Here is a 55,792-nt window from a genome sequence, read left to right as displayed (position 1 = left end):
TCTTCTCGGCGGGTTCCCCCTCCGCGACGGCGCCCACCGCCCCGTCCGCGTTCATCTCTACGGCCCCCATGACCATCCCCCTCGTAGATCCCCGGGGGATAGGATGCCCGGCGGTTGCGGAGGCGTCAGGCCGGGGGGCCCTGGAGGAGCGTCAGGAAGGAGCGGAAGGCGCCGGGCATGTCCACCGACTCCGGGTCGAGCAGCCACTGGTACTGCAGCCCGTCCAGCACGGCGACCAGCAGCGGGGCCACCTGTTCGGGGGTGAGGCCCGAGGGGAGGCGCTCGCCGTACTCGCCGCGCAGTACCGCCGTCATCTCGGAGCGCACCTGCGCGTACCGCTCGGTGAAGAACTCCCGCGCGGGGTGGCCGTCGGTGACGCTCTCGCCGAGGAGCGCCGAGAAGGTCTGCACGATTCCCGGGCGCATGGAGTTGTAGTCCACCAGCGAGGCCAGCAGGTCGAGTCGCCATTCGCCGGCCGCGGGGCGGCTGCCGCCGCCGGTGTCCCAGCGGTCGCGCTCCTGCAGTACGGCGACCAGCAGCGCTTCCTTGGTGGGGAAGTAGTGCAGCAGCCCCTGCTGGGTCAGGCCCACGCGTTCGGCGACCGAGCCCAGGGAGGCGCCGCGGTAGCCGCGCTCCGCGATGACCTCGACGGCCGCGCGGACGATCTCCGCCCGCCGTTCCTCACTTCTCGCCCTGGCCATCGCCCCGGCACCCCTTCCGATTCAGCCTGCCAGCAGGACCGTACGGCATGTTGATATCACGAACAGATAACGAACCCTACCGCTCTACAGGTAATCGGTCCACCATGGAGCCAGCACCCGCGCTCAATGAGGAGGCATGGCCGTGACCGACGCCGATCAGGTTCGCAACGACGCCGTAGAGGCGGCACTGGGCAAGCTGGATCTCGACACCAAGGCCCGGCTGCTGGCAGGCCAGGACATGTGGTCCCTGCCCGCCGTCCCCGAGATCGGGCTGAAGTCCCTGGTCATGTCCGACGGCCCCATCGGCGTCCGCGGCGTGCGCTGGACCGCCGACGACCCGTCCATCGCCCTGCCCTCCCCGACCGCGCTCGCCGCCGCCTGGGACCCGGAGCTCGCCCGCCGCGCAGGCCGCCTCCTCGCCCAGGAAGCCCGCCGCAAGGGCGTCCACGTACTGCTCGCACCCACCGTCAACCTGCACCGCTCGCCGCTCGGCGGCCGCCACTTCGAGTGCTACTCCGAGGACCCGTACCTCACCGGCGAGATCGGCAGCGGCTACGTGAACGGGGTCCAGGACGGCGGCGTCGGCACCACCGTCAAGCACTTCGTCGGCAACGACGCCGAGACCGAGCGGTTCACCGTCGACAGCGTCATCGCCCCGCGCCCGCTGCGCGAGCTGTACCTGGCGCCCTTCGAGGCCATCGTCGCCAACGCCCACCCGTGGGGCATCATGACGGCCTACAACCGGGTCAACGGCGTGACCATGACCGAGAACACCCACCTCGTCAACGAGGTGCTGCGCGCCGAATGGGGCTTCGACGGCTACAACGTCTCCGACTGGATGGCCGCCCGCTCCACCACCGGCGACATCCTCGGCGGCCTCGACGTGGCCATGCCCGGACCCGTCACCGTCTACGGAACCCCGCTCGCCGACGCCGTCCGCGCCGGGGAGGTCCCCGAGTCCGCCGTGGACGAGGCCGTCCGCAACGTCCTGCGCCTCGCCGCCCGCGTGGGCATCCTGGAAGGGGCCCCCGCCGTCGTCGGCGAGGTCCCCGCCGCCATCGACGGCCAGGCCCTGGCCCGCGAGATCGCCGCCCGCGGCTTCGTCCTCGTCCGCAACGAGACCGTCTCCGGCGGCGCGCCCGCCCTGCCGCTCGACACCACCGCCGGCCGTACCGTCGCCCTCATCGGCGCCGCCGCCCGCGACGCCCGGGTCCTCGGCGGCGGCTCCGCCACCGTCTTCCCCGAGCGGATCGTCTCCCCGCTGGACGGCCTCACCGCCGCCCTCGCCGACAGCGCGCTCACCTTCACCGTCGGCGCCGACCCGAGCGACGAGCTGACCCCCGCCGACAAGGGCTTCGAGCTCCGCGCGATCTGCCGCGACGCCTCCGGCGCCGTCCTCGGCGAGGGCTCCCTGCCCACCGGCCAGGTCCAGTGGATCGGCGACGACCTGCCCGAGGGCGCCACGTACGCGACGATGGCGAGCATCGAGGTCACCGGACGGTTCGTACCGCGCGAGAGCGGCGAGCACGCCTTCGGCACCCGCGGACTGGGCGCCTTCACCCTCGCCGTCGGCGGGCAGACCCTCTGGGACGGCGTCCAGGCCATGGGCAACGAGGCCGACCCCTTCGAGGCCTTCTTCGGCGCCCCCAACGAGCGGGCCCGGATCACCCTCGCCGAGGGCGAGGCCGTCGAGGTCTCGCTGACCTACCAGGTCCCCGACATGACCGCGCTGCCGCTCAAGGCGATCATGTTCTCCTTCCTCCACCTCGGCCCGCAGCGCTCCGCCGACGAGCTCATCGCCGAAGCCGTGGAAGCCGCGCGCTCCGCCGACACCGCCGTCGTGGTGGTCGCCACCACCGAGCGGGTGGAGTCCGAGGGCTTCGACCGCAAGGACCTCGCGCTCCCGGGCCGCCAGGACGACCTGGTCCGGGCCGTGGCCGCCGCCAACCCGAACACCGTGGTCGTCGTCAACGCCGGCTCCCCGGTGGAACTCCCCTGGCGCGAGGAGGTCGCCGCCGTGCTCCTGACCTGGTTCCCCGGGCAGGAGGGCGGGGCCGCGCTGGCCGACGTACTCCTCGGCGAGGCCGAGCCGGGCGGGCGGCTGCCCACCACCTGGCCCGCGGAGTTCGCCGACGCACCGGTCACCGAGGTCACCCCGACGGCAGGGGCCCTCGAATACCGCGAGGGGCTCTTCATCGGCTACCGGGCCTACGAGAAGCACGGGATCGCCCCGGCCTTCCCCTTCGGCCACGGCCTGGGCTACACGCAGTGGGAGTACGAGTCCCTGGAGGCCACCCCCACGACCGCGCGGGTCCGCCTCACCAACACCGGCACCCGGCCGGGCCGCGAGACCGTCCAGATCTACCTGGCCCCCGTCGCGACTGCGTTCGACGGCGCGCAGAGCGCGACGGTGGAGCGCCCGGCGAGCTGGCTGGCCGGCTTCGCGAGCGTCAGCGCCGGACCCGGCGAGAGCGTCGAGACCGAGATCGCCCTGCCCGCCCGCGCCTTCGAGATCTGGGACGAGGAAGCCCGCGCCTGGCGGTCGATCGGCGGCGCCTACGAGGTCCGCGCGAGCCACTCGCACGCCGACACCCGCCTGACGGCGTCCCTGGACATCTAGCTCCGGGGCCGGATCCGGCACCCAAGAACCGGACCGGGGGCGGGCCCTGACACCCGCCCCCGGTTCCGCACGTCCGGGAAAGTCAACGCGGAGGCTGCGCAGACGTCACCTGTCGGTGCGCCAGTTCCGCGAGCCGCGCCTGCCCGTCCTTGCCCGGGTGGAACCAGTCCCAGCGGCTCAACTGCTCCGCCGCGAAGGGGTACTGGAACACCGCGCCGCCGTCGTAGCGGCACAGCTCGTCCTTCGCGCAGACCTCGCGCAGCGCCTCGTTGTACTCGACCACGCGCGCCCGCACCTGCTCGCGCCGGGCCGTCGCCGCGGCGGCCGTCGAGGTCGGTTCGGCGAGCATCGACTGGCAGATGCCGAGCTTCCAGATCTGGCGCACCATCGGATCGTCCTTGCCCTGCTCCCACAGTCGCTGCAGGTCCGGCACGCTGGACACGTACACCTGCGAGGCGGGCGAGGCGGCCCGCAGACCGGCCAGCGCCTTCTCGAAGCCGGAGCGGAAGGCCGCCACCGGGGTCATCGACGAAGCCGAGGGGCGGCAGGCGTCGTTCGAGCCGACCATGACCGTGACCAGGCCCGGCTGGTGCGCGGCCGCCGAGGCCAGCTGCCCCGGCAGGTCCGCCATCCGGGAGCCGGTCACCGCGTAGTTCCAGCTGCGCGAGGGAGCCTCGGCCTCCCCGAGCAGCCGGGCGGCCAGCGAGTGGACCTCCGGGTCGTCGCCCGTGGCCCAGGAGGCCTCCGGGCAGTCGGCCAGCACCGAACAGGCGTCGAAACCGCGGGTGATGGAGTCGCCCACGGCGGCCACCGAGGCCGGAGCCGTGTTCCACCGCGGCGCGGACTGTGCCCCCCGTTCGCCCTCGGACTTCGCCCCGTCGGCCGAACACCCGGCCAGCGCCCCCGTCACGGCGATCAGCAGGGCAACCGCCGCGCCCGCACCCGGAAGCGTCCGACGCGCGCGGCGGCGTGGGGCGGTGGTGCGCATGCGGGAGGTCCCTCCTCGTCGCCCCGCGTCCGCACGGGGGCGTCCTGCTGAGTGAATGCTCTGGGTTTACGGGCCTTGGAGCGACCGTACGTCACACCATGACCCCCAGCGCACGGTAGCTTTTTCCCGTGGCGTTTCGGCCGCAAGTCCCGCAACGCAATGTCAAATAATTTCCGTTACATTACATCACGTCACATACTGTCCGTTTTCTGGAGTTTATTCCCGACCTCGTCCCACACTGGAGGTCCCGGTGACGACACGTGGAGTCCTGTACGTGCATTCCGCACCGCGTGCGCTCTGTCCGCACGTGGAATGGGCCGTTGCGGGCGTGCTCGGGGTGCGGGTGAACCTCGACTGGATCCGTCAGCCCGCCTCCCCGGGCACCTGGAGAGCCGAGTTCTCCTGGCAGGCCGAAGCGGGCACGGCCTCGAAACTCGCCTCGGCCCTGCGCGGCTGGCACCTGCTCCGTTTCGAAGTGACTGCGGAACCCTGCCCGACCGCCGAGGGAGAGCGCTACAGCTCCACCCCGCAGCTGGGCATCTTCCACGCCGTCACCGGCATGCACGGCGACATCCTGATCCCCGAGGACCGGCTGCGCGCCGCCCTCGCCCGGTCCGCCCACGGCGAGACCGACCTGGAGGCGGAGATCGCCAAGCTGCTCGGCAAACCCTGGGACGACGAGCTCGAACCCTTCCGCTACGCGGGCGAGGGCGCCCCGGTGCGCTGGCTCCACCAGGTCGTCTGAGCCCGGCTCAACGCGAAAGGCCCACCCGGATTCACCCGGGTGGGCCTTCGTACGTACTGGCTGGGGATCAGACAGACCTGAACGCCAGGGAGACGTTGTGGCCGCCGAAGCCGAACGAGTTGTTGATCGCGGAGATCGGGCCCTCGGCCGGGAGCTTGCGGGGCTCGTTGCGCACGATGTCCGCGTCGATGTCGTCGTCGATGTCGTCGAGGTTGATCGTCGGCGGGGCGAGGCGGTGGTACAGCGCCAGCACCGTCGCGACGGTCTCGATGCCGCCCGCGCCACCCAGCAGGTGACCGGTCATCGACTTCGTGGCCGAGATCGCGATGTGGTCGAGGTCGTCGCCCAGCACCTTGCGCAGAGCCTTCAGCTCGGCCGTGTCACCCTGCGGGGTGGACGTGGCGTGCGCGTTCACGTGGACCAGCTCGGCCGGGTCCAGGCCCGTGTTGTCGAGCAGGTTCTGCAGGGCGGCCGAGACGCCGCGGCCGGTCGGCTCGGGCTGCGCGATGTGGTGGCTGTCCGCGGACAGACCCTGGCCCAGCACCTCGCAGTAGACCCGGGCGCCGCGCGCGGCGGCGTGCTCGGCGGACTCCAGGACCACGACGCCGGCGCCCTCGCCGAGGACGAAGCCGTCGCGGGCCTTGTCGTACGGGCGGGAGGCCGTGGTCGGGTTCTCGTTGTTCTTGGACATCGCCATCATGTTGGCGAAAGCGGCGATCGGCAGCGGGTGGATCGCGGCCTCGGTGCCGCCCGCGACGACCACGTCGGCGCGGCCGGTGCGGATCATCTCGACGGCGTAGCCGATGGCCTCGGCGCCCGACGCGCAAGCGCTGACCGGAGTGTGCACACCCGCGCGGGCGTTGACCTCCAGGCCGACGTTGGCCGACGGGCCGTTCGGCATGAGCATGGGGACGGTGTGCGGGGAAACCCGGCGCACACCCTTTTCCTTCAGTACGTCGTACTGGTCGAGCAGGGTGGTCACGCCGCCGATGCCGGAGGCGATGACGGTGCCCAGGCGCTCGGGCGCGATCGACGCGTCCTCGCCCGCCGGGGCGGTGTAGCCGGCGTCGGCCCACGCCTCGCGGGCCGCGATGATCGCGAACTGGGCCGAGCGGTCCAGCTTGCGGGCCAGCGGCCGGGGAAGGACGTCATTGGGGTCCACGGCGGCCAGTGCGGCGATACGAACCGGGAGTTCGGCAAAGCGCTCGCCCTCGAGGGGCTTTACGCCGGAACGGCCGGCAAGCAGACCTTCCCAGGTCGAAGCGCTGTCGCCACCCAGCGGAGTGGTTGCGCCGATACCGGTGACGACCACGGTGCGATTGGTCGGGCTCACAGGAATTCTTTCTCCACGTCTCAGGGGGTGCTGAATTGTCACGGCGCCACCGCCAGGTGGCGACAAACGCTCGTCAGTCTTACTTCTGGTGCTTCGCGATGTAGTCCGCGGCGTCGCCGACCGTCTTGAGACCCTTGACGTCCTCGTCCGGGATCTTGACGTCGAAGCGCTCTTCGGCGGCGACGACGACCTCGACCATGGACAGGGAGTCGACGTCCAGGTCGTCGGTGAAGGACTTCTCGATCTGGACGTCCTCGACGGGGATGCCGGCAATCTCGTTGACGATCTCGGCGAGACCCTCGACGATCTCTTCCTGGGTGGCGGCCATGTGGCGCTCCTTCTATAGCTAACTGGGTTGGATCAGGGTCGGGACGTGAATCCCGGGCCCTAGGGGAGGGTAACGACCGTCGCGGCGTAGACGAGTCCCGCCCCGAAGCCGATGACGAGCGCGGTGTCGCCGCTCTTCGCCGCTCCGGTCGCCAGGAGCCGCTCCATTGCGAGCGGGATCGAGGCGGCCGAGGTGTTGCCGGTGGTTTCGATGTCACGGGCGACCGTGACGTGCTCCGGCAGCTTCAGAGTCTTCACCATCGAGTCGATGATCCGCATGTTTGCCTGGTGCGGGATGAAGACGTCCAGGTCGTCCACGGTGATCCCGGCGGCGTCGAGCGCCTGCTGGGCCACCTTGGCCATCTCGAAGACGGCCCAGCGGAAGACCGCCTGACCCTCCTGCGTGATGGCCGGGAACTTCTCGCCACCGTCCTTGCCGAGGTACTCGTCCCACGGCACGGTCTGCTTGATGGTCTCCGACTTGTCGCCCTCCGAACCCCACACGGTGGGGCCGATGGCCGGCTCGTCCGAGGGGCCGACGACCACGGCGCCGGCGCCGTCGCCGAACAGGAAGGCCGTCGCGCGGTCCTCCAGGTCGGTGAGGTCCGAGAGCCGCTCCACGCCGATGACGAGGACGTACTCCGCGGAACCTTCCACCACCAGGCCCTTGGCCAGGGTCAGACCGTAGCCGAACCCGGCGCAGCCGGCGGAGATGTCGAAGGCGGCGGGCTTGCCCGCGCCGATCCGGTGCGCGATCTCGGTCGCGACGGCAGGGGTCTGCTTGAAGTGCGACACCGTCGAGACGATCACGGCGCCGATCTTCTCCGGGGCGATCCCGGCATCGGCCAGCGCCTTGCCGGAGGCCTCCACCGACATCGCGGCGACGGTCTCCTGGGGCGAGGCCCAGTGCCGCGTCGCGATGCCGGAGCGGGAGCGGATCCACTCGTCGGACGAGTCGATGGTCTCGAGGATGACCTCGTTGGGCACCACGCGGACCGGGCGGTAGCCGCCGACCCCCAGGATGCGGGCGTACGGGGAGCCCTTGGCAGGCTTGATCTTCGACATGCTGTGTGGGCTCCTTCTCTCAGGCCGACTGCTCGGCGACAAGCGCCGCGGCCTTCTCGAGATCGTCCGGGGTCTTCAGGGCCACGCTCGGTACGCCCTTGAGCGCGCGCTTGGCCAGACCCGTCAGGGTGCCACCGGGGGACAGTTCGATGATCCCCGTGACGCCCAGTGCGGCGAACGTCTCCATGCACAGGTCCCAGCGGACCGGGTTGGCCACCTGGCCCACCAGCCGGGCGACGACGTCGGCGCCCGTGGTCACGACCTGACCGTCCTTGTTCGAAACATAGGCCGTCGTCGGGTCCGCCGGGGAGAGGGCCGCTGCGGCCTGCTCCAGGGCGACGACCGCCGGGGCCATGTGGTGCGTGTGGAAGGCGCCCGCGACCTTGAGGGCGACGACCTTCATGGAGCCTTCGGGCTTCTCGGCCTCGAGCGCCGCGATCTGCTCCATCGTGCCGGCCGCGACGATCTGGCCCGCGCCGTTGATGTTCGCCGGGGTCAGACCCAGCTTCTCCAGGTGCGCGACCACGACGTCGGGGTCCCCGCCGAGGACCGCGGCCATGCCCGTCGCGGTGATCGCAGCGGCCTCGGCCATGCCGAGCCCGCGGGTGCGTACGAAGGACAGTGCCTCGGTGTCGGAGAGCACACCGGCCTGGACGGCCGCGGTGATCTCGCCGACGCTGTGACCCGCGACGGCGCCGAACGCCGTACCCGCGCCGAGGGCGTCGGCGCAGAGCAGTCCGGCGGCCACCAGCAGGGGCTGTGCCACGGCCGTGTCGCGGATCTCGTCCGCGTCGGCCTTCGTGCCGTAGTGGGCAAGGTCGAGCCCGATGGCGTCCGACCAGGCGGCGACGCGGTCAGCGGCACCGGGCAGGTCGAGCCAGGGAGTCAGGAAGCCGGGCGTCTGTGCGCCTTGGCCGGGAGCGACGAGTACGAGCACCCTCACACTCTCTCTTGTGTTCGGTCCGCGCCGCCCGTGGGGACAGGGACGAAGAACCTTCGGGGTAATTGTTGATGTCCGACAAAAGTCTAGGACTGGGGATCGCCGTCGGCCAGACGCCCAAGGATCAGGGCGATCCGCAGAGTGAACGCAGAACGGACATCGGAGGGCGACCATCCGGTGACGTCCGTCACACGTCGCAGCCGGTAGCGCACGGTGTTGGGGTGCACGAACAGCATCCGAGCTGCGCCTTCGAGGCTGCTCGCCTGCTCCAGGTACACGCTCAGGGTCTCCAGTAGGGCCGAGCCGGCCTCTTCGAGCGGTCTGTAGATCTCCTCCACCAACTGCTCGCGCGCCGAAGGGTCCGAGGCGATCGCGCGCTCAGGCAGCAGATCATCCGCCAGCACCGGCCTGGGAGCGTCCTGCCACGCCGTGCACGCCTTCAGCCCGGCGGCCGCGGCCTGCGCCGACTTCGTGGCGTTCAACAGGTCCGGAACCACCGGACCGGCCACCACCGCACCCGCGGCGAACGGGCCGATCAGCGATTTGGCCACCTGCATCGGATTGTCGCTGCCACCCGCGATGACCACGAGCCGGTCCCCGAGCACACCGGTGAGGACCTGGAGCTTGTGATGGCGGGCCGCGCGCCGGATCGCCTCGACCGTCAGCTCGCTGTCGCCCTCCGGAGCGGTGCCCAGCACCACGCACACGTGCTCCGGCGAATTCCAGCCGAGCGCCGCGGCCCGTGACAGCGCGCCCTCGTCGGCCTCACCGGAGAGCACCGCGTTGACGACCAGCGACTCCAGCCGGGCGTCCCACGCCCCGCGCGCCTCGGCGGCCTGCGCGTACACCTGGGCGGTCGCGAAGGCGATCTCCCGGGCGTACACCAGCAGCGCCTCGCGCAGGATCGACTCGTCGCCGGGCGCGGCGACCTCGTCGATCGCGGTCTCCATGACCTCGATCGTGGTCCGCACCATCTCGACGGTCTGGCGCAGCGTGATCGCCCGGGTCAGCTCGCGCGGAGCCGTCCCGAACACATCCGTGGAGATCGCCTGAGGGGTCTCCGGGTGCCGGAACCACTCGGTGAACGCGGCGATGCCGGCCTGGGCCACCAGTCCGATCCAGGACCGGTTCTCCGGGGGCATGTTCCGGTACCACGACAGGGTTTCGTCCATGCGCGCGATGGCGTTCGCGGCGAGCCGTCCGGAGGACTTCTCCAGCCGTCGCAGCGTCGCGGCGTGCGGATGCGCGGGGGCCGGATGCGCGGGATGGGTCGCTGGTGATTGCTCGCGTTCGGGTTGGGGCACGTGACAAGACTGCCCTATCGGGGCGGGTGCGCGGAGTCGGGTCTCACCCGGGCCCGCCCGGACGTCCCGGGGGCGCGGCGCGCCCGGGGGCTACGGTGGCCTCCATGATTGATGTACGGCGAGGCGCCTACCGGTACGAGGGCGGGGACCGGGCCGCCGGGATCACCACCCGGCACGCCTTCTCCTTCGGGCACCACTACGACCCGGACAACCTGCGCTTCGGCCCGGTCCTCGCGTGCAACGAGGAGACCCTCGCCCCGGGCGCCGGCTTCGAGGAGCACCCCCACAGCAACACCGAGATCGTGACCTGGGTGGTGGAGGGCGAGCTCACCCACCGCGACAGCACCGGCGCCACCACCCTGGTCCGGCCCGGCGACGTACAGCACCTCGGCGCCGGATCCGGAGCCCGGCACGTGGAGCGCAACGACGGCCCCGGGCCGCTCCGCTTCGTCCAGCTGTGGCTCGCCCCCCTGGAGCCGGCCGGGGAGCCCTCGTACGCGCTGGTCAGGGGCATCGCCGACAGCACGCCCTACGCCGTGCCCGCGGCCGGCGCCGTCCTGCACGTACGCCGTCCGGGCGCGGGCGAGCGGGTCGCCGTACCGGCGGCGGCCCACGTGTACCTGCACGTCGTACGGGGGGACCTGCGCCTGGACGGCAAGGATGCCGACGACGGCGTCGAGCTCGGCCCCGGGGACGCGGCACGGATCACCGGCGAGACGGAGCTGGAGCTGGTCGCCGGATCCCCGTCCGAGCTGCTGATCTGGGAACTTCCCTGACGTTCGGTCCTTCAGGGGGCGGTGGCGAGGGCGGCGGCCCGTGCGCGGATCAGCGGGAGCTGACCGTAGAGGGCGGTGCCGGGGCACTCGGTCGTGAAGCCGTCCCGGTGGCCGGAGATCCGCTGGAGGGTGACGTTCTGGCCGGGCTTGAACCTGCCGTTGTCGATCACGGCGGGGAGGGTGACGCTGCCCGCCGGGTCGTAGCCGTACTGGGCGAGCTTCCAGGCGGCGATCCGGGCGACCGCGTCCGTCGCGGCGTCCGGCGCGTCCTGGTCGGTGTAGTCGCCGATCACGGCGATGCCCGTGGTGTCCGTGTTGAAGCCCAGCGTGTGGGCGCCGGTCACGGGCCGGTCGGTGCCGCCCTTGCGGCCTTCGAAGACCGTGCCGCACTTGTCGACGACGAAGTCGTAGCCGATGTCCTTCCAGCCGTTCGTCTTCACGTGCAGCGTGTGCAGACCGCGCATGATGGCCGCGGAGTCGGCGCAGTCGTAGGCATTGCTCTGCGCGGTGTGGTGCACGAAGACGGCCTTGACCTCGTTGCCATAGGCCGGCTCCTCGGGGCTGAGCGATTCGTCGGCGCCCCACTCGGCGCGGCTGACGATCTGCGGGACCGTCAGGGCTGACCGGGCGGATGCCCTGGCCCCGACCGCGAAGGCCGCCGGCCCGGTGCGCACCGCGCGGGCGCTGCCCGGGTCGACCATGTCGAGGCGCAGGCCGGCCGGGAGGGCGGCGCCCTTGCCGGTGACCCGTACCTCGACGCCGTCGGAGGGGCCCGCCCACATGGGCTCGGACGCCCCGCGCAACCCCGGGCGCGAAGCGCCGTCGCTCGCCGCCCCGCCCTCGGAGCCGAGGGCGGTCCACCGGGACCACTCGCCGGTCTGCTCCGCCCTGGTGCGCACCTGTAAGCCGCCCTCGATCACGCGGCCGGGATCGTTCCAGGAGACGGCCAGCATGCTGAAGACGGAGGTGTCCTCGTCCTTGAACGTGGCCCCGGCACCGCCCGCTTCGAGTGCGACGGTGCGCACCTCGGGGCGGGCGGGACCGTTGCCCGTCACCCGCTGTAACGCGAGAACGCCGCACAGGACCGTGGTCGTGGTGGCAGCCGTCAGCCAGATCCTGCGGGTTCGCACCCGGTTCTCCCCGAGGTTTCACGGTGAATGAGAACCGGAATCTATCGATCCCCGACCGGGCGCCGTGTCAGACGGAGCGGCCGAGCTCCGCGAGCACCGCGTCGGTGAACGGAGGCCAGGCCTCCACGGCCCAGGGGCCGAAGGCGCGGTCCGCCAGCGCCACGCACGCGGCGCGCGCGTCCGGGTCCACCCAAAGGAAGGTACCGGCCTGCCCGAAGTGGCCGAAGGTGCGCGGCGAGGAGCCGGCGCCCGTCCAGTGCGGGGACTTCCCGTCGCGGATCTCCACGCCGAGGCCCCAGTCGTTGGGGGACTGGTGTCCGTAGCCGGGCAGGACGCCCTTGAGGCCGGGGTGGACCACGGAGGTGGCCTCGGCGACGGTGCGCACGTCCAGCAGCCGGGGCTGCTGCAGCTCGGCGGCGAAGCGCACCAGGTCGGTGACGGTGGAGACGCCGTCCTTGGCGGGGGAGCCCTCCAGGCTGCTCGACGCCATGCCCAGCGGCTCGAAGACGGCCTGGTGCAGGTACTCGGCGAAGGGGATCCCGGTGGCCTTCGCGATGTGGTCGCCGAGGACCTCGAAGCCCGCGTTCGAGTACAGCCGGCGCTGTCCGGGCGGGGAGACCGCGCGGTGCTCGTCGAAGGCCAGGCCGCTGGTGTGCGCGAGCAGGTGGCGGACGGTGGAGCCCTCGGGGCCGGCGGGCTCGTCCAGCTCGATGGCGCCCTCCTCGTAGGCGACGAGGGCGGCGTAGGCGGCGAGCGGCTTGGTCACGGAGGCCAGCGGGAAGCGGTGGTCCACCGGGCCGTGGGCGCCGAGCACGGTTCCGTCGGCGCGGACGACGGCCGCGGCGGCGGTCGCAACCGGCCAGTTCTCGATGATGCGCAGACTCTGCAAGCTCTCCATGCGGCCGAGGGTACTTGCTTGGAGTGCACTCCAAGGTTTTAGCGTGGTGGTCATGAGCCTGACGGAGACGCGGTACACGATCAGCGAGGTCGAGGCCCGGACCGGTCTGACCCAGCACACACTGCGCTGGTACGAGCGGATCGGCCTCATGCCGCACGTGGACCGCTCCCACTCGGGCCAGCGGCGCTTCAGCGACAAGGACCTCGACTGGCTGGCCTTCGTGGGCAAGCTGCGCACCACCGGAATGTCGGTGGCGGACATGGTCCGCTACGCCGAACTCGTCCGCGAGGGCGCGCACACCATGGACCAGCGGCGCGAACTGCTGGAGCGCACGCGCTGCGAGGTGCGGGCGCGGATCACCGAACTGACGGACGCGCTCGCGGTATTGGACTTCAAGATCGACATGTATTCGATGAATGCAGCTTCGATGAATGCAGCTTCGATGAATGCAGCTTCGATGAATGCAGCTTCGATGAATGCAGCTTCAGAAAAGGCGGACCGGACATGAGCGGGATCGAGAAGATCGAGAAGGTCGAACTGGGCAAGGGAGGCCCCCTGGTGGGCGTCCAGGGTCTCGGCTGCATGGGCATGAGCGAGTTCTACGGGGACACGGACGAGGCGGCCGCCCGGCTGACCCTGGACGCCGCGCTGGACGCCGGGGTCACCCTCTTCGACACCGCCGACGTCTACGGGCGGGGCGCCAACGAGGAGTTCCTCGCCCCGTTCGTGGCCGCGCACCGCGAAGAGATCACCCTCGCCACGAAGTTCGCCATAGAGCGCAGCGACGACCCGATGTACCGGGGGATCCGCAACGACCGCGCCTACGTCCGCCGGTCGGTGGAGGACAGCCTGCGGCGGCTCGGCACCGATGTGATCGACCTCTACTACATGCACCGCCGCGACCCGGCCGTGCCGCTCGCCGAATCGGTGGGCGCCATGGCGGAGTTGGTACAGGAGGGCAAGGTGCGCCACCTCGGGCTCAGCGAGGTGACCGGCGCCGAGCTGCGCGAGGCGCACGCGGTGCACCCGATCGCGGCGCTCCAGTCGGAGTGGTCGCTGTTCAGCCGGGACGTGGAGCGCAGCGCGGTGGGCGCGGCGGCGGAGCTGGGCGTGGCCTTCGTGCCGTACTCCCCGCTCGGGCGCGGCTTCCTGACCGGTGCGTTCGCGGACGCGGCGGCGGACCTGTCGGCCGGTGACTTCCGCAAGTACCAGCCCCGTTTCACGGGGGACAACGCGAAGGCGAACGCGGCGCTGCTGGCGCCGGTACGGGAGATCGCGGCGGCCCGGCAGGCCACGCCGGGGCAGATCGCCCTGGCCTGGGTGCACCAGCAGGCGCGGGTGCACGGGCTGACCGTGGTCCCGATCCCGGGCACCCGCAAGGCGGGCCGCCTCGCGGAGAACACCGGGGCGACCCGGATCACCCTGACGGACGCGGAGCTGGCGCTGCTGGAGCCGATCGCCGCGCAGGTCTCGGGGGACCGCTACCCGGACATGTCCTCGACCTCGGCGGCGCGCGAGGCGTAGGCGGGGGCGAGGCCAGGGCGAGGCCGGGGCGAGGCCGGGGCGAGGCGGGGGCGAGGCCAGGGCGGAGCCGGACCCGCCCCGCCCCGGCCCTGCTCCGCTCAGGCGCCCGCTGTGAAGCGGTCGCGGAGGGCGGCGTACTCCGCGTCCGTCAGGAGGCCCGCGCTGTGCAGTTCGCCCAGGTGCTGGAGCCGGTCGCCGGAGCGGGCCCGGGGGAGCGAGGCGACCGAGGCGACCGGTGAGCGGCCGCGCAGGGCGGCGAGGACCGCCGCCGCGAACGGCAGGGATTCGTGCACGGCCCCGTAGCCCACGCCGAAGACGGCCGAGGACAGGTCGTGGTCGGGCCGGGGGTCGCCCGGAAGGCTGCGGGCGAGCAGGCGCAGGTGGCCCCCCGCCCGCTCCGGGGAGTGCCACTCGACGCCGGTCAGGGCGGTCAGCGGATACCGCTGGTCGCCCGCCTTCCATTTGGTGCTGGTGGCCCCGGTGCGGGACCAGTGGAAGGTGACGGCGGCGCCGTCGAAGGCGAGCCGGGCGTCGTAGGCCTTCAGAGCGGCCGGGGGGTGCTGGACGGGGACCAGGAAGCGGTCGGCCGGTTCGGGCGGTCCCAGCCGCTCGCGCAGCTCCGCGGCGAAGGCCGCCGCCCGGTCGGCGCCGGCGCCGGGCAGCACCAGGCGGTACGGATCGCAGACCTCTCTCAGCTGTCCCGCCGCGGCTTCCATCAGCGGGTCCGCGCCCGCCCGCGCCGAGGCGCGCAGCACGACGGTGTCCCGCCGTCCCACGCTCAGACTCATCCCCGACAACGCTTCGAGGGGGATCCGGCGTTCCCCGAGGGCATGCCAGAGCCTGGGAGTTCGCATCCCCCGTGCGAAGCGGATGAGTATCGAGTCCGTGGTGCGGTCGAACTCCCAGACGGCATGGTTTCCGGCCAGTACGTCACCCATGCGGCACATCGTAAAGGGACCGACCCCCGCGCGTCCCCCCGCTGTGAAGCCCCTTTTCGGGGCGTCTACGCGTGTCAGGAGCCGTTCGTGCCGGAAATTCCGCGTCGACAGGCGTCTCCGCCGGTGGCGCACACCATGGAACCGAACGTGCCGGTTCCGATTTTGGCGAAGTTGTCCAAAGAAGCGGTGCCTGGCTCGAAGTAGCCGGTGTGGCTCTTGGCTCCGGCCGCCGACAGCACCCGCGCGCCGAAGTCAGGGGAGACCGGATCCGCGCCGTGGCCCAGGCCCCCGACCTCCAGGTGCGGTACGTCCGCGATCCAGTCGCCGGAGTCCCGCATCGCCCAGACCCGCGCCGAGGTCCCGAGGTCCTGCACGCTCTCCGCCCGCATCCCGGGGCTGCCGGCCACCGCGATGTCCGTGACCCGGGAGGGCAGTTCGTGCGCGGCGACCCCGCAGACCACCGAGCCGTAGCTGTGGCAGAACAGCGCCACGCTCGCCTTACCGGGCAGTGAGGAGGCCAGCGCGCGCAGCTTCACGGCGCCGTCCGCGGCCATCCGGCCGGTCGCCGCGTCCATGCCGACCCCGGTGGGCGCGGTGTACCCGGCCCAGGCGATGACCGCCGTCCGGCTGTCGGGCGCGGCCGCGCGCTCGGCCTCGTACAGGGACTCGGCCATGCCGGCGGGGGCGGTGAGGCGGCGCTGGGTGCGCTCGAAGGTCAGCGCGTCCGTGTCGACGCCGGGGACGATCACCGAGATCCGGCGGGCCGCGTCGAGATCGCCGAAGACCTCGGCGACGAGGCCGCCCCCGGTGGGGTCGAAGGTGAGGATCTGCCGGTCCGGCTCGGCGAGGGATTCGAAACGGTGGGCGCGCCGGGTGGCGTTGGTGCGGTCGGCGGGGGCCAGCGTGACGTCGTGTCCGTCGGCCTCCTCCTCCCGGGCCGCCTGCTGCAGGGCGATCCGGTTGGCCCCGTAGCGGGTGTCGGACGGCACTCCGTCGAGGTTGCCGACGACGAGCGGGTACGCCTGCGCCAGCCTGGCGCGCTGGGCTCCGTCGAGCCCGGCGAAGAAGTGGGCCACCAGCGGGGCGGGGGCGTCGGCGGCGGGCAGCGCCCGGCCTTCGAAGCGGTCCCGGGCCCAGGAGGCGAGCGCGGCCTGGCGCGGGGAGATCCCCTCTTCGGGCCGGTGCACCGCGGTCCAGCCGGTGGTCGCGAGCATCAGGAAGACCACCGTCAGCGCGAGCAGGGTGCGCAGGACGGCCGGGCGCGCGACGTGGTCGACGGCGTGGGGGTGGGCGGGGCCGGGCAGGTTCACTGCGCCCAGACTAGGAGACCGCTGCGGGCGGTGGCGCGCGGGGTGACCGGAGTCACCGCCGACCGTGCGAAGCCGCCCGAAGCGGGCGATCTCGTACGGAGCCGCGTACGGGGCCACGTGCGCCGGAGCGTGCGCCACGCGCGCCCGCGGCTCCGGGTGCCCGCGACCGGGCAGGTACCGGCAGGTCAGGCCGGGTGGCTCCAGCCGGCGGCCAGCGCCGGGCCGATCTGGTCGAGGTAGGTCTCGGTCATCCGCCGGATCGTGGCGACGCTGATGTCCTCGCCCTGACCCCAGAGCCGGCCGGTGACCCGCATCACGCCCGAGAACGCGGCGACGGCCACCCGCGGCCGCGGATCGGCGTCCACGTCCAGCCCCTCGCGCTCGGCGATCAGCAGGGCGATCCGCTCCTCCAGTTCGGTGGAGCGGCGCAGGTGCACGGCGAGCAGGGCCGGAGTGGACTCGATGAGCCGGTAGCTGCGCATGTACAGGTCGACCGGGACCACCTCGGAGATCGCCTCGTCCACGGTGTCCCAGGCGTCGAGGACGGCCGCGCGCATCGCTTCGAGGGGCCCCTCGGCGGGCGGGCGGGCCTGCAGCGCGGCGACGAAGTGGGATTCGACCAGGTCCTGGACCGCGAAGGCGACCTCCTCCTTGTTGGCGAAGTACCGGAAGAAGGTCCGCTGGGAGACGTCCACGGCGTCGGTGATCTCGTCGACGGTGGTCTCCTCGTACCCCTGGGCCACGAACAGCAGGAGCGAGGCGCGCAGCAGCGCGTCGCGGGTGCGGCGTTTCTTGCGTTCGCGCAGGCCGTCCGCCGGCGCTGACGGCGCGGGCCGCTGATCGGTCATCACGGCGGGCGGGTCCTTTCTGACGCGCAGCGAGTGGGTGCCCAGGGTATCTGTGACGGACCTGACAGCGGCTGTCCGACCAAGCCGCCTGTGAAGTGTCAGTCGCTGTCACTATCCTGTTCGCATGACTAGTCAGATCACCGTCGACGACCAGGACGATCGGGCGCTCGCCAAGGAATCAGGGCCCGCGCAGCCCCGTACCGGACTGCGCGGACACCCCTGGCTGACCCTCTTCGCCGTCGCGATCGGCGTCATGATGGTCACCCTCGACGGCACGATCGTCGCCGTCGCCAACCCCGCGATCCAGAAGGACCTCGGCGCCTCGCTGGCGGACGTCCAGTGGATCACCAACGGCTACCTCCTCGCCCTCGCGGTCTCGCTGATCACCGCGGGCAAGCTCGGCGACCGCTTCGGCCACCGCCAGACCTTCCTCATAGGCATCGCCGGCTTCGCCGTCTCCTCGGCGATCATCGGCTTCTCCAGCGGAGTCGAGCTCGTCATCGGCTTCCGCGTCGCGCAGGGCGTCTTCGGCGCGCTGCTGATGCCCGCCGCGCTCGGCCTGCTGCGCGCGACCTTCCCCGCCGAGAAGCTCAACATGGCCATCGGCATCTGGGGCATGGTCATCGGGGCCTCGACCGCCGCGGGTCCCATCGTCGGCGGCCTGCTCGTGGAGAACGTGAGCTGGCAGTCGGTCTTCTTCATCAACGTGCCCGTCGGCATCGTCGCGCTCGCCTTCGGCCTGTTCATCCTGGTCGACCACCGCGCCGAGAACGCCCCGCGCTCCTTCGACATCCCCGGCATCCTCCTGCTGTCGGTCGCGATGTTCTCCTTGATCTGGGCCCTGATCAAGGCCTCCGAATGGGGCTGGGGCGACCTGAAGACCCTGCTCTTCCTGGGGCTGTCCGTCCTGTGCTTCGTGGCCTTCGCCCTTTGGGAGAACCGGGTCGCCGAGCCGCTGATCCCGCTCGGGATGTTCCGCTCGCTGCCGCTGTCCGCGGGCACCGTGCTGATGGTCCTGATGGCCTTCGCCTTCATGGGCGGGCTGTTCTTCGTGACCTTCTACCTCCAGAACATCCACGGCATGAGCCCCGTCGACAGCGGCCTGCACCTGCTGCCGCTCACCGGCATGATGATCATCGGCTCGCCGCTGGCCGGCATCGCCATCACCAAGGTCGGCCCGCGCATCCCGCTCGTCGCGGGCATGGTCGCCACCGCCACCGCCTGCTTCGGGATGGCGCAGCTGACCCCGCAGACCGGCACCCTGACCATGTCGCTCTGGTTCGCCCTGATGGGCTTCGGGCTGGCGCCCGTCATGGTCGGCGCCACCGAGGTCATCGTCGGCAACGCCCCGCTCGAACTGTCCGGCGTGGCCGGCGGACTCCAGCAGGCCGCGATGCAGGTCGGCGGCAGCCTCGGCACCGCCGTGCTCGGCGCGGTCATGGCCAGCAAGGTCGACAGCGTCTTCGGGGACAACTGGGCCGCCGCGAAGCTGCCGCCGCTCACCCCCGAACAGACGGACCTCGCGGCGAAGGGGGTCCAGGTCGGCATCGCCCCGGTTCCGCCGGGGGCCCCCGACCAGGTCGCGCGGGCCATCACGGGGGTCGCGCACGACACGTTCGTGTCAGGGATGAGCACCGCCTTCACCGTCGCCGCCGTGGTCGCGGTGCTCGCCGCGATCGTGGCCTCCTTCACCAAACGCGGGGCGAACGCCGCCGCGGGGGCCGGGGCGGCGCACATCTAGGGCCGACACCGAGGGCCCACTGCCGGTGGGCCCGCTGCCTGCGGGCCCACCACCCGCAGGCCACCGACCGGCGCCGCCCGGGCTGCCCGCTGCTGCCCGGGCGGCGCCACCGGCGCTTCCGGCGGCCCCTGCGCCGCCGATCGCGGGGGCCGCCGGAGCGTCAACTCCGTACGTACGACAGCCCCGCCGGGCGGTTCCGGCGGGGCCGTCGCCTATCAGGGTGGACCCGCCCGCGGCCCCTTCCGCTCGCCCGTCGCCGCAGGTCAGCGTGGGGTCGACGGAGCTTCCGGAACCGGTCCGGGGCCCGTCCGTCCACCAGGAGTTGACCCGTCATGCGTACGTGGAACACCCATCGTTTCGGGGGCACGGTCGCCGCAGCCGCCGTACTCGCCGCCACCCTGCTGATCCCGGGCACCGCCGGCTCCGCCCATGCGGCGGCCGGGGCCGGAAAGGGGGCCGGTCAGGGGGCCGGCCACGCCTCCGGGCCGCCGCCGCTGGGGGTCTGCGCCACCGGGCAGTTGTGCCTGTGGGCGAAGCCGGAGTTCAAGGGGGCCCGCAAGACCCACGAGCTCAGCACCCTCGACATCAACAGCTGCACCGCGCTGCCCGCCGGGACCACCGCCCAGTCCATCGCCAACCGCACCGGGCGCCCGGTGACCACCTACCAGTCGGCCGAGTGCGCCGAGACGGGAGAGTTCCAGACCTATCCGGGCGACGGGGTGTGGCTGCCCCAATCGCCCTACCAGGTGCGGGCGTTCAAGGTGTGGGAGAACTGACGACCCCGGCCGTACGGGCCTCTCCGGGCGCCGGAGCCGCAGCCGCGGTCCCGGCCGCCCGGGGAGGCCCGCCCTGGGCCGCGACCCCGTGGTCGGGGGAGGCCGCGGGCGCGCCGCCCGGCCCCGTTGCGCTCAGCGCAGCGATCTCCGCACGCAGCGCCCGGACCTCGCCCGCCAGTTCGGCGATGGCCGCCGTCTGGGCCCGTTCCACCAGGTCGTCGCGTTCGAAGCGGGAGATGAACCAGGCCGCGATGTTGGCGGTCACCACACCCAGCAGCGCGATCCCGGACAGCATCAGCCCCACCGCCAGCAGCCGGCCGAGCCCGGTGGTGGGGGAGTGGTCCCCGTACCCGACCGTGGTCATCGTCGTCACCGACCACCACAGGGCGTCCCCCAGGTTCTTGATGTTGCCGCCGGGGGCGTCCCGCTCCACGCTCAGCACGGCCAGCGAGCCGAACATCAGCAGCCCGACCACCGCGCCCGCCACGTACGTGGTCAGCCGGATCTGCGGGGCCATCCGGGCCCGCCGGCCCACCAGCATCAGCGTGGAGACCACCCGCAGCAGCCGGAGCGGCTGGATCATCGGCAGCAGCACCGCCGCCAGGTCCATCCAGTGGGTCCGGACGAAGGCCTTCTTCGCCCCCGACAGGCCCAGCCGCATCAGGTAGTCCACGGCGAAGGCCGCCCACACCACCCACTCGGCGTGCGTACAGGCCCGGTGCACGGCGGGATCCGCGTCGGGCGCCACGATGGGCACGGCGTAGGCGACGGCGAATCCGAGGGCGAGCAACAGGAGCGGCGTCTGCGTCCGGCGCTCCCACCGCGACTGGCGGGAGGGTTCCTTCATGAGGGCATGGTAAAGAACGAGTAAGGGGCGCTGGGACAGATGTCCCAGCGCCCCCACGCAAGAGTGACGGCTACGCGTCGCCGCCCGCCGCGCCCGGGTCGGCCGCCCTGACGTCCAGCAGCTGGTACCGGTCGATGGCCTGCTTGAGCGCCGAGCGGTCGATCTTGCCCGCCTTGGCCAGCTCGGTCAGGACCGAGAGGACCACCGACTGCGCGTCGATGTGGAAGAACCGCCGGGCCGCACCGCGCGTGTCGGCGAAGCCGAAGCCGTCCGCGCCCAGCGAGGTGTACGAACCGGGAACCCAGCGCGAGATCTGGTCCGGGACCGCCCGCATCCAGTCGGAGACCGCCACGAACGGACCCTCCGCGCCGGACAGCTTGCGCGTCACGTACGGGACGCGCTGCTCCTCCTCCGGGTGGAGCAGGTTGTGCTCCTCCACCGCGACGGCCTCGCGCCGCAGCTCGTTCCAGGAGGTCGCCGACCAGACGTCCGCCTTGACGTTCCACTCGGCGGCCAGGATCCGCTGCGCCTCCAGCGCCCACGGCACGGCCACGCCCGAGGCCATGATCTGCGCCCCGACGGCGCCCGTGGTGCCCGCGGAGACCCGGTGGATGCCCTTGAGGATGCCGTCGGCGTCCACGTCCGCCGGCTCGGCCGGGTGCTGGATCGGCTCGTTGTAGACCGTCAGGTAGTAGAAGACGTCCTCGGCGTCGGGCCCGTACATCCGGCGCAGACCGTCCTTGACGATGTGCGCGATCTCGTACCCGTACGCCGGGTCGTACGCCACACAGCCCGGGTTGGTCGACGCCAGCAGCTGGGAGTGACCGTCGGCGTGCTGGAGGCCCTCACCCGTGAGGGTGGTCCGGCCGGCGGTCGCGCCGAGGACGAATCCGCGCGCCAACTGGTCGGCCATCTGCCAGAACTGGTCACCCGTGCGCTGGAAACCGAACATCGAGTAGAAGACGTAGACCGGGATCAGCGGCTCGCCGTGCGTCGCGTACGCCGAACCGGCGGCGATCAGCGAGGCCGTGCAGCCCGCCTCCGAGATGCCGTCGTGCAGCATCTGGCCCGTCGGGGACTCCTTGTACGCGAGCAGCAGGTCGCGGTCGACCGCCTCGTACTGCTGGCCCAGCGGGTTGTAGATCTTGGCGCTCGGGAAGAAGGCGTCCATGCCGAAGGTGCGGTACTCGTCGGGCGCGATCAGCACGAAGCGCCGGCCGATCTCCTTGTCCCGCATGAGGTCCTTCAGGATGCGGACGAAGGCCATGGTGGTGGCGATCGACTGCTGTCCCGAACCCTTCTTGGCGGCCGCGTACGTCTTCTCGTCCGGCAGCTGCAGCGGCTTGGCGCGCACCACGCGGGTGGGCACGTACCCGCCGAGCGCGCTGCGGCGGTCGTGCATGTACTGGATCTCGGGGGAGTTGCGGCCCGGGTGGTAGTACGGCGGCGCGCCGTCCTCCAGCTGGGCGTCCGTGATCGGGATGTGCAGCCGGTCGCGGAAGCGCTTGAGGTCGTCGGCCGTCAGCTTCTTCATCTGGTGGGTCGCGTTGCGGCCCTCGAAGTTCGGACCCAGGGTCCAGCCCTTGACCGTCTGCGCCAGGATCACCGTCGGCTGGCCCTTGTGGGCCTTGGCCGCCGCGTACGCCGCGTAGACCTTCTTGTGGTCGTGACCGCCGCGGCCCAGGTGCTGGATCTGCTGGTCGGACATGTTCTCGACCATCGCCCGCAGCCGGTGGTCGTCGCCGAAGAAGTGCTCACGGATGTACGAACCGGACTCGGTCGCGTACGTCTGGAACTGCCCGTCCGGGGTGGTGTTCATCTTGTTGACCAGGATGCCGTCGCGGTCCTGCGCCAGCAGCGGGTCCCAGGAGCGGTCCCAGATCAGCTTGATGACGTTCCAGCCGGCGCCGCGGAACTGAGACTCCAGCTCCTGCATGATCTTGCCGTTGCCGCGGACCGGGCCGTCGAGGCGCTGCAGGTTGCAGTTGACGACGAAGGTCAGGTTGTCCAGGTTCTCGCGGGCCGCGATGGACAGCTGGCCGAGCGACTCCGGCTCGTCCATCTCGCCGTCGCCGAGATACGCCCATACGTGTGACTTGGAGGTGTCCGCGATGCCGCGGGCCTGCATGTACCGGTTCATCCGGGCCTGGTAGATCGCACCGAGCGGACCGAGGCCCATCGAGACGGTCGGGAACTCCCAGAAGTCCGGCATCAGGCGCGGGTGCGGGTAGCTGGACAGGCCGTACGGGGCCTTCGACTTCTCCTGGCGGAACGCGTCGAGCTGCTGCTCGGAGAGCCGGTCCAGGAGGTAGGCGCGGGCGTAGATACCGGGGGAGGCGTGCCCCTGGAAGAAGATCTGGTCGCCGCCGTCGCCCTCGTCCTTGCCCCGGAAGAAGTGGTTGAAGCCCACGTCGTAGAGGGACGCGGAGGAGGCGAACGTGGCGATGTGGCCGCCGACCCCGATGCCCGGACGCTGGGCGCGCGAGACCATGACGGCCGCGTTCCAACGGGTGGCGTTGAGGACCTTGCGCTCGATCTCCTCGTTGCCGGGGAAGAAGGGCTCGTCCTTGGTGGCGATCGTGTTGACGTAGTCCGTGGAGCGCATCTCGGGCACGGCCACGCGCTTTTCGCGGGCCCGCTCGATCAGCCGCAGCATCAGGTAGCGGGCACGCTCACGGCCCCGCTCGTCGACGGCGGCGTCCAGGGAGTCGAGCCACTCCTGCGTCTCTTCCGGATCGAAGTCCGGGACCTGGCTCGGCAGGCCGCCAATGATGATCGGGTTGCGATCGGATGCGGAAGCCACGCTGTTCCTTCGCTGTCGGGGGAGTCGTGCCTTGGGGTTCGCCGCCTCCCATGGTCTTACGCTCGGCGGAAATCGTCACCTTTACCACTCGGTAATCCCTGGAGTCAGGGGGGATTGCGGGGGTCGGGGTGACGAGACCGGCCAAACCGCAACCTTACGCCCACCTAGATCAACGCCTTCGCAAGGCCGTTCGTCCCTCAAGCAGGTAGGAAAGTCCCGAGGCGATGCCGAATGAGGTGGAATGGTGTGGGATGAATCACCAGAGGTGCATACGGAGGGGCTGAAAGTTGCGGCGAGACGGCCGCAATCGTCACCGTTTCGACGGTCTCGGCGGCCGGGTACTTGCGCGATCCGCCGCGCCCGTGTGGACTACGCCCAATGCTGCGCGTACGCGCGCTGCCGAAGAACATTCACCGAACATGAGCAGGAGGCACCCCGTGAGCGCGACCGCGGACCACGCGGAGAACCTGGCCGCCAGGCTGGGTTTCCAGTCCGAACAGGTGGTCCAGGAGATCGGCTACGACGACGATGTCGATCAGGAATTCCGTGATGCCGTAGAGGATCACGTCAACGAGGTCGTCGATGAGGACTACGACGACGTCGCCGACGCGGTGCTGCTGTGGTTCCGGGAGGACGACGGCGACCTGACGGACGCCCTGGTCGACGCGACCGAGCTGGTCGAGGACGGCGCACTGATCCTGCTGGTGACTCCCAAGACCGGCAAGGACGGTTTCGTCGAGGCCAGCGACATCAGCGAGGCCGCCGAGACCGCCGGCCTCTCTCTGGCCAAGGGACTCCCCGTCGGCAAGGAGTGGACCTCCACCCGCCTGACGACGCCGAAGACGGCCAAGTCCAAGCGCTGAACCGCGCCCCGCAGCCAAGCGGACACATGCACCCCGCCGACCGGACTCGTCCTGGTCGGTGGGGTGTGTGCGTTCGGCGGCGCGGTGGGTCCGCGGCATAGGCTGGCCCCCGGGACATCACCCGAACGGCCCAACGCAGGGATGCAGGAACGAAGGGATGCGACAGATGGCGATCGAGGTCGGCAGCAAGGCCCCGGACTTCGAACTCAAGGACAACCACGGTGCCACCGTGCGGCTCTCCGACTTCAGGGGGGAGAAGGCCGTCGTGCTGCTCTTCTACCCGTTCGCCTTCACCGGCGTCTGCACCGGGGAGCTGTGCGAGCTCCGCGACCAGCTCCCGCGGTTCCAGAACGACGACGTGCAGCTCCTCGCGGTCTCCAACGACTCCGCGCCGACCCTGCGCGTCTTCGGCGAGCAGGAGGGGCTGGAGTACCCGCTGCTGTCGGACTTCTGGCCGCACGGGGAGACCTCCCGCGCCTACGGGGTCTTCGACGAGGACAAGGGCTGCGCGGTCCGCGGCACCTTCGTCATCGACAAGGACGGCGTGGTGCGCTGGAGCGTCGTCAACGGCCTGCCGGACGCCCGCGACCTGAATGAGTACATCAAGGCCCTCGACAGCCTCTGAGGGGCTCTGGGAGCCTGCGGGGAACGTCCGGCAGGCTCGTTGGGCAGGTTCGCCTCGAATAAGCCCGTACAGGCGGGAACCCGTCACTAGGATCGAAACGTTGATCCTGTGAACCGCACGACGGGGCACCGCCCCACACAAAAACCTTATGGAGGACCCGTGGGAGTCAGCCTCAGCAAGGGCGGCAACGTCTCGCTGACCAAGGCCGCGCCGAACCTGACGGCGGTCATCGTCGGTCTGGGCTGGGACGCTCGCACCACCACCGGTGTCGACTTCGACCTCGACGCCAGCGCGATCCTGACCAACGACCAGGGCAAGGTCGCCAGCGACGCGAACTTCGTGTTCTTCAACAACCTGAAGAGCCCGGACGGCTCGGTCGAGCACACCGGTGACAACACCACCGGCGAGGGCGAAGGCGACGACGAGGCCATCAAGGTCAACCTCGCCGGCGTTCCGGCCGACGTGGCCAAGATCGTCTTCCCGGTCTCGATCTACGAGGCCGAGACCCGCCAGCAGAGCTTCGGCCAGGTCCGCAACGCGTACATCCGCGTCGTGAACCAGGCCGACAACACCGAGCTCGCCCGCTACGACCTCTCCGAGGACGCCTCGACCGAGACCGCCATGGTCTTCGGCGAGCTCTACCGCAACGGCGCGGAGTGGAAGTTCCGCGCCATCGGCCAGGGTTACGCCTCGGGCCTGCGCGGCATCGCGCAGGACTTCGGCGTCAACGTCTGAGCCCGATCCGTCAGGGCTGATTCGTCAGACCAGCAGCTCACCCGTCCGGCGCCGTGCACTGTGTGTACGGCGCCGGACCGGCTTTACGCACGGCCGCACCGCCACACGGCCGCGCCGCCACCGCCGTATGCCACACCGCTGTACCGCCACACCGCCGCACTGCCACACCGTTGTCCGGGGAGGACCACAACATGGGCGTCACACTCGCCAAGGGGGGCAATGTCTCCCTCTCCAAGGCCGCACCGAACCTCACCCGGGTTCTGATCGGCCTCGGATGGGACGCGCGCTCGACCACGGGCGCCGACTTCGACCTCGACGCCAGCGCGCTGCTGTGCGGCAACGGCCGGGTGCTCGGGGACGAGTACTTCGTCTTCTACAACAACCTGAAGAGCCCCGAGGGCTCCGTCGAACACACAGGGGACAACCTCACCGGCGAGGGTGAAGGTGACGACGAGTCGATCATCGTCGACCTCACCAAGGTGCCGGCCGCCGTGGACAAGATCGTCTTCCCGGTCTCCATTCACGAGGCCGAGGCCCGCCGGCAGAGCTTCGGCCAGGTCAGCAATGCGTTCATCCGCGTCGTGAACGAGGCGGACGGCCAGGAACTGGCCCGCTACGACCTCACGGAAGACGCCTCCAGCGAGACCGCGATGATCTTCGGCGAGGTGTACAGGTACGGCGGCGAATGGAAGTTCCGTGCGGTGGGGCAGGGGTACGCGTCAGGGCTCCGGGGCATCGCTCTAGACTTCGGGGTCAACGTTTCGTAAAGCCGTACAAGACGATGGGATGCCAGTGGTTCTGAAAACCTTCGGCTGGTCGTTCGCAGTCACTGCGCTCGGACTGGTCGCAGCGGTGCTCTACGGGGGCTGGACAGGGTTCGGGATCGTCGCGATCCTCACCATCCTCGAGATCTCGCTGTCCTTCGACAATGCGGTGGTCAACGCCGGAATTCTGAAGAAGATGAATGCCTTCTGGCAGAAGATCTTCCTCACGGTCGGCGTACTCATCGCGGTCTTCGGCATGCGACTGGTCTTCCCCGTCGCCATCGTCGCGATCAGCGCCAAGATCGGTCCCATCGAAGCCGTCAAGCTGGCGATGACCGAAAAGGAGCACTACCAGCAACTGGTCACGGACGCCCACCCGTCCATCGCCGCCTTCGGCGGAATGTTCCTGCTGATGATCTTCCTCGACTTCATCTTCGAGGACCGCGACATCCAGTGGCTCGCCTGGCTCGAGCGCCCGCTGGCCAAGCTCGGCAAGATCGACATGCTGTCCGCGTGCATCGCGCTGATCGTTCTGGTCGTCACCTCGATGACCTTCGCCACCCAGGCCCACCAGCACGGCGGCGCCCACGTGGACAAGGCCCAGACGGTCCTGATCTCCGGGGTCCTCGGCCTGATCACGTACATGATCGTCGGCGGTCTCTCCGGCTACTTCGAGAACAAGCTCGAAGAAGAGGAAGAGGCCGAGCACGAGGCCGAGGAAGCGGCCAAGAAGAGCGGCAAGTCCCCGGTCTCGGCCGTCGCCATGGCCGGCAAGGCCGCCTTCTTCATGTTCCTCTACCTCGAAGTCCTCGACGCCTCCTTCTCCTTCGACGGGGTCATCGGCGCCTTCGCCATCACCAACGACATCGTGCTGATGGCCCTGGGCCTCGGCATCGGTGCCATGTACGTCCGGTCGCTCACGGTCTACCTGGTCCGCCAGGGCACCCTCGACGACTACGTCTACCTGGAGCACGGCGCGCACTACGCCATCGGCGCGCTCGCCGTCATCCTGCTCGTCACCATCCAGTACCAGATCCACGAGGTCATCACCGGCCTCGTCGGCGTGGTGCTGATCGCATGGTCCTTCTGGTCCTCGGTGCGCCGCAACAAGCGCATGGAGCTGGAGGGTTCCACCGCCGAGGCATGACCTCGGCGGTAATGCGGAACGCTTCTGTGCGGGGCGGTCCGGAGGGTCCACGGACCCACCGGGCCGCCCCGCTTCCGTGTGCAATCAGGCCAACAAGGGCTGCAGGGGGGTTGAGGGATGGGATTCTTCGACGGCATCAGGGGCAGTCGCGGTGAGCACTTCCAGTCGGGCAGTGCCTCGTCCAACGCGATCGAGCTGACCAAACGCCATCCGACGGTGTCGCTCACCAAACAGGGGGCGGTGCACGGCAATCTGCGCGTGAACCTCTCCTGGCGGATGCGCACCTCGGACATCGGCGGCCGCACCGCCGGCCAGAGCGGGCAGCTCTTCCGCCACCCGTTCAAACTGTTCAAACCGGACATGGTGCAGGCGCACACCCAGGGCATGGTCAATGTCGACCTCGACATCGGCTGCCTCTACGAGCTGACCGACGGAACCCGGGGCGTCGTCCAGCCGCTGGGCAACCTCCACGGGGACATCAACAGCCCGCCGTACGTGAAGCTCAGCGGCGACGACCGCTTCGGAGCGCCCTCCGGCGAGACGATCTTCGTCAACCTCGACCACGCCGAGGAGATCAAGCGGCTGCTCGTCTTCGTATACATCTACGACCAGACCCCGGCCTTCGACCGGACGCACGCCCTGGTGACCCTCTTCCCGATCACCGGGCCGCGCATAGAGATCCCGCTGGAGGAGCGCCACCCGCAGGCGCGCTCCTGCGCGGTGGTCTCCCTGGAGAACGTCAAGGGCGAGCTGATCGTGCGCCGCGAGGTCAAATTCGTCTACGGGTTCCAGGCCGAGCTCGACCGGCTGTACGGGTGGGGCCTCCAGTGGGGCCGGGGCTACAAGACCAAGGCCTGAGGCGGGCGGGCGCACACCTCAGGGGCCTCTGCGGTCTCCGTGGCCTCAGCGGCGGATGAACTGGGGGCCCTGCACCGGCAGCCGGAAGGACGGGTCCCCGCCCGGAGCCGGCACGGGCGCAGGGGACACCGGCTGCGGATACCCGTACGCGGGCTCCTCGGCCGGCGGCGCCTGGGTGGGCGGGGTCGGCAGCACCGGGGCCGGCGGCACCGGGGCGGGCTCGGCCGCGGAGGCCGGGGCCTCGGGGGCGCCCTCGTCCACGGAGATCCCGTGGTCGGTGGCCAGCCCGACGAGTCCGTTGGAGTAGCCCTCGCCGAGCGCGCGGAACTTCCACCCGTCGCCCCGGCGGTACAGCTCGCCGCAGATCAGCGCCGTCTCGGCGCCGGTCTCGGGCCGCACGTCGAAGAAGGCCAGCGGTTCGGAGCCGCCGGTGGCGGTGGCGTCGTAGAGCAGGATCCGCAGGTCGTGGACCCGCTGGAAGGGCACGTCCTCGGCGGAGGCGACGACGAGGATCCGGTCCACGGCCGGGGTGACGGCCCGCAGGTCCGCCTGGACGGCGTCGGTGATCCCGTCGCCGAGCTGCTTCTTGCCGAGCCGCCAGACCGCCCCCGAAGGGTGCCGGGGCTGGTTGTAGAACACGAAGTCCTCGTCCGACCGGACCCGTCCGTCCGAGCCCACGAGCAGCGCGGATGCGTCCACGTCGGGAACACCGGGCCCGCCGGTCCAGCGCAGCACCGCCCGGACCGCCACGGCGGCCACCGGGATGTTCGAGCCCTTCTGCATCGCGTGCGTCATGGCGGTCATCCTGCCCTCCCGGGCGGGACGGGGACAATGCGGCCCCCCGTAGACCTTGTCCCCGCGAAAAGTCCTGGGCATGGTGCAAGGGTGGCTACAGGGCGGCCGCGCAGGTGTGTGGTGCACCCGGCCCGGCCGGAACCGTCCGGTACGAAGGTGGTGACCTCAGCGGACCAAAGACCTGCTACGGATCTCTGACCAGCGACGGTTACCTGGATTTCATGTGCATGGGGAACTCTGGAATCTCATTCGTACGTACTATTACCGGCCATGCCAGTCGGGCCGCCGAGGCAGTACGGGGGAAGCACATGCGTCATTTCGGGCACATATCGCCCACCGTCCGCAAGGACCTCTTCCACCAGGAGCCGGCCGAGTTCACCGCCGCCTCCCCCGCCCGCACGCTCGCCGCCGCTCTGGGAGCCACGCTCTACAGTCCCGCCACCCGGACCCAGCTGGCCCGTGACGTCCGCAAGCAGGCCGGCCGGGGAGTCGTCTCCATGGTCCTGTGCCTGGAGGACTCCATCAGCGACGCCGACGTCGCGGACGGCGAGGAGAACCTCGTCCGGCAGTTCGCCGCCCTCGACGCGGCCGCGGACGAGGGCCCGCAGGGGGACCGGGCCGGGGAGCTCCCGCTGCTCTTCGTCCGGGTCCGCACGCCCGAGCAGATCCCCGACCTGGTGCACCGGCTCGGCGGCTCGGCCGCCCGACTGTCCGGATTCGTCCTGCCGAAGTTCAGCGAGAGCCGCGGAATGGCCTTCCTGGACGCCGTGGCCCAGGCGGAAGCGGCGAGCGGACACCCCCGGCTGTACGCCATGCCCGTCCTGGAGACCCCCGAGCTGCTCCACCTGGAGACCCGCGTCGAGGCCCTCGCCGGGATCTCCCGCACGGTCAACAAGTACCGCGAGCGCGTCCTGGCACTGCGCCTGGGCGTCACCGACTTCTGCTCCGCGTACGGACTGCGCCGCACCCCCGACATGACCGCCTACGACGTGCAGATCGTCGCCGGTGTGATCGCCGACGTGGTCAACGTGCTCAGCCGCGCCGACGGCACCGGCTTCACGGTCACCGGGCCCGTCTGGGAGTACTTCCGCAGCCAGCAGCGGCTCTTCAAGCCGCAGCTGCGCCGCAGCCCCTTCCAGGAGGAGGGCGTGGAGGAACTGCGCACCGCCCTGATCGAGCACGACCTGGACGGGCTGCTGCGCGAGATCGAGCTGGACCGGGCCAACGGGCTGATGGGCAAGACCTGCATCCACCCCGCCCACGTCACCCCCGTCCACGCGCTGTCGGTGGTCTCCCACGAGGAGTTCAGCGACGCCCAGGACATCCTGCGCCCCGAGAGCGGCGGCGGCGGAGTGATGCGGTCTGCTTATACGAACAAAATGAACGAGGTGAAGCCCCACCGGGCCTGGGCGGAGCGCACGATGCTGCGCGCCGAGGTCTTCGGTGTGGCGAAGGAGGAGGTCGGCTTCGTCGATCTCCTCACGGCCGGGCTCCAGGTGTGAGCGGGCCGTTGACTGCGAAGAAGGGCAAGAAGATCGAAGCCGTGTGGTCGGGAACGTGGGTCGCGAGCCGGCTGGGCGTCGGCCTGGAGGAAGGCGCCGCCCCCGGGACGCCGACCGGCGGGCCCCGGCTGGCCGAGCTGCTCGGGCTCGCCCTGCGCCGCAACCCCAAGCGGGCGCACCTGCTGGTCTCGCAGGTGCTGGGCAAGCACGTCCCGCAGTCCCCGGCGGTCGTCTACGCCGCCGGGTACGGGCTCGGCGTCCGGGTCCGGGAGCTGCTGGGCGAGCAGGAGGCGGCCTCGGCCGTGGTCCTCGGGTACGCCGAGACCGCGACCGGGCTCGGCCACTGCGTCGCCGACGGCCTCGGCAGCGCCCCGTACCTGCACTCCACCCGGCGCCCCGTGCCCGGCGTGGAGCCCGCGGGCGGCTTCGAGGAGGCCCACTCGCACGCCACCTCGCACCTGCTGCTCCCCGAGGACCCGAAGCTGCTGGCCGGCTCCGGCCCGCTGGTCCTGGTCGACGACGAGTTCTCCACCGGCAACACCGTCCTGAACACCATCCGCGACCTGCACGAACGCCATCCGCGCGGGCACTACGTGGTCGTGGCCCTGGTGGACATGCGCTCCGCGTCCGACCGAGACCGCCTGACGGCCTTCGCCGAGGGCCTGGGCGCCCGCGTGGACCTGATATCCCTCGCCTCCGGCACGGTCTCCCTCCCGGAGGGCGTCCTGGCGAAGGGACAGGCCCTGGTGGAGGAGTACGAGGCGGTGGGTAAATCTCAGCCCCTGCGGCGTTTGAGGAGCGGGGTCCGGGGCAGCGCCCCGGGAGACGACCCGCACCCGATCACCCGCGTCGCCCTCGACTGGCCCACCGGCATACCCGACGGCGGCCGCCACGGCTTCACCCCGACGCACCGCGAAGCCCTGGACGCGGCCCTGCCGGCCATGTCGGACCGGATCAAGGCCGCGCTGGGCACGGCCCCCGCACGAGTCCTCGTACTCGGCAACGAAGAGCTGATGTACGCCCCGCTGCGCCTCGCACAGGCCCTGGAGGCGTCCGGCGCGGCGGCCGAGGTCCGCTTCTCCACGACCACCCGCTCGCCGGTCCTGGCCGTCGACGACCCCGGCTACGCCATCCGCACCCGGCTCGTCTTCCCGGCCCACGACGCCCCCGCGGACGGCCCCGGCGACCGGTACGCCTACAACGTCGCGGGCGCCGGCTTCGACGCCGTGGTCGCCGTCGTCGACTCGGCCGGGGACACCCCCGAGCTCCGCACCGGCCTCCTCGCGGCCCTCGCCCCGCACACCGGCCGCGTCGTGCTGGCCGTCATACCGTCGTACGTCCCCGACCGGCAGGAGCCGATCATGACCGCCGAGCCCCTGCGCGGCCCCGCCTTCTCCTCGTACGCTCCCGAGGACGTCGGCTGGCTGCTCCAGGACTTCTCCGACGTGGAGCTGGAGGCTCCGACCGAGGAGCGCGAGGAGGCCATCCAGGCGGGCGGCGCGCACTACGCGGAGTCCCTGCCGGTCGAGTACCAGCCGTCCCCGGAGTACCAGCAGCTCTACCAGAGCGCGCTGACCGCCTCCGCGGCCCGCATGGCACGCGCCGTCGGAACCGTCACCGAGACGGTGCTCGCCGAGCGGTCCCCGTCGCCGGTGCTCGTCTCCCTGGCCCGCGCGGGCACCCCGGTGGGCGTCCTGATGCGCCGCTGGGCCCGGGCCCGGCACGGCCTGGACCTGCCGCACTACGCCGTCTCCATCGTGCGCGGCCGCGGTATCGACGCCAACGCGCTGCGCTGGCTGGCCGCCCACCACGATCCGGCCGACATCGTCTTCGTCGACGGCTGGACCGGCAAGGGCGCCATCAGCCGCGAGCTGCGCGAGGCCCTGTCCGAGTTCGAGGGGTTCAACCCCGAGATCGTGGTCCTCGCCGACCCCGGTTCGTGCGTGGAGACGTACGGCACCCGCGAGGACTTCCTGATCCCCTCCGCCTGTCTCAATTCCACGGTTTCCGGACTCGTCTCGCGTACGGTGCTCAGGTCCGACCTGGTCGGGCCCGCCGATTTCCACGGCGCGAAGTTCTACCGCGAGCTCGCCGGAGCCGATGTCTCCGTCGCCTTCGTCGACACCGTCGCCGCCCACTTCGAGGAGGTGGCCGAGGCCGTGGACGCCGAGGTCAAGGAGCTCCTCGCCGCCGACCGCACGCCGACCTGGGTGGGCTGGCAGGCAGTGGAGCGGATCAGCGAGGAGTACGGCATCCACGACGTGAACCTGGTCAAGCCGGGCGTCGGCGAGACCACGCGGGTGCTGCTGCGCCGGGTGCCGTGGAAGATCCTCGCGCAGCGCGGCGCGGGGGCCGACCTGGACCACGTACGACTCCTCGCCGAGCAGCGAGGGGTTCCGGTGGAGGAGGTCGACGGGCTGCCTTACACCTGCGTAGGCCTCATTCACCCCCGCTTCACGCGCGGCGCCACCGGCGCCGACGGAAAGGCTGTGTCAGCCAAGTGACCGTCCTCGTAGCCAGTGACCTCGACCGCACGCTCATCTACTCGAACGCAGCGCTCGCCCTGACCATGCCCGACCCACAGGCCCCGCGGCTGCTGTGCGTCGAGGTCCACGAGAGCAAGCCGCTGTCGTACATGACGGAGACGGCGGCGCAGCTGCTGGCGGAGCTGTCGGCCGACCCGGGCGTCGTCTTCGTCCCGACCACCACCCGTACCCGCAAGCAGTACCAGCGCATCCGCTTCCCCGGGCAGCCGGCGAAGTACGCGATCTGCGCCAACGGCGGCCAGCTGCTCGTCGACGGGACCCCGGACCGGGACTGGCGCCGCCAGGTCGCGGCGCGCCTCGCCGAGGAGTGCGCCCCGCTGGAGGAGGTGCACGCGCACCTGCTGTCCACCGCCGACCCGGCGTGGCTGCGCAAGGCCAGGGTCGCCGAGGACCTCTTCGCGTACCTGGTCGTCGAGCGGGCGCTGGTCCCGCCGGAGTGGATCAAGGCGCTGACGGAGTGGGCCGAGGCCCGCGGCTGGACGATCTCGCTCCAGGGCCGGAAGATCTACGCCGTCCCGCGCCCGCTGACCAAGAGCGCGGCGATGCGAGAGGTGGCCCGGCGTACGGGGGCCACCGCCACCCTGGCGGCCGGGGACTCGCTGCTGGACGCGGACCTGCTGCTCGCGGCGGACGCGGGATGGCGGCCGGGCCACGGCGAGTTGGCCGACGCCGACTGGACGGCGCCGCACGTCACTTCGCTGACGCAGGCGGGGGTGCTGGCCGGTGAGGAAATCGTGCGCGCATTCACCCGCGAGGCCGAGCGACTGGGCACACTGGGATCATGACCAAGGGCAACAGCACCAAGATCACAGACGAGCTCTACCGCTACATGCTGGCGCACAACCCGCCGCTGGACGAGGTCCAGCAAGGGCTGGTGGCGTCGACGTACGCGGCGTTCCCGGACTCGGCCGGAATGCAGTCGGCGGAGGAGCAGGGCCCGCTCCTGGCCTTCCTGGTCCGGCTGACCGGCGCCCGGCACATCGTGGAGGTCGGCACCTTCACCGGCTTCTCCTCGCTGTCGATGGCGCAGGCGCTGCCGGCGGACGGCCGGCTCATCGCGTGCGACGTCTCGGAGGAGTGGACGGCGTACGCGCGCGAGGCCTGGGCGAAGGCGGGGGTCGCGGACCGCATCGAACTGCGGATCGCGCCCGCCCTCGAGACGCTGCGCGCGATGCCGGCCGAGCCGCACATCGACATGGCGTACGTGGACGCCGACAAGCAGAGCCAGATCGCCTACTGGGAGGAGCTGGTTCCCAGGCTCCGTCCGGGCGGGCTGATCGTCACCGACAACACGCTGTACCACGGCACGGTGCTGGACGAGTCGGCGACGGGTGCGGCGGCGGGCGTCCAGGCCTACAACGACCACGTCGCGGCGGACCCCCGCATGGAGTCGGTGATGCTGGCGATCTCCGACGGCATCACCCTCTCCCGCAAGCGCTGACCGCAGGCGTCAGCCGCAGCCGCCCCCACCGCAGCAGCCGCCTCCGCCGCCGCCCATCGGCGCGGCGGGGGCGCTGCTGGTCCCGCCGACGGCGACGGCCGAGAGCAGCTTGACGGTGTCGGAGTGCCCGTCCGGGCAGTCGGTGGGCGCGGAGGACTCGGCCATGGGCCGGCTGACCTCGAAGGTGTCTTCGCAGGTCCGGCAGCGGTATTCGTAACGGGGCATGCGGTACAGGCTACGCAGTCGCCCCCCACCCGGGAAGCGCCCCGCCCCGCGGCCCGCAGGCGGGACCGGCGGAGCAGGCATGACCGGCGGGACCGGGCCGCACCCCCGTGTCGACCCGGGCCCGCCGGTGGATCAGCGGGATCAGCGCAGGACCGTGCCGGCCGTTGCCGCGAGGAGGCTGAGCTCCGCCCGGGTGGGGGCGCCCTCCCAGTCGCCCCGGGAGGCCACCGCGAAGGCGCCCGTGGTCACCGCCCGGTCCAGACGGGCGGCGGTGCCCAGGCCGTCCAGGAACGCGGAGAGGTAGCCCGCCACGAAGGCGTCGCCCGCGCCGACGGTGTCCACCGCCCGGACCGGACGGGCGGGGGCGTGGAGCGAGGAGCCGTCCTCGGTGTGGGCCGTCGCTCCGGCCGCGCCGAGTTTGACCACGACCTCGCCGACTCCGAGCGCCAGGAGCTCCTTGGCCTGCACGGCCGGGTCGGCCGGGGCGTCCGGGGGCAGGCACAGGGGGAGTTCGTCGTCCGAGGCGATGAGGACGTCCACGGACGGGGCCCACTCGCGGAGCACCGCCGCCGCCTCCTCGCAGGACCACAACCGGGACCGGAAGTTGACGTCGAGGCAGACCAGCGCCGAATGCTCGGCCGCGAGGCGCAGGGCCATGGTCGCCGCCGAGCGCGCCGAGCGGGAGAGGGCCGGGGTGATGCCGGTGAGGTGCAGGACCCTGGGAGGGGCCGCCGTGAAGGCGCGCTCCAGCGAGCAGGCCTTGAGGCGCGAGCCCGCCGATCCCGCCCGGTGGTAGTGCACCCGGGTCGGCTCCGGCAGGCGCGGCTCCGAGAGCATCAGCCCGGTCGGGGCCCCGCCCTCGTCGCGGGAGGCTCCGCCGACGTCCACGCCCTCGGCACGCAGCGTCCGTAGGACCAGCTCACCGGCCTCGTCCTCGCCGACCGCGCCCGCCCAGCGGACCGAGTGGCCGAGCCGGGCCAGGCCGATCGCGACGTTCGACTCGGCGCCGGCGACGGAGACGTCCATCGTGCCGCCGAGGCGCAGCGGGCCGCTGCCGCGCAGGGAGAGCATCGTCTCCCCGAAGGTGAAGACCTCGATCCCGTCCGTGTCCATACGCGGATTCATGCGCGGATTCATGCGCGGACTCATGCGCAGACCGCCAGGAACTCCGCCGCCCGGCGCCGCAGCGCGCCCAGGTCGCCGCCGTCGGCCGCGTCCCCGACCAGCGGGGAGCCGATGCCGACCGCCACCGCGCCGGAGGACAGGTACTCGGCCGCGGCGGCCGAGTCCACCCTGCCGACCGGTACGAACGGCAGGTCGGGGAAGGGCGCCCGCAGGGCCCGCAGGTACGCCGGTCCGCCGATCGAGCCGGGGAACAGTTTGAGCGCGGCGACCCCCGCCGCGTCGGCCGCGATGACCTCGGTCGGGGTGATGACCCCGGCCAGCACCGGCACGCCCTGGCGGACGGCCTCCTCCACGCCCGCGCCGAGCCCCGGGGTGACCATCAGGTTGGCTCCGGCCCCGGCGGCCCGCTGGGCGTCCTCGGCGGTGAGGACCGTACCGGCCCCCAGCCACGCCTCGTCGCCGAGCTCCTTGCGGGCGCGGCCGATGACCTCCAGCGCGTCTGCCCCGCTGAGGGAGACCTCGACGAGGGACACGCCCTCTTCCACGAGGGTCATGACGGTACGGAAGGACGCCTCGGCGTCCCTGCCGCGGACGATGGCGACGAGCCGCTCCTGTCGCAGCGCTGCGCCGAACTCCATGGGAATGCCTGCCTTCTGATGTGTGGGGGGAAAGGGAATGCCGAGTGGTGGTGGGGGCTCACCACTCGGCGAAGGAGCCGTCGTCGTGGCGCCACACGGGGTTGCGCCAGACGTGCCCCTTCTTGTCGGCGGCGCGGACGGCCGCCTCGTCGACCTCGACCCCGAGGCCCGGCCGCTCGGTGCGGACCCGGCCGTGGAAGTCGAGGCCGAAGTCGCGGTCGTCGCCGAGGACTTCGCGGGCGGTCTCGGCCCGCTGGATGCATTCGCGCACCTCGGAGCGGGTGGCCAGCGGGCTCATGCGGCCGCAGCCGTTCATCTTGACGGCCGTGAAGCCCGCCTCGATCTGGCGCGTCAGCGCGTCCTCGATCTCGTGCGGCTCGTCGCCGCCGACCCAGGCGTAGGCGCGGATCCGGTCGCGGACCGGGCCGCCGAGGAGCTGGTGCACGGGCTTGCCGTACGCCTTGCCCTTGACGTCCCACAGCGCCTGGTCGAGCCCGGCGACCGCCGAGGACAGGACGGGGCCGCCGCGGTAGCCGCCGCCCTTGGTCATGACCTGCCAGTGGTCCACGATCCGCATCGGGTCCTGGCCGAGCAGGTACTCGGACAGCACCTCCACGGCCGCGCGCACCGGTTCGGCGCGCCCTTCGACCACGGGCTCGCCCCAGCCGACGACGACCTCGTCGGTCTCGACGCGCACGAACATCCAGCGCGGTGGGGCCATGAAGGTCTCGATACGGGTGATCTTCACTGCGGACGGTGTCCTCTCCAGGTCGGGTGGCAGGACCGGGATGCGGGGTACTACGGGTACTACGCGTGCTTCGGGTACTGCGGGGGTCGGGCTAGGGGTGGTCGCGCTTGGCCATGTCGAGGAGGTCGAGCACGGCCATGTACGCCCCGTCCGGGTCCCCGGCCCGGACCTGGTCGACCACGGCCCGGTGGATCGCGTGCGGATGCTCGAAGTCCCCCGTCCTGTGCACCGTGCGGTCGCGTTCCACGAGGGCCGGGATGATCACCCGGTACATCTGGGTGAAGAACAGGTTGTGCGAGGCGGTCAGCAGCGCCAGGTGGAACGAGGCGTCCGCCCGTACGTGCAGCACCGGGTCGCTGTCGCTCGCCGCCATCGCGGTCAGCGCCGCGTCCAGCGCGGCCAGGTCCTGCTCGGTCGCCCGTACGGCGGCCAGCGCGGCCGCGGCCGGCTCGATCGAGCGGCGCAGCTCCAAGAGGTCCGAGAAGAAGCAGTCGGGTGCACCGGCCGCGAGCTTCCAGCGCAGCACGTCGGCGTCGAAGAGGTTCCAGTCGGTGCGCGGCCGGACGAAGGTGCCGCGCTTCTGGCGGGCGTCGAGCAGGCCCTTGGCCATGAGCACCTTGATGGCCTCGCGGAGCACGGTCTGGCTGACGTCGAGCTCCTCCATGAGGCGGGGGAGGTCGAGCGTGGATCCCTCGTCGTAGCTGCCGTCGAAGATCCTGCGGGCCAGTTCCTCCACGGCGGCCTTGTGGATCCCCCGGCCGGCGTAGGCGGCTTCGCTGCTGCTCATTCCGGTTCCCCCTCTCCTGTCGGGGCTTTCATCCCTACTTGCTCCCCTGGCAAGGCAAAGAGTTGCACAAGTAATCGTTAATTAGCAATTATTGCGTCGCAGAACCGGAGCATCTGATTCCGGCACTCCTCGCCCCGTCCCCCATGCCCCGGAGACACCGATGTCCCTCAGCAACGACCCGGCCGCCGTGACCGCGCGGCGGGTCCGGCTTCGCCTGGACCTATGCCCTCGCCCAGCTCCCCGGCGGCCGCCCCGTCGACAGGTTCGGCCCCCGCATCGTCTACGCCTGGGCCCTGATCGGCTGGTCCGTGATGACCGCCCTCGGCTCCCTGGCCAAGGGCTTCGGCTTCCTCTTCGCCAGCCGCATGGGCCTCGGCCTCTTCGAGGCTCCCGCCTTCCCGTGCAACGGCCGCGTCGCCGCCTCCTGGTTCCCGCGCGCCGAGCGCGGCCGGGCCGTCGCCGTCTACACCTCCGGGCCGCTTGAAGGAGGAGGGGTATCGGCCTGGGCGTGGCCTTCCCGCTGATCGCGTGGCTGGCCGCCACCCTCGGCCGGCGCCACGTTTTCTGGATCCTCGGCGGCATGGGCATCGCCTGGGCGCTGGTCTGGATGAAGGTCATCCGCAACCGCCCCGAACAGCACCCCAAGGTCGGCGAGAACGAGCTCGTCCACATCACCGAGGACGAGACCTCCGCCGACACCGCCGCCCGGGCCCAGGAGAAGGGCGCCTTCCGCCGCGACATGGCCTTCCTGCTGCGCCGGCGCCGCATCTGGGGCGTCTTCCTCGGCCAGTTCGCGATCGCCTCGACGCTCTACTTCTTTCTGACCTGGTTCCCGACGTACCTCACCGACGAGCGCGGCCTCAGCCTCGACAAGGGCGGCCTGACCGGCGCCCTGCCCTTCGTCGCCGCCCTCGTGGGCGTGCTGTGCGGAGGCAGCTGGTCCGACTGGATGGTCAAGCGGGGCATGTCGGCGTCCTTCGCCCGCAAGACCCCGATCGTCACCGGCCTGGCCCTGGCCGGGGTCATCGTGGCCGCCAACCACGTCACCTCGAACGCCGCGATGATCGCCATCATGTGCGTGGCCTTCTTCGCCAACGGCCTCGCGTCGTTCTCCTGGGTCCTGGTCACCGAGATCGCCCCGCAGCGCATGCTGGGCGTGGCCGGCGGCGTCTTCAACGTCTTCGGCAACCTCGCCGGCATGCCGGGGTCGCCGCTACCTCCACCTCCACCGCCGCTACCGTCGGCCGGCCGTCGCCCGCTGCTCCCGAGCCGCCTGCTCGGGGTGGCGGGCCCGCCAGTACGGGTTGTCGTGCGGCAGGGCGCTGCCCACCCGCCCGTACATCCCGAACCACATCAGCATGACGCCGACCACGAAGCTGAACAGCACGTTCTGGATGTGGAAGGCCAGGAAGTTCATCCCCGTGTCGAGTAGCGCCAGGTTCACGAACCCGCTCGCGATGAAGAGCAGACCCAGCACGATGTTGAGCGTCGAGGCGAAGCTCCCGCCGATCACCATTCCGGCGATGAGCAGGGCCCCGATGCAGATCGACAGGACGCTCAGCGCGCCGTTGGTGTTCAGGGCCAGCACCGTGTCGCCGCCGGTGTTGAAGAACCCGATCCGGTGGACGAGCCCCAGGATCCCGAAGACGACCAGCAGCAGGCCCGTCAGGCCGGCGCCGACCCGGTAGACCTTGTTGAGCTTGTGGTCGGCGGGCAGGTGTTCGTCGAGGCGGGCGTTGACGGGGTGCATGACGCGCTCGAGGCGGTGGGCCAGCGCGTGGGGCTCCGGCGGCACCCGGGAGGGATCGGGCTCGTGGGCGACGTAGGGCGCGTAGTGCTCATGGGGTTCCGTGCAGCCGTAGGCGGCGTGGGCCACGTACGGCTCACGGGACGGCTCATGAGGTGTGGGGGGCGCATGGGGCGCACGGGGCTTGTGGAAAGTGTGGGCAGCCATAACGCCCTCCTCTGGTCCGTTCCCGGCACCTCCCAGCATCCATCGATGCCCACCAGGCGACAACCCAGGACCGGAGTACGAGGTCAGGCCTGGCCGGGGTACGAGGTCAGGCCTGGCCGCGCTCCGTCCGGATCCCGCTCACCACCCGGTTCACCGCATCGCGCACCTGACCCATCTCCAGCAGGAACGCCCAGTAGTCCGGATGCCGGCCCTCCAGCCCCGCGACCGCCCGGTCCACCCGCGCCACCGACTCGTCCAGCGGCCGCGCATGCCGCGGATCGGGCACGCTGCGGCCCGCCATCGCCATCCGCTGCGCATCGCGGATCGCGAACCGGGTCCGGTCCACCTCCGCCTGCGGATCCCGCGCCACCGCCTCCAGCCGCGTCAGCCGGTCCTGCGCCGCCGACACCGCCTCGTCGGTCGAGTCCAGCGCCCCCCGCACGGCCTCGACCAGTGCCGTCACATCGGCCCAGCGCTGCTCGTCCCGGGCGCGGGCGGCCTCCCGCAGCCGGTCCTCCGCCTGCGCGACATCCCGTACCGCCTGGTCGGGCACGTGCTGGAGGTCCTGCCAGCAAGCCGCGCTGAACCGCCGGCGCAGCTCGCTGAGTACGGGATCCACCCGGTCCGCCCGATTGCGCAGCGCCTGCGCACGGGTCCGCAGGCTCACCAGCCGCCGGTCGATCTCCGCCGCCCGCTCCGGGAGCCGCGCCGCCTCGGCCCGTATCCCCTCGGCGTCGCGCAGGATCCGGTCGGCGCGCTGGACCGTCTCCTGCACCCCGTGCTGTGCGGCGCCCTGGTTCAGCTTCGTCAGCTCCGGACCCAGCGCGGCGAGCCGGGCCGCCAGGTCGTCGGCACGGATGCCCTTGCCGCGCACGTCGTCCAGCGCGGTGCTCGCCGCCAGCAGCGCGGCCCTGGCCCGCTCCCGGGCGGGCGCCACCCGCGCCAACTGCGTCTCCGCCTTGTCCAGCAGCGGCTGCAGCCCCTGCGCGAAACGGTCGAGCTCGCCCTTCACCCGTACGAGCTCCTCGCGCGCCCGCGTCAGCTCCTGGGTCGCCCGCGTCGCGGCGGCCGCCTCCAGCTCGGCGCGATCCAGGTCATGTGCGTCGACGGCCTCGATGTACACCTGGCTGACCTGGTCGATCCGCTGCCCGAGCGCGACGAACCCCTCGCCCGCGCGCCGCGCTTCGGGCGATCCGTCGGCCGCCGCGATCGTCTCGATGGAGATCCGCAGATCCCGCTGCGCGGTGTCCAACTCGTAGAACGCGGCCGCGGCGGCGTCCTTCGCCGCCTGGGCATCAGCCCGCCGACTCTCGTCCCGCCCGCCGCCGAACCACCGCCGGGGTGCCGTCGTCACAGTCGCTTCTCCCGTACCCCGTCCGCAATGCCCCTGCCCCGGTCCATTCTCCCTCACGGGAACGGGTTTGCGTGGGGGGTACGCCCTCCATGTAGGCTGTCCACTCATCCACGGGTGCGTAGCTCAGGGGTAGAGCGCCGCTCTTACAAAGCGGATGTCGGCGGTTCGAAACCGTCCGCGCCCACCAGTGGAAAGACCCCCTGCCGATCATGGCGGGGGGTCTTTTGCGTTGTTGGTCGACGGGGGATCCGAGTGGCCGCGCGGGGCGGGATAGTGGAGGCATGTGCCGATCTATCAAGACGTTGCGTCCGCCCGCGATTGCGGAGAAGGCGACCGAGGAGGAGATCCGGGCCGCCGCGCTTCAGTACGTGCGCAAGGTGTCCGGCTTCAGGGCGCCCGCCGCGCACAACCAGGAGGTGTTCGCCGCCGCCGTCGACGCGATCGCGGAGGCCACGCGGGACCTGCTGGACGGGATCCAGGTCCGGGGGGCGACGGCGACGAGCTAGGCCGTCTAGGCGGCTGCCGGGACGGCGGTTTCCTCCAGGGGGACCACCGCTACCGGGCAGGTGGTGTGGAGCAGGACCGCGTTGGTGACCGAGCCCAGGTGAGGGGAGAGCGGGCGCTTGCGGTGGCGGCCGATGACCAGCAGGTCCGCGGCCTGCGAAGCGGCGACCAGGTGGCCGGCCGCGTCGCCCGGTGCTGTGACCTGCTCGACCCGGACCTCCGGGAAGCGCTCCGCGTGCGGGCGCAGGTGGGCCGCGGCCAGGGCGCCGATCTCGTGCGCGCCGGCCGTCTGGGTGTGGGAGGCCTTGCCGATGGTGCCCGCGGTGGTGAAGGTCCGGCCCGGCCAGGCGTGCGCGATGACGACCTGGAGGCGGGCACCGCGCCGGGCCGCCTCGCGGAAGGCGAAGTGGGTGGTGCTGTCGTCGGGGGCTGTGGTGTTCAGGCCGAGCACGATCTGTCCGTACGGGTCGCGCACGGGCGGCTCGGCCCGCGGTACGACCACCACGGGGCAGGCGGCACGGCTCGCGCAGGCGAGGCCGTTCGAGCCGAGCAGGAGGCTGGCGAAGCCGCCGCGGCCTCGGGAGCCGAGGACCATCAGTTGGGCGTCCGCGCCCAGGCCGGGCAGTACGCGGTCGGGGGCGCCGGGGTGGGAGACGTACTCGATCGGGGGAAGCCCGGCGCGGCCGTCCAGGGCTTCGCGGACCCGGATGAGCACCGGGTCGTCGTCGGGTCCCGGCTCCTCGAACCCGCCGGACAGGGCCGAGCCGATCGAGTTCATGTAGAGACGGGCGTGCACGATGCGCAGCGGTGCCCGGACCGTCAGGGCTTGGGAGATGGCCCATTCCAGGGCCCGGTTGCCGTTCGCGGAACCGTCGACGGCGGCGATCACGGGGCGCGGGCTCTGGTCCATGGCGGGCTCCTTGTGGGGCAGCGGTGCGTGGACTCAGCCTTGCCGCGACGGCCTCCGGGCGGGAGTGGGGAAAGTCCCGAGGGGGATGGGACCATCGGCCACTCCCGATTCCGCTTCTGCTTCCGCTCCGCCTCAGCCGGCGTGGCCCGTGCGGCGGCGCAGGAACCAGGCGCCGGCGCCGAGGGCGCTCGCCACGAACGCTCCGCCGATGGCGATCTGACCCGGGCTCATGGAATCGACGCTGCCGCCGAGACCGCCGCGGGCGGCGCCCGGGGTGATGTTCAGGGCGACGGTGACGCGCTCGCCGCCGGGGCCGCCGCATTCGAAGGTGACGGGATGCGAGCCGGCGCTGACGTTGCGGAAGGTGGTGGCCGCGCCGAAGAGGTTGGTGGCCTCCGCGTTGCCCGGGGTCAGCCATACGTCGCCGAAGGCGCGGGAGGAGGCCTTGCCGGTCTTCGTGCCGCAGCCGGTGATGTTGAGGCTGACCCGGCCGCCCGGGGCGACGTTGGTCGGGGAGACGTTGCCGGAGGGGCCGGCGTGGGCGAGCGTCGCGGGGGCGGCGGCCGAGATGACGAGGGCCGCGGCGGCGACGGCCAGCACGCGGGGGAGCGGGCGGTGCGAGCGGGGGCTGCGGGGGGTGGCGGGCATGGAGAGGACTCCTCGGGCTCCGGGAACAGCGCGGCGCGGCGCGGATTCGGGTGCGCACCGTGCCTTGGACGCTAGGAGCCCGGCGCGGACGCGGCGATCGCTGCCGGGTGAACGGGTGAGCCGCTGCTCCGCCCGGGGGAGTCCCGCACCCGCCCGGGGGGAGGCTGCGCCCGGGCCCGCTCGCTCAGGCGGCCGGGGCCGGGGCGGGGGTCCGGGTGGTGGGGCGGCGGACGACGAAGGCGGCCAGGGCGCCGGCGGCGAAGAGGGCGATCAGGGAGACCGCGGTGCCGAGCCAGGTGGTGCCGAGCCATTGGGTGCCGAAGTAGCCGAGGGCGATGCTGTACCCGGCCCAGGCGATGGCGGCCAGGACCGACCAGGGCAGGAACTCCCTGACCTTGCGCTGGGTCTTCCCCGCGCCGAGGGAGACCACCGAGCGGCCGGCGGGGGCGAAGCGGGCGACCACCACCAGCGCGCCGCCGCCGCGGGCGAGGGCGATCCCGAGGCGTTCCTGGGCGCGAGTGAGCCGGCGGGACCGGGCGATGGCCCGGTCGAGACGGGCCCCGCCGCGCCGGGCCAGCCGGTACGCGGCCATGTCGCCCAGCACCGAGGCGGTGACGGCCGTCACCAGCAGGGCCAGGATGTCGGGCACCTGGGCGTGCACGGGCGCCGGGCCCGTCGCCCCGGCGGCGGCCGCCGCGGCCGCTGCCGCGGTGATCACCAGTACCCCGCTCGGCAGCACCGGCAGGAACACGTCGAGCAGGATGGACAGCGCCACGAGGGCGTAGATCCATGGGCTCGAAGTCAGCGAGCCCAGAGTCTCAAGCAAAGCGGGACTCCCCAGTCCGGTTGACGTGCTTCGGCGTGAAGCGCCGCTACGTCGCGGGGGAGCGGCAGGGGCGGCTGACAGCGGAACAGCGTACGCCGGACGTCCACGGACCGGACGCCCGGGGGGTGGACGGGCCCCGCGGTGTGTCCCGCGCCTGCGTCGGCCGGATCCGAAAGGGACGGCCTAGTGCTGTGGCCGGAAAAGTTTGCCGTGCCGGGCGCCGCGACCCGGTGAACCTTTCCGGTCACAGCACTAGCCCGGCGGCGGTGTGAGGTCCCGGTCCAGGACCGTCACCAGGCGGGGTCCCTTGCGGGCCTGGTCCAGCCGGAGCCGCGCGGAGCGGCCCGACAGTGCGAGTGTCATGAGCTGGTTGCCGAACCAGGGGCCACCCGTACGCCGCCAGCTCAGTGGAGGCCGGCCCGTCCGGCCGTGCCGGGAGAAGCCCCGGCCCAGCCACCGGCCCACCCGTGACCAGCCGAGCCGGAAGCCCCACTTCACCGCGGTGTGGATGGAGTTGTGCACGGGCGAGCACGTCAGCTGGAACACCCGCGCCGTACTGGGTATTCGGGGCTTGGCCACGTACGCGTGATGCACATCCCCGGAGAGCACGCAGACCGTGGCCGGAGCCCGCGGACCCGTCCCCACTTCCTCCAGCAGGTCGCTGAGCGCCGCGAACGAGCCCGGGAATGCCGCCCAGTGCTCCAGATCGCTGCGCCGCCGCAGGTCCTCCCCGATCCGGGCCCACCGGGGTCCCCGCTCCCCGCGGCACAGCGCGGCGTTCCACACTTCCGCGTCGTGCACGAGCGGAGGCATCAGCCAGGGCAGCGAGGACCCTATGAGGAGGTGGTCGTAACCGCCGTGTCCGGCCAGGGCGTTGTCGCGCAGCCACTGCTGCTCCGCCGGGTCGAGCATGGCCCGGCCGTCCTCGTCCAGCACCCGGGCGGCCCGGGTGTCCACCATCAGCAGCCGGGACCGGCCGAAGTCGCGGCGGTAGCTCCAGCGGACCGTGGAGGGGTCGGCGTCCGCCGAGGCGGCGAAGGCCCGTAGCGCGTCGGTGCCGTCGGGGGTCCCGCGGACCGCCGCGTACAGGGGGTCGGCGGCCAGCTCGGCGGGGGAGAGGTTCCCCAGGTGCTGGTACACCCAGTACGACATCAGCCCGCTGAGCACCCGCTCCTGCCACCACGGGGTGGCGCGCATCTCCGCCAGCCACGCGGCGCTGGTGTTCCAGTCGTCGATGACGTCGTGGTCGTCGAATATGTGCAGGCTGGGGACGGTGGAGAGCAGCCAGCGGATCTCCGGGTCGAGCCAGGACTCGTAGTAGAGCCGGGTGTACTCCTCGAAGTCCGCGACCTGGGCGCCGGGCGCCTCGCGGAGGTCCCGGCGGGCCGCGAGCCACTGGCGGGTCGGCTTGGACAGCTGGTCCGCGTACACCTGGTCGCCGAGGAGGAGCAGCACGTCGGGCCGCTCCGACCGCGGATCCGCGGCCAGCTGCGCGGCGAGGGTGTCGAGCGCGTCGGGGCCGTGCGGTCCGCGCCGGCCGGCGGGTGGGGCGGCCTGGCGGCAGGAGCCGAAGGTGATGCGCAGAGCGGGCCCGCCGGAGGCGGCGGCGGAGCCCGGTCCGGCGGTGGACGGCGTCGTGATGGTGCTCGCGGGGAACGGGCTGTCGGGGAGCGGCCAGACGTGGACCCCGTCGAGCAGGACCTCGTACGCCGTGGTGGAGCCGGGGGTCAGGCCGGTGACGGTGACCAGGGCGTAGTGATGGCCCGCGACCTGGAAGGTACGGACGCTGCCGCCGGAGCCGTCGGCGCAGCGCACCTCGGCGGTGCAGGGGCGGTCCGCCTCGATCCATATCGTGGCGGAGCCGCCCGTGTCCCAGTCGACGTGGCGCAGCAGCGGTCCAAGACGCATTGCGGCCATGCAACTCCCCCTCCTCCGAAGACCCGTTGACCAGCCTTGTGGTCGTTCTCGTCGTCCCTGTGGTCACGGTACGACGGGGAGGGGGCGGTCCACCTCCCCCTGGTGGGGGAAAGATCCTTGGCCAGGGGTGGGGGCGGGGTGGTGCGTCAGCAGGCGTCGAGGATTCAGCAGGCGTTGAGGGTTCAGCAGGCGTTGAGGATGTTGACCAGGGCCGTCTTCTCCGTGGAGTCCATGCTCAGGCCCCAGTATTGCTTCACGTCGACCCACATGCGCGCGTACGTGCAGCGGTAGGCCGTGCGCGGGGGCAGCCACTTGCCGGGGTCGAGGTCGCCCTTGGCCTGGTTGACGTTGTCGGTGACCGCGATGAGCTGCGGGCGGGTGAGGTCGTTGGCGAACTGCTGGCGCTTGGCGGTGGTCCAGGAGTTGGCACCGGAGCGCCAGGCCTCGGCGAGCGGGACCACGTGGTCGATGTCGAGGTCCGAGGCGGCGGTCCAGGTGGCGCCGTCGTACTCGGAGTACCAGTTGCCGCTGACGGCCGCGCAGGCGGAGTCCTGGACGACGTTCGAGCCGTCGCGCTTGAGGACGGTCTCGCGGGTGTTGCAGGTGCCGGAGACGGTGCTCCAGTGGGGGAAGAGGTCGCGGCTGTATCCGGTGGTGGTGCCTTCGGTCTTCGGGGTGACCGTGGCCAGGTAGGAGAGGGCGGCCGTGGCGCTGATGGGGGTGGGAGGGGCGGCCGCGGCGGTGGGGGCGGTGAGGAGGGTGGTGAGGGAGACGGCCGTGATTATTGAGGCGAGCATGCCAAGTCGACGCGCGTAGACGGAGGGCGTGGAGAACATGAGGGGCTCCTGGGTGGGGGCGGGAACTCTGTGGGGCGTCGCCATGGTGGCGGCGCCGGGTTTCCTGGGGATGGGCGTCAGATGACAGTGTGAAGACATGGGCATGTCATGGCGAGGTCTTCAACCCGACTGGAAATAGCGGAAGTTGCCATTCCGGGTCGGTCGGCCTACCGGACGCCAGGCCCGCGGTCCGCCCGCCGCCCGGTCTGCCACCCGGCCCGCTGCCCGGTCTGCCCCCCGGCCCGCTGCCCGGCCGGACGGGGTCGACCGCGGTCCGGGGTGTGCCCAAAGTCCTATTTCGGGAGGCGGGGGGCGTCGCGTACTCTGGAGGAGCAGAAGGGGAGTAGCTCTTTGCCGGACCGTCGACATACTGCTGGGTCACACCAGCCGGCGCCCGGAGGCAGACCGGATACGCATGTGTGTCGGGTCGGCCAGCGAGACCTTCGGCCGCAGCGTCCTGCGCGTATGCACGCGTACGTACTTCAGGACGCCGCCGAGCCGAAGCGACCCCTGATTACTCCTGGTCTCTCGGTACCGATGGCGTCCTGCCCGACCGATTGAGGTTCCACCCCGTGTTCAGCTTCACCGTGATGGCGATCGCCTTCGGCGTCGTCTTTCTTGCCGAGCTCCCGGACAAGACGGCCCTCGCCGGCCTGATGCTCGGCACCCGTTACCGCGCCTCGTACGTCTTCGTCGGCGTCGCCGCCGCCTTCGCCGTGCACGTGGCCCTGGCCATCGCCGCCGGCAGCGTGCTCACCCTGCTCCCGCACCGGCTGGTGCAGGCCGTCGTGGGCGTGCTGTTCCTGGCGGGTGCGGCGATGCTGCTCCTGAAGAAGAGCGACGGGGAGGAAACGGTCAAGCCGCCGGCCGACCAGTCCTTCTGGAAGGTCTCGGGGGCCGGCTTCATGCTGATCCTGGTCGCCGAGTTCGGTGACCTGACGCAGATCATGACCGCGAACCTCGCCGCGCGGTACGACAACCCCGTCTCGGTCGGCCTCGGAGCGGTGCTCGCGCTGTGGGCCGTGGCCGGAATCGGGATCCTGGGCGGCCGGACGCTGATGAAGTACGTCCCGCTGAGCCTGATCACCAAGATCGCGGCCGGCGTCATGGCGGCGCTGGCGGTGTTCTCGCTCTACGAGGCGATCGCCGGGTAGCGAGGGGACCGGCCGGCCGGCAGTCCGCGGCGGTGACGCTGCGGATGCTGCCCGGCCCCGGCCCCGGCCCTGGCCCTGGCCCCGGCCCGGCGGCGGCCCCCGGCCCCGGCCCCGGCCCCGGCCCCGGCCCGGCCCTGGCCCCGGCCCGGCCCTGGCCCCCGGCGCCCGGCCCCGGCGCCCGGCCCCGGCGCCGATGGCCGGCCGCGTGCCTGCGCGCCTGCCTGCCGGGGGATGTCGGTGGTGTCTGGGACGCTGCGGGGATGGAGCTGACGTTGCAATTGACCATCGACTGCGCGGATCCCCAGGTGATGGTGGCCTTCTGGACCCAGGCGCTCGGGTACGAGCCGGAGCCGCCGCCGCAGGGCCATGCCACCTGGCGGGAGTACTGGCTGGGCATGGGGGTGCCCGAGGAGGAGTTGCCGGAGGGGGCGGCGGAGAACCCGGAGTCGATCGTCGATCCGCAGGGCCTGGGGCCGCGGGTGTGGTTCCAGCAGGTTCCGGAGCCGAAGTCGGGCAAGAACCGGATGCACCTGGACCTGAAGGTCGGTGGCGGGCGCGACGTGCCGGTGGCGATCCGGGCCCGTCGGGTGGACGAGATGGTGGGGCGGCTCACCGAGGCGGGCGCGACCGTACTGCGGATCATGGACGAGCGGGAGGGCTACTACGCCATCGTGATGCAGGACCCCGAGGGCAACGAGTTCTGCGTCGCCTGACCCGCGCGGTCCGCGTGCCCGCTCCGGGGACCCTCCACGGCTCGACCGGGACCGGGTACGCGGCCGAGCCCGCCTGATGTTCGCGCGGCCCTCGGCCCCGGGCGTCGTCGTCCCGTGACCGGGGGCTGTCTGCGGATCGGCTGCTCCGTGGCCGAGGCGGCCGCAATTCGGACTGCCCGCGGCTTGGCGGTGCGGTGGTCGAGGTGGCCTGTCGCCCGGCTGGCCTGTCGCCCGGCCGGCCCGTGGCCGGGCTGATCCGTGGCGAGGGCTGCGACACGGACGGCCTGTGGCTGCGGGGTTCGGTGGTGGGGGCGGCCCGCCACTCACCGTCCGGTGGCCGTGGCCGTCCCTTTCAGGCCGGTGATGGCTGGTGTCGTACGTCGCCGCGTCGCCGAGGCGTCCGGGTGCGTCCGGTGCGAGTCACGCCCGCCGCGCTGCCGTGCGCTGTGCTGCGCGCCGCGTCGCGACCGGCCGGGCGTTCGAGCTGCGGCACCGGCCGACCGGCGGGGTCCTGTCGCGGCGTTGGCCGGTCCCGGGGGCTACGCCGAGCGGAGGGTGAGGGTGATGTCGCCGTCGGGGGTGGTGGTGACTTCGACGGAGGTCAGGTCGGGGACGTGGGCGGTGGGGGCGTGGGCGGCGGCGCGGGGGCCCACGCCGATGACGCGCATGCCCGCTGCCCGGCCCGCGGCGATGCCGGCGGCCGAGTCCTCGAAGACGATGCAGTCGGCCGGGTCGACGCCGAGGGCGGCGGCGCCCATCAGGAAGCCCTCGGGGTGGGGCTTGCTGGCCTGGACGGACTCGGCGGTGATCCGGACCCGCGGCATCGGCAGGGCCGCCGCGGTCATCCGGGCCGTGGCCAGGGCCGCGTCGGCGGAGGTGACCAGGGCGTGCGGGAGGGCGCTGATGGCAGCCATGAACTCCGGAGCCCCGCCGACCGGGACCACGCCGTCGGTGTCGGCGGTCTCGCGGGCGAGCATCACCGTGTTCTCGGCGAAGTTCTCCTCCATCGGGCGGTCCGGGAGGAGGATCGCCATGGTGGCGTAGCCCTGGCGGCCGTGGACGACCTTGAGGGCCTCCCGCGGGTCCAGGCCGTGGGCGACGGCCCAGTCGTGCCAGCAGCGTTCGACCACCGCGTCGGAGTTGACGATGGTGCCGTCCATGTCCAGGAGCAGGGCCTTGGCGGTCAGGACGGCGTTGGCGGTGGTGGCCTGCACGGCGGGGGCTCCAGACGGGGCGGGAAAAGAGAACAAGTGGTTCCGTCCCCCGGTCAGGGGTTGAGGACGGAACCACTTTGTTCCTGAAGAATACAAAATGAAGCGGGGTCCGCGCCAGCCGAGGGGATGTGTTCTATCCCTCCCGGGCTCCTATCCCTCCAGGACGCGGCGCGTTTCCGGGCCGTAGACCCCGTACGGGTCGCCCTCGATGTCGTTCTCCCACTGGAAGGTCGAGACCGCCGACCGGGTCTGACCACCGAATTTGCCGTCGAACTTGCCCCGGTAGACCCCCTGGGCCGACAGCAGCCGCTGGAGCTTCTCCACTTCCGGGCCCGAGTCCCCGTACTGGAGCGTGACCGCCTGCGACGGCGGGGGAGGGCTGGAAGGGCGGCTCGGGGTGGGGGAAGGGGAGGCCGCCGGAGCCGACGAGCGGCTCTGGCTCGGCGTCGGGGAGGGGGAGGCGGAGCGCGAGGGGCTCGGGGACCGCGAGAGGGACGGGCTCGGCTTGGCGCTCGCCGAGCTCTGCACGGGGGCGGCCGACGGCAGGGCCGTCAGGGGCGCGGTGGGTTGCACGTCGAGGAGGACGGTATCGGCGTCGGGCTTGCCGGAACCCGAGAAGGCGGTCACGGCCAGGGCCGCGGTGGCGACGACCGCCACGGCCGCGGCGATCGGGAGGACGCGTATGCGGCGGCGCGCGCCGGCCTTCCCGGGCGGCGGCCCGGATGGCGGGACGGCGCGCAGCTGAACCGTTTCGTCGGGCCAGGGCACCACCGGAACCCCGTACGCCGGGGTGTGCGCCTCCGGCTCGGCAAGCGGCATCGGCCGCGTACGGGGCTGCTGCGGCGGGGCTGCGGCCTGGCCGGGGTCGGGCAGCGAGACGTAGGGGCGGATCCGCAAGGACTCGCATCGGCAGTCGTCTCTCACGGCGCCGCAATCTGGACAGCGCTCAGCGCTCACTGGTACCCCTCCCTGGCCACTGCCAGCGATTATGCAGACCCGCGGAGCCCCTCCCAACCCGCCCGACAGGCCATAACCGGACACACCGCTCAGGATGGAGTAGTCGATCAGCCCTGAGGAGGAGTCGATGGTTCAGGACGTGGCCACGGAGTCCGACCCGAGGAAGTCCGGTCCCGGCGCCGAACACGCATCGCGCGAGGTGCTCGTCTCCATCGGCGCACTGCTGCTGGGACTGCTGATCGCCGCACTCGACCAGACGATCGTCTCGACGGCCCTCCCGACGATCGTCAGCGATCTCGGCGGGATGGCTCACCTCTCGTGGGTCGTCACCGCCTACATGCTCGCCTCGACCGCCGCCACCCCGCTCTGGGGCAAGCTCGGGGACCAGTACGGGCGCAAGAAGCTCTTCCAGTACGCCATCGTGCTGTTCCTGATCGGGTCCGCCCTGTGCGGGCTCGCTCAGAACATGCCGCAGCTCATCGGGTTCCGCGCGCTGCAGGGCCTGGGCGGCGGCGGGCTGATGGTGCTGTCGATGGCGATCGTCGGAGACATCGTCCCGCCGCGCGAGCGCGGCAAGTACCAGGGCCTGTTCGGCGCGGTCTTCGGAGCGACCAGCGTGCTCGGCCCGCTGCTGGGCGGGCTGTTCGTGGACCACCTGTCGTGGCGCTGGGTCTTCTACATCAACCTCCCCATCGGTCTCGTCGCGCTCCTCGTCATCGCCGCGAGCCTGCACATCCCGGTGCGCTCCGAGAAGCACACCATCGACTACCTCGGCACCTTCCTCATCGCCTCCGTCGCCACCTGCCTCGTGCTCGTGGCCTCGCTGGGCGGGACCTGGGGCTGGAGCTCCCCCGAGATCATCGGACTGGCCGTACTGGGCGTCGTGCTGCTGATCGCCTTCGTCCTCGTCGAGCAGCGGGCCGTGGAGCCCGTGCTCCCCCTCAAGCTCTTCCGGATCCGCACCTTCACCCTCTGCTCACTGATCAGCTTCGTCGTGGGCTTCGCGATGTTCGGCGCGATGGTCTACCTGCCGACCTTCCTCCAGGTCGTCCAGGGCGTCTCGCCGACCATGTCGGGCGTCCACATGCTGCCGATGGTGCTCGGCATGCTGATCACCTCCACCGGCTCCGGCCAGATCGTCAGCCGCACCGGACGCTGGAAGGTCTTCCCGATCGCGGGCACGGCCCTGACCGCCGTCGGGCTGCTGCTCCTGCACCAGTTGGAGCGCACCAGCTCCACCTGGGAGATGAGCGTCTACTTCTTCGTCTTCGGCGCCGGCCTCGGACTGGTCATGCAGGTGCTCGTGCTGGTGGTGCAGAACTCGGTCAGCTACGCCGACCTCGGAGTCGCCACCTCCGGTGCCACCTTCTTCCGCTCCATCGGCGCCTCCTTCGGCGTCGCCATCTTCGGCACGATCTTCACCAACCGGCTCGACGACAAACTCTCCTCCGCGCTGGCCGGGCTCCCGCTGCCGCCCGGGGTGGACGCCTCGCGGCTGGAGGCCGACCCGCGGGCCATCGCGGCCCTTCCCGCCGCCCTGCGGCCGAGGGTGCTGGACGCCTACTCCACCTCCATCACCGACGTCTTCCTCTACGCCGCACCCGTGGTGCTGGTGGCCTTCGTCGTGGCCTGGTTCCTCAAGGAGGACAAGCTGCGCGGCTCGGTGACGGCGCCCGATGTCACCGAGACCCTCGCCTCGAACCCGGTCCACCGCTCCTCCCGCGACGAGGTCGCCCGCGCCCTGTCGGTGCTCGGGACCCTCCAGGGCCGCAAGCACGTCTACGAGAAGATCACCGAGAAGGCCGGCTACGACCTGCTGCCCGCGTCCAGCTGGCTGCTGCTGCGGATCAACAAGTACGGCTCCGCCGAGCCCGCCATGCTCGCCGAGCGGACCATCGTGCCGTTGAAGGCCATCACGGACGCGGCCCGCCAGGTCGAGGAGCGCGGGCTCGCCGTGCGCGAGGGGCTGCCGCTGGTCCTGACGGAGAAGGGCCGGGAGAGCGCGCTGAAGCTGTCGGCGGCCCGCGAGGACTCCCTCGCCGAACTGCTCGGCGACTGGTGGGGCCCGGACCGCCCGACCGACCTGTCGAAGCTGGTCGCCGAGATCAACGCGGAGCTCTGCGGATCCGACGCCGAGGAGCCGTACGAGACCCTGCCGCGCCGGGACCACTCCGCCACGCCCTGACCCCGCCGGACCCGGCCCGACCCCGCCCGACCTCGGCAGCACCGGCCGGCTCAGACCAGGCGCTTCTCGAACCAGTGCTCCGCGTAGGGGCCCGAGTTGTACGCGGGTATCTCCGCGTACCCGTGACGCGCGTACAAGGCACGGGCCTCCACCAGGTCCGACCTGGTGTCCAGCCGGACGCGCTCGGCGCCCAGCTCGCGGGCGGCCTCCTCCAGTGCCCCCAGCAGGGCCGCGCCGCCGCCGGTGCCGCGGGCGCGCGGGTCCACGTACACCCGGGTGAGCTCGGCCGTGGCGGGGTCCAGCAGGCGTATGCCGCCGCAGGCCAGGGGCCGGCCGTCGAGCCTGCCGACCACGAACTGCCCCGTCGGGGCGCTCAGCCCCTCGTCCGGGAAGTCCAGGAGCCCCTGGTCGATCTCGGCCTCGGTGACGGCCCGGTCCCAGTACCGGCCCGCGACCTCCGCGTAGTACGCGCGGCGCAGCACGGTGGCGTCGGGGGTGGTGAATGCCTCGGGGACGACCTGCCAGGTGCCCGCCGTGTCCGTCGTAGTGATTCTCGTGTCGCTGGTCATGGCGTCATTGTGGAGCGGGCGGCACCGGGTCCGCGTTGGAATATCCACAGGCACGGGCCGATGATAGGAAAAAGGACAAACCGTGCGCATGAAGGGCGTGAACCTCATGTCGGAGCATCCTGACTGTGTCCTGGTCCGCCGCGCCTACGAGGCCTTCGGCCAGCGCGACATGGACAAACTGAGCACGATGATGACGGCCGACGTCATCCAGCACATGCCCGGCAGCAGTCCCATCTCAGGGCACCACAAGGGGCGGGAGGCCGTCTTCGACCTCTACCGCCGGCTCTTCGAGGAGTCGAACGGGACGCTCCAGGTCCATCTGGACAAATTGCTCGCGGACGGCCGCGGCCACGTCATGAGTTTCCACACATCGCGCGCGGACCGCGGCGACCGCGGGCTCGAGATCCACGAGGGGATCTTCTTCACCCTCGTCGCCGGGAAGATCAGCGACCTGGACGTCTGCATCGAGGACATCGACGAGAGCGACGCCTTCTGGAGCTGACGGGATTCTGGAGCTGACGGGAGTGACCTGACGCCAGCCGACGTGAGAATCGGATGAAAGTGCAAGGGCCCGGAGCTGATGCTCCGGGCCCCGCGTCGTTCACGCCTGCTTCGGCGCCGCCTGCTGCACGACCTCGAAGGACCACACCGAGGACCCCGTGGAAGCAGGCTTCGGGCGCTCGCCGCCGCCCGCGCCGCCCGCGCCGCCACCCTGGTGGGCCGCCTTCATCGGGCCCTCCATCCACGCCTGGAAGTCTTCCTCGGAGCGCCAGCGCGTGTACACCAGGTACTGGTCGGTGCCCTCGACGGGCCGCAGCAGCTCGAACCACTCGAACCCGTCGGACCCCTCCACCGCACCCGCCCGGGAGGCAAACCGCTGCTCCAGGACTTCTCGCTGTTCGGCCGGGACGGTCAGTGCGTTGATCTTCACGATGCTCATGCGCGCCATCCTAGGTATCGCGCGGGGGATATCGTCGTCCGGGTAAATGAAGGACGCGGTATCAAACGCGGTATCAAACGCGGCAGCCAGGCAAAGTCAGGGTTGCGGTCAACAGGGCGGGAGGCCGGCGAGGCGTGGCTAACGCGGCGGAGCACAGCGGTGCGAACGGACATGCCGGGGTCATAGGCGGTAGCGGCGGCAGGCTTGGGGCGGCACGCCTCATGCTGTGGGCGCTGGCAGGGCTGCTCGCCGTCAGGCAGGCCGCCGTGGTGCTGCGCGTGCCACCGGGCGAGTGGCTCAGCGACTTCCACCTCCCCGGCACCCCGGGCAGCCTGCCGGGCCTGCTCTACGAGAACGGCCAGTTCACCGGGACCCCCTTCGCGGGGCTGGTCCTCAAGCCGCTCCTCGGCTTCGCCACGCCCTCCCTGGAGGTGGCCTGGACCTGCGTGACCCTGCTGTTCGTCGCCGCCATCGGGCTCGTCGCCGCGCGCGGCCTGCCCGATCCCGTGCCCCGGCGCACCGCGCTGCTGGCCGCGCCCGTGCTGGTCGCGCTGATGATGGTCTCGCTGCCCGTCCGCGAAGCCGCCTCGCCCGGCCAGACCGCCGTGCTGCCCGTCCTGCTGGTGCTGCTGGCGGTGTTCCGGGTTCCGGCCGACCGCCCGTCCGGGTTCCTGATCGGCCTCGCCGCCGCCCTCCAG

53 protein-coding genes, 1 tRNA gene and 4 pseudogenes (2 of these 58 cut by a window edge) are annotated in these 55,792 nt (G+C 71.7%); 26 read left to right on the top strand and 32 right to left on the bottom strand.

The features are described from left to right. Positions 1-55: pseudogene (locus OG490_RS11945) on the bottom strand (low temperature requirement protein A) (it extends 1,099 nt beyond the left edge of the window). A 70-nt stretch (positions 56-125) separates the two neighbouring features. Beyond that, complete coding sequence (locus OG490_RS11940) at positions 126-701, bottom strand: TetR/AcrR family transcriptional regulator (RefSeq protein ID WP_330296260.1); 576 nt, start codon at positions 699-701, stop codon at positions 126-128. 136 nt (positions 702-837) lie between these two features. Here OG490_RS11940 and OG490_RS11935 point away from each other — a divergent pair, with 136 nt between their 5' ends. After that, positions 838-3,321 carry a beta-glucosidase family protein gene (locus OG490_RS11935; protein ID WP_330296259.1) on the top strand — a complete coding sequence of 828 codons (2,484 nt, stop codon included), beginning with the start codon at positions 838-840 and terminating at the stop codon, positions 3,319-3,321. Positions 3,322-3,403: 82 nt separating this feature from the next. On the opposite strand, the gene OG490_RS11930 is transcribed toward OG490_RS11935, so the two are convergent. After that, on the bottom strand, positions 3,404-4,309 hold the full coding sequence (locus OG490_RS11930) for an SGNH/GDSL hydrolase family protein (protein WP_330296258.1): 906 nt from the start codon (positions 4,307-4,309) through the stop codon (positions 3,404-3,406). Positions 4,310-4,559: 250 nt separating this feature from the next. Here OG490_RS11930 and OG490_RS11925 point away from each other — a divergent pair, with 250 nt between their 5' ends. Continuing rightward, complete coding sequence (locus OG490_RS11925; RefSeq protein ID WP_267754836.1) at positions 4,560-5,054, top strand: DUF3145 domain-containing protein; 495 nt, start codon at positions 4,560-4,562, stop codon at positions 5,052-5,054. 67 nt (positions 5,055-5,121) lie between these two features. Here the strand turns inward: OG490_RS11925 and fabF are convergent, their stop codons facing one another. The 5 genes from fabF to OG490_RS11900 all read right to left on the bottom strand — a co-directional run bounded on the left by fabF (position 5,122) and on the right by OG490_RS11900 (position 10,023). Next, on the bottom strand, positions 5,122-6,387 hold the full coding sequence (fabF, locus tag OG490_RS11920; RefSeq protein WP_330296257.1) for a beta-ketoacyl-ACP synthase II: 1,266 nt from the start codon (positions 6,385-6,387) through the stop codon (positions 5,122-5,124). 79 nt (positions 6,388-6,466) lie between these two features. Then, positions 6,467-6,715 (bottom strand): acyl carrier protein, encoded by a 249-nt coding sequence (locus tag OG490_RS11915; RefSeq protein WP_330296256.1) that lies wholly within the window; start codon positions 6,713-6,715, stop codon positions 6,467-6,469. A gap of 59 nt (positions 6,716-6,774) precedes the next feature. After that, positions 6,775-7,779 carry a ketoacyl-ACP synthase III gene (locus OG490_RS11910; RefSeq protein WP_330296255.1) on the bottom strand — a complete coding sequence of 335 codons (1,005 nt, stop codon included), beginning with the start codon at positions 7,777-7,779 and terminating at the stop codon, positions 6,775-6,777. A 19-nt stretch (positions 7,780-7,798) separates the two neighbouring features. Continuing rightward, the gene (locus tag OG490_RS11905; RefSeq protein ID WP_330296254.1) at positions 7,799-8,716 is read right to left on the bottom strand and encodes an ACP S-malonyltransferase; all 918 of its coding nucleotides are present in this window, start codon (positions 8,714-8,716) and stop codon (positions 7,799-7,801) included. 89 nt (positions 8,717-8,805) lie between these two features. Continuing rightward, positions 8,806-10,023 carry a PucR family transcriptional regulator gene (locus tag OG490_RS11900; RefSeq protein WP_330296253.1) on the bottom strand — a complete coding sequence of 406 codons (1,218 nt, stop codon included), beginning with the start codon at positions 10,021-10,023 and terminating at the stop codon, positions 8,806-8,808. Between the two features lie 104 nt (positions 10,024-10,127). Here OG490_RS11900 and OG490_RS11895 point away from each other — a divergent pair, with 104 nt between their 5' ends. Next, on the top strand, positions 10,128-10,799 hold the full coding sequence (locus OG490_RS11895) for a pirin family protein (RefSeq protein ID WP_330296252.1): 672 nt from the start codon (positions 10,128-10,130) through the stop codon (positions 10,797-10,799). Positions 10,800-10,810: 11 nt separating this feature from the next. On the opposite strand, the gene OG490_RS11890 is transcribed toward OG490_RS11895, so the two are convergent. After that, on the bottom strand, positions 10,811-11,929 hold the full coding sequence (locus OG490_RS11890) for a peptidoglycan recognition protein family protein (RefSeq protein ID WP_330296251.1): 1,119 nt from the start codon (positions 11,927-11,929) through the stop codon (positions 10,811-10,813). 67 nt (positions 11,930-11,996) lie between these two features. Next, a complete protein-coding gene (locus tag OG490_RS11885) occupies positions 11,997-12,818 on the bottom strand; it encodes a serine hydrolase domain-containing protein (RefSeq protein WP_330300894.1) in 822 nt (273 codons plus the stop codon). Between the two features lie 61 nt (positions 12,819-12,879). On the opposite strand from OG490_RS11885, the gene OG490_RS11880 reads away from it, so the two are divergent. After that, positions 12,880-13,335 carry a MerR family transcriptional regulator gene (locus tag OG490_RS11880; protein ID WP_330296250.1) on the top strand — a complete coding sequence of 152 codons (456 nt, stop codon included), beginning with the start codon at positions 12,880-12,882 and terminating at the stop codon, positions 13,333-13,335. Continuing rightward, complete coding sequence (locus tag OG490_RS11875; RefSeq protein ID WP_330296249.1) at positions 13,332-14,351, top strand: aldo/keto reductase; 1,020 nt, start codon at positions 13,332-13,334, stop codon at positions 14,349-14,351. The genes OG490_RS11880 and OG490_RS11875 overlap by 4 nt, the downstream gene beginning before the upstream one ends. A 98-nt stretch (positions 14,352-14,449) precedes the next feature. Here the strand turns inward: OG490_RS11875 and OG490_RS11870 are convergent, their stop codons facing one another. From OG490_RS11870 to OG490_RS11860, 3 genes are all read right to left on the bottom strand, one after another. Continuing rightward, positions 14,450-15,289 carry a DUF4429 domain-containing protein gene (locus OG490_RS11870; RefSeq protein ID WP_330296248.1) on the bottom strand — a complete coding sequence of 280 codons (840 nt, stop codon included), beginning with the start codon at positions 15,287-15,289 and terminating at the stop codon, positions 14,450-14,452. Positions 15,290-15,363: 74 nt separating this feature from the next. Next, complete coding sequence (locus OG490_RS11865; protein ID WP_330300893.1) at positions 15,364-16,503, bottom strand: alpha/beta hydrolase; 1,140 nt, start codon at positions 16,501-16,503, stop codon at positions 15,364-15,366. 281 nt (positions 16,504-16,784) lie between these two features. Beyond that, positions 16,785-17,447: a TetR/AcrR family transcriptional regulator gene (locus tag OG490_RS11860; RefSeq protein WP_330296247.1), complete on the bottom strand. Its 663-nt coding sequence runs from the start codon at positions 17,445-17,447 to the stop codon at positions 16,785-16,787. A 124-nt stretch (positions 17,448-17,571) separates the two neighbouring features. On the opposite strand from OG490_RS11860, the gene OG490_RS11855 reads away from it, so the two are divergent. Then, a complete protein-coding gene (locus OG490_RS11855) occupies positions 17,572-19,188 on the top strand; it encodes an MFS transporter (RefSeq protein ID WP_330296246.1) in 1,617 nt (538 codons plus the stop codon). Positions 19,189-19,520: 332 nt separating this feature from the next. Then, the gene (locus OG490_RS11850; protein ID WP_330296245.1) at positions 19,521-19,964 is read left to right on the top strand and encodes a peptidase inhibitor family I36 protein; all 444 of its coding nucleotides are present in this window, start codon (positions 19,521-19,523) and stop codon (positions 19,962-19,964) included. On the opposite strand, the gene OG490_RS11845 is transcribed toward OG490_RS11850, so the two are convergent. Both OG490_RS11845 and aceE read right to left on the bottom strand, forming a co-directional pair. Next, the gene (locus OG490_RS11845) at positions 19,945-20,811 is read right to left on the bottom strand and encodes a potassium channel family protein (RefSeq protein ID WP_330296244.1); all 867 of its coding nucleotides are present in this window, start codon (positions 20,809-20,811) and stop codon (positions 19,945-19,947) included. The two genes, OG490_RS11850 and OG490_RS11845, sit on opposite strands and share 20 nt — an antisense overlap. A gap of 70 nt (positions 20,812-20,881) precedes the next feature. After that, a complete protein-coding gene (aceE, locus tag OG490_RS11840) occupies positions 20,882-23,614 on the bottom strand; it encodes a pyruvate dehydrogenase (acetyl-transferring), homodimeric type (protein WP_330296243.1) in 2,733 nt (910 codons plus the stop codon). A 437-nt stretch (positions 23,615-24,051) separates the two neighbouring features. Between aceE and OG490_RS11835 the strand changes: the two genes are divergently transcribed. The 6 genes from OG490_RS11835 to OG490_RS11810 all read left to right on the top strand — a co-directional run bounded on the left by OG490_RS11835 (position 24,052) and on the right by OG490_RS11810 (position 28,606). After that, on the top strand, positions 24,052-24,477 hold the full coding sequence (locus OG490_RS11835; protein WP_330296242.1) for a DUF3052 domain-containing protein: 426 nt from the start codon (positions 24,052-24,054) through the stop codon (positions 24,475-24,477). 166 nt (positions 24,478-24,643) lie between these two features. Then, positions 24,644-25,102, top strand: a complete 459-nt coding sequence (locus OG490_RS11830) for a peroxiredoxin (RefSeq protein ID WP_330300892.1) — start codon at positions 24,644-24,646, stop codon at positions 25,100-25,102. Between the two features lie 159 nt (positions 25,103-25,261). After that, complete coding sequence (locus OG490_RS11825; RefSeq protein ID WP_030026013.1) at positions 25,262-25,837, top strand: TerD family protein; 576 nt, start codon at positions 25,262-25,264, stop codon at positions 25,835-25,837. Between the two features lie 191 nt (positions 25,838-26,028). Then, positions 26,029-26,604 carry a TerD family protein gene (locus OG490_RS11820; RefSeq protein ID WP_330296241.1) on the top strand — a complete coding sequence of 192 codons (576 nt, stop codon included), beginning with the start codon at positions 26,029-26,031 and terminating at the stop codon, positions 26,602-26,604. A 25-nt stretch (positions 26,605-26,629) separates the two neighbouring features. Continuing rightward, complete coding sequence (locus tag OG490_RS11815) at positions 26,630-27,748, top strand: DUF475 domain-containing protein (RefSeq protein WP_330300891.1); 1,119 nt, start codon at positions 26,630-26,632, stop codon at positions 27,746-27,748. A gap of 117 nt (positions 27,749-27,865) precedes the next feature. Continuing rightward, entirely contained in the window at positions 27,866-28,606 is a 741-nt protein-coding gene (locus OG490_RS11810; RefSeq protein ID WP_330296240.1) for a TerD family protein, read from the top strand. A gap of 45 nt (positions 28,607-28,651) precedes the next feature. On the opposite strand, the gene OG490_RS11805 is transcribed toward OG490_RS11810, so the two are convergent. After that, complete coding sequence (locus OG490_RS11805; protein ID WP_330300890.1) at positions 28,652-29,401, bottom strand: TerD family protein; 750 nt, start codon at positions 29,399-29,401, stop codon at positions 28,652-28,654. A 308-nt stretch (positions 29,402-29,709) separates the two neighbouring features. On the opposite strand from OG490_RS11805, the gene OG490_RS11800 reads away from it, so the two are divergent. From OG490_RS11800 to OG490_RS11785, 4 genes are read left to right on the top strand one after another with little or no spacing between them, the layout of a single operon-like run. Then, positions 29,710-30,903: an HpcH/HpaI aldolase/citrate lyase family protein gene (locus tag OG490_RS11800; protein WP_330296239.1), complete on the top strand. Its 1,194-nt coding sequence runs from the start codon at positions 29,710-29,712 to the stop codon at positions 30,901-30,903. Between the two features lie 8 nt (positions 30,904-30,911). After that, positions 30,912-33,407, top strand: coding sequence for a phosphoribosyltransferase (locus tag OG490_RS11795; protein ID WP_443065792.1), 2,496 nt, complete (start codon positions 30,912-30,914; stop codon positions 33,405-33,407). Further along, the gene (locus tag OG490_RS11790) at positions 33,404-34,234 is read left to right on the top strand and encodes an HAD family hydrolase (RefSeq protein WP_330296237.1); all 831 of its coding nucleotides are present in this window, start codon (positions 33,404-33,406) and stop codon (positions 34,232-34,234) included. The genes OG490_RS11795 and OG490_RS11790 overlap by 4 nt, the downstream gene beginning before the upstream one ends. Then, a complete protein-coding gene (locus OG490_RS11785) occupies positions 34,231-34,890 on the top strand; it encodes an O-methyltransferase (protein ID WP_330296236.1) in 660 nt (219 codons plus the stop codon). Before OG490_RS11790 ends, OG490_RS11785 begins: the two co-directional genes overlap by 4 nt. Before the next feature lie 9 nt (positions 34,891-34,899). On the opposite strand, the gene OG490_RS11780 is transcribed toward OG490_RS11785, so the two are convergent. From OG490_RS11780 to OG490_RS11760, 5 genes and pseudogenes are all read right to left on the bottom strand, one after another. Continuing rightward, entirely contained in the window at positions 34,900-35,115 is a 216-nt protein-coding gene (locus tag OG490_RS11780) for an FmdB family zinc ribbon protein (protein WP_330296235.1), read from the bottom strand. Positions 35,116-35,256: 141 nt separating this feature from the next. Next, on the bottom strand, positions 35,257-36,228 hold the full coding sequence (locus OG490_RS11775) for a sugar kinase (RefSeq protein ID WP_330296234.1): 972 nt from the start codon (positions 36,226-36,228) through the stop codon (positions 35,257-35,259). 32 nt (positions 36,229-36,260) lie between these two features. Then, positions 36,261-36,878, bottom strand: coding sequence for a bifunctional 4-hydroxy-2-oxoglutarate aldolase/2-dehydro-3-deoxy-phosphogluconate aldolase (locus tag OG490_RS11770; RefSeq protein ID WP_330296233.1), 618 nt, complete (start codon positions 36,876-36,878; stop codon positions 36,261-36,263). 187 nt (positions 36,879-37,065) lie between these two features. Further along, positions 37,066-37,626: pseudogene (locus OG490_RS11765) on the bottom strand (galactonate dehydratase); the annotation flags it as partial. A 91-nt stretch (positions 37,627-37,717) separates the two neighbouring features. Beyond that, the gene (locus OG490_RS11760; protein ID WP_330296231.1) at positions 37,718-38,413 is read right to left on the bottom strand and encodes a FadR/GntR family transcriptional regulator; all 696 of its coding nucleotides are present in this window, start codon (positions 38,411-38,413) and stop codon (positions 37,718-37,720) included. A gap of 215 nt (positions 38,414-38,628) precedes the next feature. Here OG490_RS11760 and OG490_RS11755 point away from each other — a divergent pair. Together OG490_RS11755 and OG490_RS11750 are read left to right on the top strand one after the other, a co-directional pair. Next, positions 38,629-38,937, top strand: a pseudogene (locus OG490_RS11755) (MFS transporter); the annotation flags it as partial. Beyond that, positions 38,922-39,560: pseudogene (locus OG490_RS11750) on the top strand (MFS transporter); the annotation flags it as partial. The pseudogenes OG490_RS11755 and OG490_RS11750, both read left to right, overlap by 16 nt. A gap of 87 nt (positions 39,561-39,647) precedes the next feature. Here the strand turns inward: OG490_RS11750 and OG490_RS11745 are convergent. Then, a complete protein-coding gene (locus tag OG490_RS11745; RefSeq protein ID WP_330300889.1) occupies positions 39,648-40,163 on the bottom strand; it encodes a DUF4383 domain-containing protein in 516 nt (171 codons plus the stop codon). Between the two features lie 310 nt (positions 40,164-40,473). Then, the gene (locus OG490_RS11740) at positions 40,474-41,778 is read right to left on the bottom strand and encodes a hypothetical protein (RefSeq protein WP_330296230.1); all 1,305 of its coding nucleotides are present in this window, start codon (positions 41,776-41,778) and stop codon (positions 40,474-40,476) included. Positions 41,779-41,833: 55 nt separating this feature from the next. Here OG490_RS11740 and OG490_RS11735 point away from each other — a divergent pair. Together OG490_RS11735 and OG490_RS11730 are read left to right on the top strand one after the other, a co-directional pair. Further along, positions 41,834-41,908 (top strand) — tRNA-Val (locus OG490_RS11735). A 94-nt stretch (positions 41,909-42,002) separates the two neighbouring features. Further along, positions 42,003-42,227 (top strand): DUF2277 domain-containing protein, encoded by a 225-nt coding sequence (locus tag OG490_RS11730; RefSeq protein ID WP_330296229.1) that lies wholly within the window; start codon positions 42,003-42,005, stop codon positions 42,225-42,227. A gap of 5 nt (positions 42,228-42,232) precedes the next feature. Here the strand turns inward: OG490_RS11730 and OG490_RS11725 are convergent, their stop codons facing one another. The 5 genes from OG490_RS11725 to OG490_RS11705 form a co-directional block, all read right to left on the bottom strand. Next, on the bottom strand, positions 42,233-43,135 hold the full coding sequence (locus OG490_RS11725) for a universal stress protein (protein ID WP_330296228.1): 903 nt from the start codon (positions 43,133-43,135) through the stop codon (positions 42,233-42,235). Between the two features lie 132 nt (positions 43,136-43,267). Then, complete coding sequence (locus tag OG490_RS11720; protein WP_330296227.1) at positions 43,268-43,783, bottom strand: hypothetical protein; 516 nt, start codon at positions 43,781-43,783, stop codon at positions 43,268-43,270. Positions 43,784-43,967: 184 nt separating this feature from the next. After that, positions 43,968-44,609 (bottom strand): DedA family protein, encoded by a 642-nt coding sequence (locus OG490_RS11715; RefSeq protein ID WP_330296226.1) that lies wholly within the window; start codon positions 44,607-44,609, stop codon positions 43,968-43,970. A 252-nt stretch (positions 44,610-44,861) separates the two neighbouring features. Then, positions 44,862-46,526 carry an alkaline phosphatase D family protein gene (locus OG490_RS11710; protein WP_330296225.1) on the bottom strand — a complete coding sequence of 555 codons (1,665 nt, stop codon included), beginning with the start codon at positions 46,524-46,526 and terminating at the stop codon, positions 44,862-44,864. A 182-nt stretch (positions 46,527-46,708) separates the two neighbouring features. Continuing rightward, a complete protein-coding gene (locus tag OG490_RS11705) occupies positions 46,709-47,362 on the bottom strand; it encodes an HNH endonuclease family protein (protein WP_330296224.1) in 654 nt (217 codons plus the stop codon). 572 nt (positions 47,363-47,934) lie between these two features. On the opposite strand from OG490_RS11705, the gene OG490_RS11700 reads away from it, so the two are divergent. Together OG490_RS11700 and OG490_RS11695 are read left to right on the top strand one after the other, a co-directional pair. Beyond that, on the top strand, positions 47,935-48,516 hold the full coding sequence (locus tag OG490_RS11700) for a TMEM165/GDT1 family protein (protein ID WP_330296223.1): 582 nt from the start codon (positions 47,935-47,937) through the stop codon (positions 48,514-48,516). A gap of 260 nt (positions 48,517-48,776) precedes the next feature. Next, positions 48,777-49,229: a VOC family protein gene (locus OG490_RS11695; RefSeq protein ID WP_330296222.1), complete on the top strand. Its 453-nt coding sequence runs from the start codon at positions 48,777-48,779 to the stop codon at positions 49,227-49,229. Between the two features lie 539 nt (positions 49,230-49,768). Here the strand turns inward: OG490_RS11695 and OG490_RS11690 are convergent. Together OG490_RS11690 and OG490_RS11685 are read right to left on the bottom strand one after the other, a co-directional pair. Further along, positions 49,769-50,389, bottom strand: coding sequence for an HAD-IA family hydrolase (locus OG490_RS11690; protein ID WP_443065948.1), 621 nt, complete (start codon positions 50,387-50,389; stop codon positions 49,769-49,771). Positions 50,390-50,593: 204 nt separating this feature from the next. Continuing rightward, on the bottom strand, positions 50,594-51,340 hold the full coding sequence (locus OG490_RS11685; protein ID WP_330296220.1) for a peptidoglycan-binding domain-containing protein: 747 nt from the start codon (positions 51,338-51,340) through the stop codon (positions 50,594-50,596). Positions 51,341-51,527: 187 nt separating this feature from the next. Here OG490_RS11685 and OG490_RS11680 point away from each other — a divergent pair, with 187 nt between their 5' ends. After that, complete coding sequence (locus tag OG490_RS11680) at positions 51,528-53,585, top strand: MDR family MFS transporter (protein ID WP_330296219.1); 2,058 nt, start codon at positions 51,528-51,530, stop codon at positions 53,583-53,585. Between the two features lie 50 nt (positions 53,586-53,635). Here OG490_RS11680 and OG490_RS11675 read toward each other — a convergent pair whose 3' ends face one another. Next, complete coding sequence (locus OG490_RS11675; RefSeq protein WP_330296218.1) at positions 53,636-54,154, bottom strand: GNAT family N-acetyltransferase; 519 nt, start codon at positions 54,152-54,154, stop codon at positions 53,636-53,638. A gap of 106 nt (positions 54,155-54,260) precedes the next feature. Between OG490_RS11675 and OG490_RS11670 the strand changes: the two genes are divergently transcribed. Next, the gene (locus OG490_RS11670) at positions 54,261-54,656 is read left to right on the top strand and encodes a nuclear transport factor 2 family protein (RefSeq protein ID WP_330296217.1); all 396 of its coding nucleotides are present in this window, start codon (positions 54,261-54,263) and stop codon (positions 54,654-54,656) included. A 99-nt stretch (positions 54,657-54,755) separates the two neighbouring features. Here the strand turns inward: OG490_RS11670 and OG490_RS11665 are convergent, their stop codons facing one another. Beyond that, complete coding sequence (locus OG490_RS11665; protein ID WP_330296216.1) at positions 54,756-55,094, bottom strand: antibiotic biosynthesis monooxygenase family protein; 339 nt, start codon at positions 55,092-55,094, stop codon at positions 54,756-54,758. Positions 55,095-55,315: 221 nt separating this feature from the next. On the opposite strand from OG490_RS11665, the gene OG490_RS11660 reads away from it, so the two are divergent. Beyond that, positions 55,316-55,792, top strand: the 5' portion of a protein-coding gene (locus tag OG490_RS11660) for a bifunctional glycosyltransferase 87/phosphatase PAP2 family protein (RefSeq protein ID WP_330296215.1). Its footprint extends 1,467 nt past the window's final position; the window shows 477 of its 1,944 coding nt (coding positions 1-477); the start codon lies at positions 55,316-55,318; its stop codon lies off the right edge, out of view.

Source organism: Streptomyces sp. NBC_00503 (assembly GCF_036346895.1).
GTDB lineage: Bacteria > Actinomycetota > Actinomycetes > Streptomycetales > Streptomycetaceae > Streptomyces.
Note: the sequence above shows the minus strand (reverse complement) of the source record. Positions and strands in the feature narration are given on the sequence as shown.

Bases quoted from the DNA above. Each gene is read 5' to 3' on its own strand.
- OG490_RS11845 (WP_330296244.1), bottom strand. From the start codon at position 20,811: ATGAAGGAACCCTCCCGCCAGTCGCGGTGGGAGCGCCGGACGCAGACG.
- OG490_RS11730 (WP_330296229.1), top strand. From the start codon at position 42,003: ATGTGCCGATCTATCAAGACGTTGCGTCCGCCCGCGATTGCGGAGAAG.
- OG490_RS11720 (WP_330296227.1), bottom strand. From the start codon at position 43,783: ATGCCCGCCACCCCCCGCAGCCCCCGCTCGCACCGCCCGCTCCCCCGC.
- OG490_RS11780 (WP_330296235.1), bottom strand. From the start codon at position 35,115: ATGCCCCGTTACGAATACCGCTGCCGGACCTGCGAAGACACCTTCGAG.
- OG490_RS11915 (WP_330296256.1), bottom strand. From the start codon at position 6,715: ATGGCCGCCACCCAGGAAGAGATCGTCGAGGGTCTCGCCGAGATCGTC.
- OG490_RS11805 (WP_330300890.1), bottom strand. From the start codon at position 29,401: ATGACGCACGCGATGCAGAAGGGCTCGAACATCCCGGTGGCCGCCGTG.
- OG490_RS11860 (WP_330296247.1), bottom strand. From the start codon at position 17,447: ATGACCGATCAGCGGCCCGCGCCGTCAGCGCCGGCGGACGGCCTGCGC.
- OG490_RS11940 (WP_330296260.1), bottom strand. From the start codon at position 701: ATGGCCAGGGCGAGAAGTGAGGAACGGCGGGCGGAGATCGTCCGCGCG.
- OG490_RS11760 (WP_330296231.1), bottom strand. From the start codon at position 38,413: ATGAGCAGCAGCGAAGCCGCCTACGCCGGCCGGGGGATCCACAAGGCC.
- OG490_RS11725 (WP_330296228.1), bottom strand. From the start codon at position 43,135: ATGGACCAGAGCCCGCGCCCCGTGATCGCCGCCGTCGACGGTTCCGCG.
- OG490_RS11695 (WP_330296222.1), top strand. From the start codon at position 48,777: ATGGAGCTGACGTTGCAATTGACCATCGACTGCGCGGATCCCCAGGTG.
- OG490_RS11910 (WP_330296255.1), bottom strand. From the start codon at position 7,779: ATGTCGAAGATCAAGCCTGCCAAGGGCTCCCCGTACGCCCGCATCCTG.
- OG490_RS11770 (WP_330296233.1), bottom strand. From the start codon at position 36,878: ATGGAGTTCGGCGCAGCGCTGCGACAGGAGCGGCTCGTCGCCATCGTC.
- OG490_RS11680 (WP_330296219.1), top strand. From the start codon at position 51,528: ATGGTTCAGGACGTGGCCACGGAGTCCGACCCGAGGAAGTCCGGTCCC.
- OG490_RS11880 (WP_330296250.1), top strand. From the start codon at position 12,880: ATGAGCCTGACGGAGACGCGGTACACGATCAGCGAGGTCGAGGCCCGG.
- OG490_RS11875 (WP_330296249.1), top strand. From the start codon at position 13,332: ATGAGCGGGATCGAGAAGATCGAGAAGGTCGAACTGGGCAAGGGAGGC.
- OG490_RS11850 (WP_330296245.1), top strand. From the start codon at position 19,521: ATGCGTACGTGGAACACCCATCGTTTCGGGGGCACGGTCGCCGCAGCC.
- OG490_RS11935 (WP_330296259.1), top strand. From the start codon at position 838: ATGGCCGTGACCGACGCCGATCAGGTTCGCAACGACGCCGTAGAGGCG.
- OG490_RS11895 (WP_330296252.1), top strand. From the start codon at position 10,128: ATGATTGATGTACGGCGAGGCGCCTACCGGTACGAGGGCGGGGACCGG.
- OG490_RS11705 (WP_330296224.1), bottom strand. From the start codon at position 47,362: ATGTTCTCCACGCCCTCCGTCTACGCGCGTCGACTTGGCATGCTCGCC.
- OG490_RS11830 (WP_330300892.1), top strand. From the start codon at position 24,644: ATGGCGATCGAGGTCGGCAGCAAGGCCCCGGACTTCGAACTCAAGGAC.
- OG490_RS11665 (WP_330296216.1), bottom strand. From the start codon at position 55,094: ATGAGCATCGTGAAGATCAACGCACTGACCGTCCCGGCCGAACAGCGA.
- OG490_RS11870 (WP_330296248.1), bottom strand. From the start codon at position 15,289: ATGGGTGACGTACTGGCCGGAAACCATGCCGTCTGGGAGTTCGACCGC.
- OG490_RS11810 (WP_330296240.1), top strand. From the start codon at position 27,866: ATGGGATTCTTCGACGGCATCAGGGGCAGTCGCGGTGAGCACTTCCAG.
- OG490_RS11710 (WP_330296225.1), bottom strand. From the start codon at position 46,526: ATGGCCGCAATGCGTCTTGGACCGCTGCTGCGCCACGTCGACTGGGAC.
- OG490_RS11800 (WP_330296239.1), top strand. From the start codon at position 29,710: ATGCGTCATTTCGGGCACATATCGCCCACCGTCCGCAAGGACCTCTTC.
- OG490_RS11775 (WP_330296234.1), bottom strand. From the start codon at position 36,228: ATGGACACGGACGGGATCGAGGTCTTCACCTTCGGGGAGACGATGCTC.
- OG490_RS11865 (WP_330300893.1), bottom strand. From the start codon at position 16,503: ATGCTCGCGACCACCGGCTGGACCGCGGTGCACCGGCCCGAAGAGGGG.
- OG490_RS11930 (WP_330296258.1), bottom strand. From the start codon at position 4,309: ATGCGCACCACCGCCCCACGCCGCCGCGCGCGTCGGACGCTTCCGGGT.
- OG490_RS11855 (WP_330296246.1), top strand. From the start codon at position 17,572: ATGACTAGTCAGATCACCGTCGACGACCAGGACGATCGGGCGCTCGCC.
- OG490_RS11675 (WP_330296218.1), bottom strand. From the start codon at position 54,154: ATGACCAGCGACACGAGAATCACTACGACGGACACGGCGGGCACCTGG.
- OG490_RS11785 (WP_330296236.1), top strand. From the start codon at position 34,231: ATGACCAAGGGCAACAGCACCAAGATCACAGACGAGCTCTACCGCTAC.
- OG490_RS11670 (WP_330296217.1), top strand. From the start codon at position 54,261: ATGTCGGAGCATCCTGACTGTGTCCTGGTCCGCCGCGCCTACGAGGCC.
- OG490_RS11745 (WP_330300889.1), bottom strand. From the start codon at position 40,163: ATGCACCCCGTCAACGCCCGCCTCGACGAACACCTGCCCGCCGACCAC.
- OG490_RS11820 (WP_330296241.1), top strand. From the start codon at position 26,029: ATGGGCGTCACACTCGCCAAGGGGGGCAATGTCTCCCTCTCCAAGGCC.
- OG490_RS11690 (WP_443065948.1), bottom strand. From the start codon at position 50,389: ATGGACGGCACCATCGTCAACTCCGACGCGGTGGTCGAACGCTGCTGG.